Below are 45,380 nucleotides of genomic sequence, written 5' to 3'. Positions count from 1 at the left end.
GGTCGGGCTGGATATCCAGCCCGACCGGCGTTTGAGGACAAGGCCCTCGCGCCGAGCGAGTTTGTGGGAAGGGGCGGGGTTGGGGAAATTTCACCCCTTCCAGACGCCCGCCTCCGCCTGCTCCCGAGCAAAATCGGCGAAGTCACGCGGCGCCCGCCCCAGCACCTCCCGCACCCCCTCGGAGAGATACGCGTTGCGGCCGTCCAACTGCGTCTCGAAGAGCTCGACCAGGAACTCCGTCTCCTCCGCCGGCACCCCGAACTCCGCAAGCGCACCCCCGTACTCCCGCGCCGAGACCGCGACATACCGGATCTCCCGCCCCGCAGCCGCCGACACCTCGGCCACGGCGTCGCGGAACGACAGAAGCCGCGGACCTGATATCTCCACCACCCGTCCCGCGTAGCCCGAGTCGGGGCGCAGCACCGCCACCACCACATCGGCGATGTCCCGCGCGTCGATGAACGGTTCGAGCACCTCGTCGGCGGGGAACACCAGCTCTCCGGCGCGCATCCCGTCGAGCAGCGGTCCCTCGCTGAGGTTCTGGGCGAACCAACTCGCCCGTACGACCGTCCACTCGGCCCCGGACTCCCGGACCGCCCGCTCGGCAGGCTCCGCCTGGTCCTCGCCCCGCGCGGAGAGGAGCACGAGCCGCCGCACACCGAGCCCCACCGCCCGCCGTGCCAGCGCACCCACCGTCTCGCCCGCGCCGGGCGCGCCGACGTCCGGCATGTAGGCGAGGTAGGCGGCGTCCGCGCCCCGCAGTGCGTCGTCCCACGTCGAGGGGTCGTACCAGTCGAAGCGCACGGCACCCGACCGCGACGCGGCCCGCACCGTGTGACCCGCGGCCCGCGCGGCCTCGGCGACCCGGCGGCCTGTCCGGCCGGTGGCGCCCGTGACCAGCACCGTCATCTTCTGCGTGGGCCGGATGTTCTGCGTGTTCTCTGCGGTCTCTGTCATGACTTCAGTGAACTGGTCTGCGCCACAAGGAACCATCCGTCAGGAACTCGCCCCCATACGCGTACGTCTACGCTTCCCGCATGGACGTACTCGCAGGCTTGCTGGAAGGCCCCCGCGCGCGAGGAGCCTTCATGATCCGCGCGTGCTTCGACCCGCCCTGGTCCGTCCGTATCGCGGACGAGGCACCCCTGTCGGTCATGATCATGGTGCGGGGCACCGCCTGGATCGTGCCCGACGACGGCGAACCCCAGCTGATCCGGCCCGGTGACGTCGCCGTGGCCCGGGGCCCCGACCACTACACCGTCGCGGAAGAGCAGGCGGCCGCGCCCCAGGTCGAGATCCGGCCGGGCGAACACTGCGTGCCCCTCGGTGACACTCCGGCCGACAAATACCGCGACCTCGGTCCGCGCACCTGGGGCCAATCGCCCGACGGCGCCGCCGAGATGCTGATCGGCACCTACCAGGCGCGCGGTGAGATCACCGGGCGGCTCCTCGACGCGCTGCCCCCGCTCCTGGTCCTGCCCACCGAGGTGTGGGACTGCCCGCTCACCCCGCTGCTCGCCGACGAGATCACCAAGGACGAGCCCGGCCAGGACGTCGTGCTCGACCGGCTGCTCGACCTGCTGATGATCGCGACGCTGCGGGCCTGGTTCTCCAGGCCGGAGGCGGAGGCCCCCGCCTGGTACCGGGCGATGGGGGACCCGGTGGTCGGGCAGGCGATCCGGCTGCTCCAGGACGACCCCGCCCACCCGTGGACGATCGCCGGACTCGCCGCGAAGGCGGGTGTCTCACGGGCCGCGCTCGCCCGGCGGTTCACCGAACTCGTGGGCGAGCCGCCGATGGCCTATCTGACGGGCTGGCGGCTCGCGCTCGCCGCCGACCTGCTGCGGGACGGCGAGCAGACGATCGCCGCGATCGCCCGCCGCGTCGGGTACGGCAGCGCGTTCGCGCTGTCCAGCGCCTTCAAGCGGGTGTACGGGGTCAGCCCGCAGGAGCACCGCTCACGGGCCGCGTGACCCCGGACGGCGTAGCCTTGAGGCGTGTCGTTCGCGCCTGTGCAGTACGCGGAGCGGCCGTCCCGGGTCACCGGCGCGGTCCTGTGGACCCGTGCCGGGGGTGCCAGGACCGGCCCCGTGTACCCCGTCCTGCCCGACGGCTGCATGGACCTGCTGTGGACCGGCGGCAGGCTCCTGGTCGCGGGCCCCGACACCCGCGCGTACCGCCCGGAGTCGCACGGCGCCGCACGGTATGTGGGCATCCGCTTCTACCCCGGCACCGCCCCCGCCTTCCTCGGCGTACCCGCGCACGAACTGCGTGACCGGCGCGTCGACCTCGCCGACCTGTGGCCCTCCGCCGAGGCGCGCCGGCTGACCGAGCGCATGGACGCGGCCCGCGATCCGGCCGCCGTCCTGGAGTCCGCCGCCCTGGCGCGGGCGGACGTGACGGGGCCGCCCGACCCGCTGCTCACGCACGTAGTCACGTCCCTGGACTCGGGGCGGTCCATCGCGTCCACCGCCGAGGAGGCGGGCATCAACGCCCGGCTCCTGCACCGGCGTTCACTCGCCGCGTTCGGCTACGGCCCCAAGACGCTGGCCCGCGTCCTGCGCCTGCAGCGCGCGCTCGCCCTGGCCAGGAGGGGTGTGGCGTATGCGGAGACGGCGGCCGTGGCCGGCTTCGCCGACCAGGCCCATCTGGCGCGTGACGTCAAGGAGTTGACGGGCATGCCGCTGGGCGAGCTGCTCAGCCCGCGGCCGGACCCGGCGGTGTAGGCAGCGGCGCGAACAGGTCGACGCCGTTCCCGTCCGGGTCCAGGACAGAGGCGTACCGCTGGCCCCAGAAGGCGTCCCACGGCTTGAGCTCGCCGTGGTACCCGGCGTTCATCAGCTCCGCGTACACCGCGTCGACGCCCTCGGGGGTCTCGCAGTGGAACGCGAGCCCGATACGGCCCGAGCTCTGCGGCGGCTCCCAGTTCTCGGTGAAGGAACGGATGGTCTCCTCGGTGTCGAACGCGAGGCGCAGACCGCCGGGGAGCGCCGCCTCGACGTGCGGCTGCTCCTCGGAACCGGCGGGAAACTCCAGGCCGAGGCGACGGTAGAAGGCGAGTGTGGCGGCCATGTCGGCGACGACGACGCCGATCAGGTCGAAGCGGGGTGTGATGTTCGTGTTCATGCCTCGCAGCGTAGGCAGCCGCCCTCCGCCCGTCTTGAAGAAAACGGACGACGCGCCACTCCTTGCCGCCGCCCGCGCCCGGTCGTACATGTGGGCAGGAGCGCAATCAGGGCGACAAGGGGAGTTGACCGCCATGTCCGCCACGCCCGCCACGTCCGCAACGCCCACGGTGCCCGCGCCGGGCAAGCACCGGGCCGGACCGGTCCGCCTGGAGGCGCGGTACGACCCGGCGCTGTCACGCTGGCTCTGGCTGGTGAAGTGGCTGCTCGGCGTCCCGCACTACATCGTCCTCGCCTTCCTGTGGCTCGGCCTCGTCCTCGTCACGTTCGTCGCGTTCTTCGCCGTCCTGATCACCGGCCGCTATCCACGGCCGCTGTTCGACTACACGGTCGGTGTGCTGCGCTGGACCTGGCGCGTCGAGTACTACGCGTACGGATCACTCGCCACCGACCGCTACCCGCCCTTCTCGCTGCGCGAGGCCGCCGACTACCCGGCCCACCTGGACATCGCCTACCCCGAGCACCTCTCCAGGGGACTCGTCCTGGTCAAGAGCTGGCTCCTGATCCTGCCGCAGCTCCTGGTGGTCGGGCTGTTCACGGGCGGCCTGCGACTCAACGTCGGCCTCACCGGTCTCATCGCCTTCTACGCGGGCGTGACCCTGCTCTTCACGGGCCACTACCCCCGCGGCATGCACGACCTGAACATCGGCCTGCACCGCTGGGCGGCGCGCGTCCTCGTCTACGGCCTCCTGCTCACGGACGTCTACCCGCCCTACCGGCTCGACCAGGGAGACCGGGAACCCCTCGACTGACTGTCCTGCGACGTCCTAACGCCGTCCTACGACGTGCCTTCCTGACGCGAGAAGGTGAACGCGAACTCCGCTGGTGCGGCGTGGAGTTCGTATTGCGGCAGGACCCCGGGGCCGCACGACTGCGAGCCGATGCCGTGCTGCCCGTGATCGAGGTGCACCCACACGGTGTCGCCGGCGACGAGATCCGTGCGGTGCGTGGCCGCGTCGAGCTGCTCGGTGGTCCAGCGGCGCGCCGTGAACCAGAAGGCGGGTTCACCGACCACCCGCAGCCCATCGTCCGCGAATCCCGTCCGCAGCTCGGCCCAACGGACGTCCGCGCGGGCGCCGTTCTCCTGCGGGCGCACATACGGGGTCTGCATGCGGTCGACCGGCTCGAAGTGGCGACCGATGACGGACGCCGCCGCCGTGTCCGGATACGCCTCGCCGGTGCCGCCGAACCAGTGCGCGTGCCCGTACGCGGCGGGCAGGCCGAGCCGGATGCCGAGCCGGGGCAGCGGCACCGTCCACTCGCCCTCGGGCACCACGGACACCGTGAGGCGCAGGTGGGCGCCGTCGGACGTCCAGCGGTAGACGGTGCGCAGGCCGATGTCGCGTGCGGCGGGCGCCACGCGGCTGCGGACGGTGAGGGTGTCTTCCGTCAACTCAACGGCGTCCAGGCGGTGTTGCATCCGGTGCAGCCCGAGTTCGCGCCAGACGATGCCGTTGCGCTGCCCGCCCTGCCAGGACGCCCCGTTGTCGTTGTCGGTGGGGGCCCGCCAGATGTCCAGGCGCGGGGCGCTGCTCAGCGGGACGTCGGTCAGAGTGAGCAGCTCGCCGGTACGGGCGTCGAAGGTGCCGGGACCGAGCGTGATGATGTCGCCGTCACGCACCGGGCGCTCTCCGGTGGCGGGGTGGACTTCGGGCCGTGGAGCGACCGCGAACTCGGCCCGTGCGACGCCGTGGTCCAGCTTCGTCCAGTTCGTCTCGACGCCCACCATGGCCGAAAGATGCAGGAAGGTCTCGGCGTCACGGCTCGCGGGCGGCGCGCCGGGCACTTTCAGCTCGACGGACTCGCCGGGCCCGAGCTCCGGCGGCACCGCCAGCTCCCCCGCTGCGAAGGGGGCATCCTCGTCGTCGCTGATGTACTGCCACCCGAACGACAGATGGGACAAGTCCGCGAAGTCGTGCAGATTGGTGACCGTGACCGTCCCCGCGTCGCCGTCGTACGCGAAACGCACGGGCTGGATGACCCGCTTGTACGCGTCGAGTCCGGGCGACGGAAGCCGGTCGGGGAAGACCAGGCCGTCGCAGACGAAGTTCCCGTCGTGCAGTTCCTCGCCGAAGTCGCCGCCGTAGGCGTAGCCGAACTCCGGGTGCGTGAGGCCGTGGTCGATCCACTCCCAGATGAAGCCGCCCTGATTGCGCTCGTGCGCGTCGAACAGCTCCTGGTACTCGCTCAGGCCGCCGGGGCCGTTGCCCATCGCGTGCCCGTACTCGCAGAGGATGAAGGGGAGTTGGCGCCGCGCCTCGGGTCCTCCGGTGTCCGCCCGGTGCCCGATGCGCTCGACCTCGGCGTGCTCGGCGTACATGCGCGAGTACATGTCGGTGTCCGCGCAGGTCGGGTCGCCTTCGTAGTGGATCAGGCGACCCGCGTCCCGCGCGCGGATCCAGCGGGCCATGGCGGTCAGGCCGCGGCCCGTCCCGCACTCGTTGCCGAGGGACCAGATGATCACCGAGGCGTGGTTCTTGTCGCGCTCGACCATGCGGGCCGCGCGGTCCAGGAGGGCGGGCGTCCAGCGGTCGTCGTCGACGGGGTTGCCGCGCCATCCCTGCTCGGTGAAGCCGTGCGTCTCCAGGTCGCACTCGTCGATGACCCACAGGCCCAGCTCGTCGCAGAGGTCGAGGAAGGCGGGGTGCGGCGGGTAGTGGCTGGTGCGGACCGCGTTGATGTTGTGCTGCTTCATCAGGAGCACGTCGGTGCGCATCGTGTCGAGGTCGAGGGCGCGGCCCGTGTCCGGGTGGAACTCGTGCCGGTTCACGCCCCGGAACAGGATCCGCCGCCCGTTGACCTTGATGACGCCGTCCTCGACGGCGACCGAGCGGAAGCCGATCCGCAGCGGGACGCGTTCGCCCGCCGTGGCCAGGGCGCCGTCGTACAGGCGTGGCGTCTCGGCCGTCCAGGGTTCGACGGCCACCGTCACGGACTCGCCCGTGGCGACGTCGATGCCCAGCTCGGGCACGCTGACCCGCCCCTCAATGTCCGAGTCGACGCGCAGGGTCCCCATGCCCGCGCGATGGTCGTACGAGGCGTGCGTGAAGAAGTCGAGGACGCAGCCCTCGGGGCGGTGCAGCAGGGTCACGTCCCGGAAGATGCCCGGCAGCCACCACTGGTCCTGGTCCTCCAGGTAGGAACCGGACGACCACTGGTGGACGCGGACCGCGAGGACGTTGCCCGACGGCTTCAGGAGGTGGCCGACCGCGAACTCGTGCGGGAGCCGGGAGCCCTTGAACTCGCCGAGCTCCGTGCCGTTCAGCCAGACGCGGGCGCAGGACTCGACGCCGTCGAAGCGGAGTGTGCCGTCGCCGGTCTCCGGCCAGCCGTCCGGCAGGTCGAAGGTGCGCAGGTGGTCGCCGGTCGGGTTCTCGGTGGGCACGCGGGGCGGATCGACCGGGAAGGGATAGACCATGTTCGTGTAGAGGGGTGCGCCGTGGCCCTGCAGCACCCAGTGGCCGGGCACGGTCACGGTGTCCCAGTCCCGTGCGTCGTGGCCCTCCGAGGCGAAGGAGTCGTCGGCGGTGTCGGCGGCCGGGGAGAGCCGGAAGTTCCAACTGCCGTTCAGCGAGAGGGAGATGGCGTCCGACGTCGCATACCACGCGCGGGGCGGGAGGCTGCCGGTGCCGGGGGATACGTCCTCAAGGTAGGGGAGCTCCATGACCTCCATCAGACAGCGGGGAGGCGAGGCGTCACAACCGTCACGCGGCGGGGGTTGTTGGATTCTCGGAGACCGAGTTGGACAAAAGGCGCGTGGATTGCGGATTTAGTCGTGTGCTCCTGCCTCTACAGCCGTAATAAATCGAAGCCTGGCGTTTCCGCCACGATATCGGTAGCTTGCCGAAGTGTGACCACCAGCACCAGCACCAGCTCCAGCCAGCAGCCCAGCGAGCCGCACATGCCGTCGCCCCCGCGCCTGTCCGCCACGCTCCCGCAGACCGACCGCACCCGCCACCGCCGTCTGCGCGATCAGGGGAGCCTGGACCGCGCCGACCTGGAGGCGATACTCGACGCCGGGTTCGTCTGTCACCTGGGCGTCGTGGTCGACGGCCATCCGATGGTGGTCCCCACCGTCTACGGACGCGACGCCACCCAGCTGTATCTGCACGGCTCGGTCGCGAGCCGCAGCCTGGCCGCCGACCCGGCCGCCGAGATCTGCGTGACCGTGACCCACGTGGACGGCCTGATCCTGGCCCGCTCGGTCTTCGAGCACGGCGTCAACTACCGCAGCGCGATGATCTACGGCGTCCCGCGCGAGGTCACCGACCCGGAGGAGAAGCTGACCGGCCTGCGCCTGCTCACCGAGCACGCGGCCCCGGGCCAGTGGGATTACGCCCGACGCCCCAGCCGCAAGGAACTCGCCGCCACGAAGCTGCTCGCCCTCTCCCTGGAGGAGGCGTCGGTCAAGACGAGCGAGGGCCCACCGGACGACGGCGAAGGCCCCGACGCCGATCTCGGCATCTGGGCCGGAAACCTCCCCCTGACGACCAGTTGGGGCACCCCGACCGCCGACCCGCTGCTCCCGCCGGGCATCGCGGCCCCACCGCACATCGCCGCGCGGGGCGGGACGCGGCAGGGCTGAGACGGGTCAGGGGTTCGCGACGGGAGGGCCCCCCGCAGCCGTGCGCCTTCGCCGGGCGCGGCGCGCTGGTAGGGGCGAGCGGCAGAGGTACGCTCGCCCCTCTCGCCCTGCTCTTACGACGCGTCGCTGGACCCAAGTCGGGGCTGAGGCGGGTCAGGGCTTTGTGGTGGAGGGTGTCCCGCAGGCATGCGCCTTCGCGAAACCCTGCGCGAACGCCTTGAGCGCGGCGCGCTGGTAGGCGGGATCGGCAGACGTGCGCTCGCCCTTCTCGCCTCGCCCGTCCTGTTCGTACGTCGCGTCGCCGGGCCCGGGGCGGGGGTGAGGCGGGTCAGGATTTCGCGGTGGAGGGTGTCCCGCAGGCATGCGCCTTCGCGGAACCCTGCGCGAACGCTAGGCGTGGGCTCGTCCCGCTCGTACGTCGCGTTGCCGGATCCAGGTCGGGGTTGAGGCGGGTCAGTGCTTCGGCGTGGACGGTGTGCCGCAGGCGTGTGCCTTCGCCGAGCCTTGTGCGAACGCTTTGAGTGCGGCGTGTTGGTAGGTGCGATCGGCAGACGTGCGCTCGCCCGCCCTGTTCGCGCGTCGCCGGGCCCAGGGCGGGTTTAGGCGCGGGTCAGGGTTTCGCGGTGGAGGGTGTGTCGCAGGCGTGTGCCTTCGCCGAGCCTTGTGCGAACGCCTTGAGTGCGGCGTGTTGGTAGGTGCGATCGGCGGGCGTGGGCTTGTCCTGGTCGTATGACGCTTCGTCGGACCCCGGTGGTTCGACGGTGAACAGGGCGTGCTCGCCGTCCTTCTCGCATGCCGCGCTCACCCAGTAGCCGCCGGCCGGGAGTCGGCCCGAAGGGGTCACGCCGGGGACGCGGTCGCGGTCCAGGTAGTCGAAGTGGTCCTGGTAGCGGTGGCGCTCGTCCTGCGCGTACGGGCCGTAGTACGCGGTCAGCCGATAGCGACCGCCCACGTCCTCGGGTGACTCGGCCACCGGCAGCCCGTCCCGCGTCACGGTGGCGGGACCCAGTACGCACACCTCGACCGGCGTCCCGCGCCGCCCGCCTTCCCACGCGCGGGCGACCTCGGAGCCACGTCCGGGTACGCCCCGGCAGGACGCGGCGGCGTCGGCGAGCGGCACGGCCTCGTCCGTGTCCACCGGCAGCGGCACGGTGCGCGGGGGTTGGCCCAGCGCTGCGTCACAGTTCCAGTGGGCGGAGGCGTTCGCCGCCGTGGCGGTGGCGACCCGCGCGAACGCGGTGCGCTGCCCGGGGTCGTCCACGGTCGCGCCCTCGCTCTCGGCGTCCACCGTGACCAGGAGCCCGCCACGGCCGCGCGCACAGTCGAGGAGGACCGCGGTGGTGGCCGACACGTCCCCACCGCTCGAACCGCTCGAACCGCTCGCCGTGAAGACACCGTTCCAGCCGGACCCGACCGCCACCGGCGGCAGCGCCGAGCGCACGTCCGGATACGCCCCGTCGTACTCGCCGCTGAAGGCGTCCCGCCGCCACCCCCGGGCCTCCGGGCCTGGCACCGCCCGCACGTTCACCGTCACCGAGCCGTCGCGTGCCGACCTGCCCCCGGCGTCACGGGTGATCGTGCAGTCCACGCGCAAGGACGCGTCGCCCAGCTCGCCGTCCACCCGGTCGCGCGTCTCGTCCTCGAAGGGACCGTCGCCCAGTACGTCACGCACCTCGTCGGCCGGCAGGACCCCGCCACAGGCCCCGCCCACCAGGCGCTGCGCCACCCACCGGTCGTAACCTCCGCCGAACCAGAAGTACCCGCCCGCCACCAGCGCGAGGGCGAGCACCGCCCCGGCAGCCGTGGCGAGCCCGCGGCCGACACCGGAACGCCAGGTCAGCCCTGCCACTCCTCCACCTCTCCCATGATCTCGGTGTCCCGGCAGTGCGCGCGTCGCGGCCAGCCGTCGTCCGCCGTCAGATACCGGTCGAGCACGGCGCGCCCGTCCGCCGAGACCCGCCGCCACTCCTTCTTGTCCAGGACGACCTCGTCCTGGTGCCGGAAGTCGAGTGCGGGTGTCACCGTGACGCGGTGGAACGTCGGCCCGCCGTCGCACACCGACCGCGCCCAGAGCGCGAGCAGCGGATCGTCGCCCGACCTCTTGAAGGTCAACTGCCCGTCGGGACCCCGCTTGTGGCGGCTCCGACCGGTCCCGGGGACGTCACCGCTGCCGCCGAAACTCTCGTACGCGCCGGGCGCGAGAACGCCGGACCAGCTCTCCGCGCTCGCGGCCTTGGTCATCCCCTCGGCCGCCTGCCCGGCGGTGTCGTCCCACCGCCCGCCGCAGGCCCCGGCGCGCTTGCTGTAGGTGGTGTCGTTCGCGTCGAACTTCCAGCGTCCGGCGGAGAACTTCAGCGCCTTGGGGGAGAGCCAGTCGCAGAGCGAGTCGGCCCTCTTCGGCGACTTCGCGTCGGCCAACGGCCGCCCGCCACAGCCCTGTTCCCGGCTCACCCAGTCCGCGACCCGGACCGCCGTGCGGGATGCCAGGAGCCGGTCGGCCTTCGGGACGTCGTACTCGCTGTCGGCGCGCGAGGGCAGATCCACGGAGACGAGCAGATCCTTCGACGGCCTGACCCGGCCGCTCAGCCCCTTCCGGCACTCCGTGAGCAGCGTGGCCGACACCTGACTGCCGTGCAGCCGGTCATCGGTGGACACCCCGCCCAACGCACTGTCCGGCAGCGGGAGTTCGAAACCGCCGCCCGGTGTGTCGGCCCGGCCAAGCACGGCCTGGGCCCGCACCCTCACCTGCGCGTCAGGCTCCCAGCGCTCGTCGCCACCGCCCCAGGTGAGCGTGCAGTCGAGCAGTGCCCTGCTCTGCTGCCTCGGCGCGAGGAGCGTGCCGTACTCGTCCAGTACGCCCGCCGAGTCGTCCGGCACGAAGGAACGCAGCTCCCCGGGGAGCAGGCCCGCGCAGGCGTGGGTCAACTGATCCTGGTTGGCCGCCAGACGGTCGTCGCGGTCCTGGGAGCGCGACACGGCGATCCCGGTGCCCGACGCCACCAGAGCCAGGACGGCCACCCCGATGGCCACGAGCCACGTACGCCTGCGGACGTCACGCATCCCCGGCATGGCCCCCCTTCCAAGATCGAAGGGGAGACGCTATCAACCGGACCGCGGACCCCGGGCGCCGGGCCAAGGGTGGTGGCCGTGCGCCGCTAGAGCTCCATCGTCCCGGACAGAAAGCGCCGCGCGATCACTTCGGGGGACTCGCCGTACGCGAACGCGCGGGCCTTGATGAGGGCGAGGGAATCGCCGAGTGATCTGCCCGCCTGCGCGGACAGCGCGCCCGCAGCCTGATGGACCACCGCCCGGATGTCCGCACCGCCGTACAGATCCAGGTCTCCGTCGGGACCGAGCAGTACTCCGTTCAGGAGGGCGCGGGCGACCGTGTGGAACGTGTCCGGCCGGACCGGCGAGGCGGGGTCGAAGAGGATGAGCGCCCCGACGCAGTTGTCGGACGCCTTCAGCGGCAGTGCGGCGACCGTGCTGAGGCCGAGGGCGGCGAGCCCCGCCCCGTATCCCGGCCAGCGCCGCTCGAGGACGGCGCCCGACGCGAACACCGTGCGGCGGCTCCCGGCGGCGTCGAGCCCGGGCCCCGAGTTCAGGACGAACTCCAGGTCCTGGGCGCTGCGTGCGCGTCCGTCGGACGCGGCGACGGCGAGCTGACCCAGGTCCTCCCCGACGAGGGTGAGCGCCGCGCTGCGCGTCCCGCACGCCTCGGCCACCCCCGCCATGAACAAGGGGCGGTGCTCGTCCGGAGGTGGGGGTCTGGGCGACGGGCGCTTCGCCGCCCAGGCCCACATCTTGCGTGCGTAACTCTCCTGGAGCCGGGCGGTGGTGAGGTGCCTCTCGACCGCGGAGTGGTGCCGCTCCGCCACCTCCGCGTTGAACGGGCGGCCGTTCTCCGCGTACAAACGGTCGTATCGCTTGGCTGTCGCCAATTCCCGGGCCGCGCGTTCCCTCGCCCGGACGGCACGCCCCCAGGCGATGTCGCCCTGGTCGCCCGCTTCTCGCGAACTGCCTTCCATGGCGCTCATGTCCAACAGAATACGACTCGCGGGGTCAGTTGCCCCGTACTGCCTTGAGGTCTTCCATCAGAAGGACGACACCTCCGCTGTGCGCGTCAAACGGTGAACAGATGACGGAACAGTCGATGTGCCGGCCGATGCGGTTCACGGCGGGAATCACCACGGGACCCGACCGCTTGCCCGACGCGACGCACTCCGGGATGAGTTCACGCAGCTTGTCGGTGGGCAGCCCGAAGTCGAGGGAGAAGAAGTTCTTGCCGAGCACCTCGTCCGCGCGCAGCCCCCACAGCTCGATCGCGCCGCGGTTCCAGCTGCGGGTGCGCATGTCCGCGGAGAGGACCACCACACCCGCCGCGATGCTGCTCACCACGCCTTCCAGGAAGGCCCGGGCCTCGTCCAGATCCGTGGAGCGCAGCCGCAGTTCGTCGTTCATCGTCTCGAGCTCTTCGTTGCCCGACTGGAGTTCCTCGTTGGTGGTCTCCAGTTCCTCGTTGGTGGACTGGAGCTCTTCGTTGGTGGTCTCCAGTTCCTCGATACTCGACTGGAGTTCCTCGTTGGTGGTCTCCAGCTCCTCGTTCGTCGACTGGAGTTCCTCGTAGGCCGTCTCCAAGTCCTCGCGCACACGCTTGACTTCGGCCTTCAGCTGCGTGGCCACCGTGACGTCGGTGAACATGACGTTGGTGGCGACCGGCACGCCGTGGCTGCTGGAGATCGGCTGGACGACGATGTCGAAGTACTGCACTTCGTTGCCCACGCGCCGCTCGGCGGCGTTCACCCGCAGCGGCCTGCGCTCATAGTTGGACTGGTCGATCAGCGAGCGCAGTTCGGTGGGCCGGTAGGAGAGCTCCAGGTCCTGGAAGGGGCGGCCCACGTCGTGGACGGAGAGCCCGAACTGGGCGCGCGCCTCGTTGTTGATCATCACCACGAGGCCGTCCTGGTCGAGCGCGACGGAAGCGCCCTGCGAGGCGTCGAGGATGAGGTCCCGCAGATGACGTGTCCGGGTGAGCGCCTGCGCCTCGGCACCGACACTCTGCCGCATCTTGAGGGGGACGGCGGGATAGGGCGGAAGGGTGTTGCCGGGCTGGCGACGGAACACCCGCTGACGGATGTTGATCGCCTCGAAGCGGTCGCTGTCGCTCAGGAGCATCTCGGCCTTGCCGAGGAAGAGATAGCCGCCCTCACGCAGCGCGAAGTGGAAGCGGTCGACGATCTGGGTCTGCGCCTCGACGTTGAAGTACATCAGCGTGTTGCGGCAGACGAGCAGGTCGAGACGGGAGATCGGCGCGTCTCGCGTGATGTCGTGCCGGCCGAAGATCACCCGGCGGCGCAGGTCGGGGCGGAAGACGTAGTGGGTGTCGTGCCGCTCGAAGTACTTGTCGCGCAGCTCGGTGGCGAGCATTTCGAGGTTCTTCGCGGGGTAGCGGCCGGCGCGGGCGTCGCGCAGTGCCTCCTCGTCCACGTCCGTCGCGTAGATCTTCACGCGGTTGAGGCTCTCCTCGACACCGAGGGCCTCCGCGAACATGATCGCCAGCGAGTAGGCCTCCTCGCCGCTGGAGCAGCCGGCGCTCCACACCCGGATCTCGCTCTCGGGGTCCGCGTTCGTGAGGAGTTGGGGCAGCACCTCGCGCTGGATGAGGTCCCAGGCGTCGGGGTCGCGGAACACCGAGGTGACGTTGATCAGGATCGTGTTGAACAGGGCGCGGAACTCGACGGTGTCGGTTTCCAGGAGATCGCGGTAGTCCGCGTAGCCCTGCGCGCCGACGTCGCTCATGCGCTTGCGGATGCGGCGGCCGAGGGTGGACCGTTTGTAGCCCGTGAAGTCGAAGCCGCGGGCGTCGCGGATGAATTCGAGCAGGTCCTCGAGCCCTTGGTCGACGGCGTCGCCCGCGCGTCCGGACCTCTTCGCGGGTGACTGCTCGGATGCGTGCTCCGGAGCGGACTGTGGCGTCTGCTCGGCCGTGGGCTCGGCATCATTCTCCGCCGTCGGCTCCGCGGCCTTTTCCGTCGTGGGCTCCGGCGCCTGCTCTTTCCCGGTGCTGTTCTCGGGCCCGTCTACGGGACCGGACGGCTCGTTCATCACTGCCTCTTGCTCTCGACGAGTCCGCGGAGGACCGCGGCGATTTCTTCCAGGCGGAGTACCTGGTCGGCGACCCCCGACTTCACCGCTGCCGTGGGCATGCCCGTGAACTGGGCCGTCTTCGGGTCCTCGACCAGCACGTGGCCGCCGTGAGCCTTGATCGCGGTTACCCCTCTCGCGCCGTCCACGCCGGTGCCGGTGAGGACGCACGCGATCGCCCGCGGGCCGTAGGTCTCGGCCACCGACTCGAAGAGGAGGTCAGCGGAGGGGCGGACGAAGTGCACGACCTCGCTGTCCGACAGGGTGATCGTGCCGCTCTGCTTCACCACGAGGTGCCGGTTGGGCGGCGCCAGATACACGGTTCCGGGCTCGATGCGGTCCTGGTCCTCCGCGAGCCTGATCGCCAGCTCCGTACGCCGTGCGAGCACTTCCGGCAGGACCGTCCGATGCCGGGGATCGAGGTGCTGGACCACGAGCAGCGGCACCGGCAGCCCGGCGTCGAACTCCGCGAGAAGGCTGATCAGAGCCTGGACGCCACCGGCCGACGACGCGATGGCGACGACGGCGTAATCCTCTGGGGCGCGCTGCTCGGACGGCATGTACTGAGCCTATCCGGTGAGCGGTCACCCGGCGTAGCGGCGCACAACGGCAACACCCTTGTCGCCGGTCGGGTCATCTGCTTGACTCCGCCCGCCAGCACGCCAGATCCCCCCATAACGCCAACGTACCGGCGGAGGACGCCATGGAGATCACCCGCAGACGCCTGCTGTCCGCCCTCTCGGCCGCCGGTCTCCTGGCGGTGATCCCCATGCTTCCGGCGAGCGCCGCCGAGGCAGCGGCGGACAGCGCCCGACTGCTGGCCAACACCGTGGACGTGTTCGCGGGGACCGCCACATCCAACGCGCGCCCCGAGACCGCCGCCAAGCTCACCGCGATCGACCGGACCGCGCGGACGAACCTGAAGACGATGGACGACGCGGGCGAGGGCGAGCTCTTCGCCGGTCTGGCGCTCGGCACCGATGACGCCAACCTCAACACGGCCTACCGGCGCCTGTACGAGATCGCCCTCGCCACCCGCGCGCCGAACCCCACCGCCCCCTCGGACCTCTACGGCAACACCGCCGTGCAGCGCCGCGTCATCGACGGCCTCGTGTGGCTGCACGAGCGGCACTACGGGGACCAGACCAACGGCTACTACGGCAACTGGTTCAACTGGGAGATCGGCATCTCCCAGCACGTCAGCAAGACCCTCGTACTCCTCGTCGAGGAGGTGCGGACCTACCGGCCCGAGCTCATCGGCACCTACGTCGCCTCGATGGACGCCTACCTGCGCAACGGCACCGACGGCGACGTGAACCTCGACTCGCGCTTCCACACCGGAGCCAATCTCGCCGACATCACCACCAACCGGATCCTGCAGGGCGCGCTCCTGGGCGCGAGCGGTGAGGCCCGCATCCGCAAGGCCCTCGTCGACCAGCTGACGGTCTTCGTCACCGTCGACCCCTACCACCTCGTCCACGGGGTGACGGACGGCCACTACGCCGACGGTTCGTTCATCCAGCACGCCTCCGTCGCTTACACGGGCTCGTACGGGAAAGCCCTGCTCACCCGGGTCGTGCAGACCCTCAAGATCCTCGACGGCACGGGCTTCGCGCACGGCGAGGAGCTGGTGCCGACCGTGCGGAGATGGGTGCGCGACGGCTTCGCGCCGCTCATCTTCGAGGGCTGGATGATGGAGATCGTGAAGGGGCGCGCGGTGTCGCGGCCGGACGGCGGCTACGTCGACGTCGCCGTAGTCGTGGAGGCCGTCGTCGACCTCTCCTCCCTCTCCACCGACACCGACGCCACCGCCCTGAAGAGCTATGTGAAGCACATCCGGGCCACCTCGCGCGCCGCGCTCAACCCGACGGGGTTCGTCTCGCCCGTCAGCATCGTGCGCTACAGCGACATCATCGGCGACACCTCGCTGCCCGCCGCGGACCTCAACCCCGCCTCGCGCAGCGTCGCCTTCAACGCCATGGACAAGAACGTCCACCGCAGACCGGGTTACGCGTTCGCCCTCGCCCGCAGCTCGGACCGGATCAGCAAGTACGAGTACATGAGCGGCGAGAACCTCATGCCGTGGTTCCAGGGCGACGGCGCGTACTACCTCTACCTCTCCGGGCAGGACCAGACGCAGGCCTACGGCGTCGACTACTTCACCACGGTCTCCCCGTACGGCCTCGCGGGGGTGACCGCGCCCGTCGAGCAGCGTCGCACCGTCCCCGACCTCTACGGGAAGCCGTACTACGACAACCCGGGCCACCCCCTGAACTTCACCTCATCCTCCGAGTCGCAGAACAAGTACGTCTACTTCCCGCGCGGCACCAACCAGCATTCCGGGGGCGCCGTCCTCGGGGCCTACGGCGTGGCGGGGGCAGTGCAGTCGAGTGATGTCGCCTTCCAGGACCGGGAGTTGCTGCCGGCCGACTTCGTCGAGTACCGCAACGCCACCGCGACGAAGTCGTGGTTCCTGCTCGACGAGGAGATCGTGGTGCTGGCGGCCGGGGTGGGCGATCGCGCGGGGCGGGCCGTGACGACCACGGTCGACGCCAGGACCGCGGCGCCGGACGACGAGGTCTCCGTGACGGGGCAGTTGCGTGACGGCCGCGCGTGGAGCGGGGCGGGCACGGGGGACCTGCGGTGGCTGCGGTACGCCAACGCCACGCGCCGCACCTCCGTCGGCTACGTCTTCCTGGACACCCCGAAGGTGCGCGTCACCCTGGACGAGGTCACCCGGAGCCGCCGGGTCGTTCGCACCGCCAACCCGGACACCGCCGTGACGCGCCAGGTCCTCGGCGTGACGGTGGACGGAGCGGCCGGCGCCAGGCCCGCCTCGCTGGCGTACGCGCTGGTGCCGAACGCGGCGGAGGCCGGGCTGAGGTCGTACCGGACGGGGCATCCGCTGAGGGTCCTGGCGAACACGGTGCGGCTGCAGGCCGTCAGCCACGCGGGCCTCGGTCTGACCGCCGCGAACAGCTTCACCGCGGGGCGCCACGAGGCCGCCGGGCTGCGGATCGACGGCCCCGCCTCGGTGCTGGTGAAGCGCGAGCGGCGCGGCACGACCACCGTGGCGGTGTCCGATCCGACGATGGACCGCGACAGGATCAGCGTGCTGGTCCGGGGAAAAACGTTGCGGCAGGTGGCGGCCGACGATGGGGTGCGCGTGAGCCGGGCCCATGGCGGCACCCGGATCGACGTGAACACCCACCACGCGTACGGCCGCAGCTTCACGGTGACGCTGCGCGGCTGACGGCCGCCTGCCCGCCCCCTCTGGTCCGGGCCGTCACTCCTCACCGGGCCGTCACTCCTCTCCAGGCCGTCACTCCTCGACGCTGACGGCCCGGACCGGACAGGCCCGCACGGCTTCACGCACGAGGGGATCGCCGCCGCCGTCCTCGCGGCCGGGGAGCACCTCGCTGAAGCCGTCGTCGTCCTGGGTGAAGACGCTCGGAGCGGTGAGCGCGCACATCCCCGCGCCCACGCACCGCTCCATGTCCACGGTCACACGCAAGCTCATCTCAACTCCTACGAAGGGCCCTGCTATGGGGGCCTACCAAGTGACGGGGAGTTCGAGCATCCCCTGAATGGTGTCGCCGGGCTTGAACGGGATCTCCCGCGCGGGCACCGCGAGGCGAAGCCCCGGCATCCGCGCGAAGAGCGTCCGCAGGGCGATGTCGATCTCGGCTCGGGCGAGGTTCTGGCCGAGGCACTGGTGGATGCCGAAGCCGAAGGCGAGGTGGTGGCCGTCGGCGCGGTGGAAGTCCAGTTCCTCCGGGGCCGCGTGGGCCGCGTCGTCGCGGTTGATGAGGGAGGTGGAGAAGATGACGCCGTCGCCCGCGCGGATGCTGCTGCCGGCGACGTCGATGTCCTCCTTGGCCACCCGCAGCAGCCCGTCCGCGATGGACAGAAAACGCAGCAACTCCTCGACGGCAGCAGGCATCAGCGCCTCGTCGGACCGCAGTTCATCGAGTCGCTCGGGATGCTGGAGGAGGGTGAAGGTCCCCAGGGAGATCATGTTCGCCGTGGTCTCGTGCCCCGCGACCAGCAGGATCGTCGCCAGGCTGACGAGCTCCTCGGGATCGAGGGCACCCTCGGCGAGCTGCCGGTGGATGAGTTCGTCGAGCAGCCCCTCGCCCGGCTCGCGCCGCTTGCGCTCGATCAACGCGTGGAAGTAGGCGTCGAGTTCGTCCCGGGCCCGCTCGGTGTCCGCGGCGAGAGGGCCACGCAGCAGGCGCCGCGACTGCTCCTCGAAGAACTCGTGGTCGGCGTAGGGCACGCCGAGCAGCGCGCAGATCACCATGGAAGGAACCGGCAACGCGAACGCGCCGACCAGCTCGGCGGGCGGTCCCTGCGCCTCCATGGCGTCGAGGAGCCGGTCGACGGTCTCCTGGATGCGGGGCCGCAGCGCGGCGATCCGCTTGACCGAGAAGCTGGGGATGAGCATGCGGCGCTGCGTGTTGTGCACGGGGTCGTCGACGCCGAGCAGGGCGACACGGCGGTTGCGTACGGTCGCGAAGCGCTCGGTGGGGGCGGGGAACGCCTCGTTCTCACGATCGGTGGACAGCCGCGGGTCGACGAGCAGATCACGCGCGACCCCCTGCCCGGTGACCACCCAGACGGAACGCCCGTCGAAGAGACGGACACGGGAGAGCGGCCGGGCGTCGCGGAGGGGGGCGTACGACTCCGGGGGGTGGTAGGGGCAGGTGCGGTTCTGGGGGAAGGGGATGGGGTCGGGGGTGGTGGGTGCGGGTGTATGTGTGTAGGGGGTGGGTGCGGAGGTGATCGGTTCGGACGCGACTGATTCCGTCATGGACAGACCTCACAAGCGGAGGGGCTCCTCTTACCTCTCCCATTGGATGCCTGGGGCATCTATTTGGTCCACGACAAGACAAGCCAGATAGCTGCCTCTTCGGCACCTGAATCTGGCCGGAACGGACCCTTCCGCCCTGACGTGCGTTTGCCCTACGCGACCCGATAAAAGTTCGATGCGCGATGGCCCTTGAAACGTCGAAATCAGGCCTCAGTTGTCGCTAGGGTCCCCCCATGCTCATCCCCGCCTTCGTCGACATGCGGCCGATCGGGAGGTGCAATCTCAGCTGCCCTTTCTGCTTCGGGCCGAGGCACGAGGTTCCCTCCATGCCCCGGGGCGTCGCGCTCAAGGTCGCGGCAGCGCTGAGGGACGGGGGCGTGCGCGGCGTCGTCATCTCCGGAGGTGAGCCGACCCTGCTCCCCTACCTCCCCGAGCTCGCGGCCGCACTGCGGGAGCCCGGCGAGGACGGCAGCGCACCGCGAGTCGTGCTGAGCACCAACGGGCTGGCCCCGATGCGCACGATGGAACGCATCCTCCCCAGCCTCTCCTGGATCGCGCTGCCCCTGGAGTCCGCCGACGCGGACGAGCACCGGGCACTGCGTACCGGCGTCGCGCCACACCGCGACAAGATGCTTGCGCTGCTCGAAGCGGTGCGCACGAACCACCAACACGTCAAGGTGAAGCTCGGCACGGTCGTCACACGGTTGAACGTCGGGGGTGCGCCCGACGTGCTGAACCTCATCGAGGACGACGCCTTCCTGCCCGACGTGTGGAAGGTCTACCAGATGTCGGAGACCAACTACGGTGCGGACAACAGGGATTGGCTCGCCATCGGGGACGATGAGTTCGAGGACATCGTGGACCGGTGCGAGATGGCGGCCGAGAAGCGCGGCGTCACGCTGCGCGTCTACCGGAACAGGACCCGCACGGGAAGTTACTTCTTCATCGACCCGGACTGCGAGGTCGTAGTAGTCGACGAGGGTGGGGAGCGCAGGATCGGGAACTTCTTCGAGAGGCTCGCGGAGAGCTTCGGCGAGCTGCCCCCGCCGGTCGAGGGAACGCGGAACGTCGAGAACTTCACCGGCACTTACCCGGACGCGTGAGGAGCCCGCGATGACGGCACAGGTACGTGTAGGGGTCCAGGCGATCGTCCGCTCGGGCGGCCGCGTGCTGCTCGGACTGCGGGCCAACACCTTCGGCGACGGCACCTGGGGACTGCCCGGCGGGCATCTCGAAGTCGGCGAGTCCCTGACCGGCGCCGCCTGCCGGGAGCTCGCGGAGGAGACGGGCCTGCGCGCGATCGGCACCCGCGTCGCCTGCGTCACCGATCCCGACCCGGCGGCCAATCACCACATGCAGGTCGGCGTGGAGATCCTCGACTTCACCGGAGAACCGCAGGTCCTGGAGCCCGAGCGGTGCCTGCGCTGGGAGTTCTGGCGCCTGGACGAGCTGCCCGACGCGCTGTTCGTGGGATCGGCGGGGGTGCTGCGCAGCGTCAGGGGCGGGGCTCTCCATCTCCCTTGAGACGGTCGTCCGACTGGGCACGCACCGCGTCCCGTAGCGCTGTCTTGTGCTGTTCCTCGCTCGCCTCGAACTGGTCGAGCGTGCTCGCGAGTTCCCACTGGATGTCGAACTCCGCCCGGCTGTCGGAGTAGTACCTGCTGTCTTTGTGGAACTCGACCTCAAGAACGTTGAGTTTGCGGCGAGTCCTGCGTTCCGGGTTGGAGGTGATGTAGGGCTCGAAGAAACCACGGTCCGTCGTCAGCAGGGTCGAGCCGGGGATGTCGATATGGGTGAGCCGTAACTCGATGCGGTCGTGATACGTCTCGCGAAGCGTGCGGTAGGCCTCGATGACGTGCAGGAAAGTCTTGGAGTAATAGTCACTCGCGGCGATGATGTCCACGATGTTGTGGGAGTTGGGGCGCTCCGCCGTCGCGTCGTGCTTGGTGAAGATGGCGAGGTTGTTCCAAGGGCTGCTGATGATGGCGTAGAAGTAACTGCCCTGGTTCAGGGCGTGGATCACCTGCGGATGAAAGAGCTTCAGGTCCTTCAGGAAGAACGACGCACCCGCGTGCGCGACCAGCCTGATCACATTGCGCTCGTGGCGCAGGGAGTCGCCCTTCGCCTTGTTGCGCGCACTGTTCTCCTGGGGTGTGTACACGTGCTCGATGAGATAAGGGAGTTCGTCCGACGGCGCCGTGGCATCCCGCATGTCCGCGAGCGCCGCGCGCAGGGCGAGCGTCTGGGAGTGGTCGCGGCCCAGGGTCCGTGCGGCCCGGGTGGTGGCCGAGTCGAGCAGGGACACGGCCTGCTGCCTGCGTGACGCGCAGAACGCGGTGCCGTCGGCCGCGTCGAACTCCGCGGTGGCCAGCGCCGCCTGAGCGACCAGCGTCTCCTGGTGATCCGCTCCGAGGAGGGCGGACGCACGGAGGTGCGCGATCTCCAGCTCACCCAGCTCCGCCTCGATCCGCGCCTCGTCCTGGACCGCCTTGGCGGCTTGAAACCTCGCCTGGGCCAGCGCCGAACAGGCCGCGACGGCCTTCGGGTCGTCGTCATCCTTGAAACTCGTGAACCAGTCGACCGATGCGGTGAAGTCATCAAGTGTGCGCGTGAGTTCGGCGGTGTCCCGCCGGATCGACGCCACCTCGACCCGCACCCAGTCGGCGGTCAGCCGTGCCTCCGGGTCGCCGCCGTAGTACCTGCCGAGCACGGTGACGGCCTTCTGCGCCCAGACCTTGGCGTCCTCCAGATACCCGGCGCGTAAGCTCACGGCACTCAAGTTGGCAAGGATACGGGCCAGTTCGGGGGCGGCGGCGCGCTGCGCGCGGTTGAGGGCGTAGTTCAGGACCATGCGGGCCCGGTCGAGATCGTCGTGCTCCGCGAGCAGCGCGCCCAGTTCGTTCCAGGTGTCCGCCACGAACAGCTCCTGGTCCGCTTCGGCCAGCTCCATGTGGCGCAGGGTCACCGCGGCGAGAGCGTGCGAGCGTTCCCTCATGTCGAGTTCGAGGAGCAGTTGCGCGAGGTTGATGTGCTGGCGGGCGTGGGGGCGGAGGCGGGCGTAGGGCGCTTCCGGGTTGGTGAGGCGATCCACGTAACCCGCCAGCGCCTCCCTCAGGTCGGACCGGGCCGTTCCGTGCGCCTCGAGGGCGTCCTCCGCAGTCGCCAGCGCCTCGCTGACGTTCGCGATCGTCGTCATGTCCCCTCCAGGAGACGGGCCGCCATGGGTGTGCGGCATGCTCGTCACGGCCGGGGCCGGTGCCAGCGCAGGTTCACATAGCTGGTCACGGCGGCCAGTCCGGCCGGCACCGTGCGGTCCTTGCGGGCCAGTGCTTCCGCCTCGTGGTCCTGACGCACCTCGTAGACGCGCTCGGAGTCGGACAGCGGCTGTCGTGGTTCGGGGCGGAACTTGAAGGTGTCGAACCGGCGCACCGCCTCGTCGATCGTGCCGGCGAACAGCGTGTCCTCCTCGGCTTCCGTGGTGGAAGGACGTGCCACGATCAGCCCGAGGACGACCGTGGGACGGTCGGGATCGGGTGTGCCGCGGTCGACGGGGCTGCCGGCGAACTTCCGTACGTCGTCACAGGAACCGTCATGCCGCAGCCGGTGGCAGCTGACGGCCTGCTCGCCCGTGCTCTGATAGATGACCGATACGTGGCTCACGGTTCCCCGCAGCCTGCCGTTGCTCGACGGCCTGCGGCCCGCGGTCCACGCTTCTCCTTCGCGCGCGACATCGAAGTGGATTCCGGGGAGCGGTACCTTTTCGCCTTTCTGGAAAAGGATCTTCACCAGAGCCATGTCGGAAAGGAGATCGAATTGCTGGACCTCGCCCTCCAGGCGCCTGCCGTCCGGAAGCCGGAGGAGGACCGGGCGCATGCGTTTCTCTTTGTCATCTCCCAGGCAGTGCGCCGCAGTCAGAGCGAAGTGCCTGGTGAGGCGTACACCGGAACCGATGCGATCGTTGTTCCGGAATATCTGGATCAAGTGTTTATGGCGCGGCTCTTGATGCGTCATGGGTTCGTCCCCCCGTCCGATCCCAGGAGTGAGCAACTGCCGTGTGCGGCGGCGCGCTGCTCGTGCGCTGTGAATATGCAATGGTAGCCACGATCGGTTCCGGTCCGGGAGCTACCGCACAAGAAACGTTCTCAGGCTCTTCGTTTCCTCGTTCCGTGCACCTCTTCGCGCAGGATGCCCAGGAGCAGATGGTCGGAATCCTCTGATTCCTTTACACGTGCGGTGAATTCGCGCCACAGCGGGTCCGTCTGACTCACCCGGGGATTCGTCCCCTCCTGGTTGTCCCACTCGTGCCACGCGCCGATCCACGCGCGCATCGCCTGGAAGGCGGCCCAGTGCGCGTCGAGGACCGGGTTGGTCGCGTAGATCTCCAGCCGGGCAGCGAGGACATGGACGTCGCTCACCGCCGCACCGGTGCCGTCCGGCCAGTCGCCCGTGTCCGACAACTGCGCGCGCAGGGCGCCGACCCGGTGCACGGCGATCATGGCCTCTTCGTAGACGTCCATGCACCGCGACCACACGCGGTTCTCGCGCTCACGCCTGTCCGTCGCGTGCTGGGTGAGCCAGGCGCCGGAGAAGGAGGCCACGGCGCCAAGCGTCATGCCGATGATCGCCGCTTCGGCCGGATTGAGTCCCACCCCGCCAGCATGAGGGGTCGGCAACGGCCGCGCCTATGAGCCTGCTTCACAAGAGGTGCTCCGAACATCCCGCGGAGTCACCCCCCACCACCGCCTGCAGCAGCGGTTCAGGGCCGACTGTTCGGAGAGGCCCAGGAGTAACGCCACCTGGCCCAGCGGGAGTTCCGTGGTGGTGAGGTAGCGGTGGGCGGCTCCGCGGCGTTCCTCGTCGACGAGCCGGGCGAACGTCGTGTCCTCGTCCCGCAGTCTTCGCTGGAGCGTCCGGGGGTGGACGTTGAGCAGGCGGGCCACCGTGCCGATCTCGGGTGGCGTGGTGCCGAGCGACCTGGCCACGACCGCGCGGACACTGCCGACGATGTCCGCCCCCTCCTTCAGGAGTTGCTCGTCCAGGTACGCGAGTGCCAGGCGGCGCAAGTGCGCGTTGCCGCCGCCGAGCGGCCGGTCCGCCAGGCTCAGGGGAACCCGCAGCAGCGCCGCCGGGCGGTCCGCCTTCACCGGTACGCCGAAGAAGTCCTCGTACACCGGCAAAGGAGCGAGCAGGGGGTGGGGGAGTTCGACCGAGCCGAGGCCGTACGGGCCGACCAGGTAGACGATCGCCCGGTGCATGAAGCCCAGGGAGAGGTCGATGCCCTGGGGTGGCGCCTCGAACCCCTCGCGCATCCCGTACCGCAGGGCGGCCACCCCTGGAGTGCCGTAGGGATCGGGCTCCAGGCTCAGGCTCAGCGAGCGCGCGTGGACGAACAGATAGCGCGTGGTGCACTCCAGGGCGTCCCCGAGTGTCTCGGAGTTCTGGATGGCCAGAGCGAGGGCGCCGAGCATGCCCAGGTCCTGCCGGGCCGCGATCCGCAGGCCGAGATCGGGGCAGTCGAGGTCCGCGGCGGCCAGCTCCAGTACGGTGGCCATCGCCTCGTCGGGCACCAGGACGTCGTCCGCGTCCAGCGCGGCCGTGGGACAGCCCGCCTGCCGGGCGTACGCCTCGGCGTCGCCCCCGAGCTCCGCCACCGTGGCGCGGAAACCCCGGAGCCCCGCTGATCTGATCACGGACATGTCGTCCAGGGTCAAAGATCTGTCGCGCCGGGTCAATTCCTGCCGGGTGTGCTTCCGGACACTGAAGGAATGACGCACTCCGCACACGAAGCAAGGACCGCCGCCGACGACGGCGCCGCCCCGGTCGAGCACATCGACGTCGTGATCGTGGGCGCCGGTCTGTCCGGTGTCGGCGCCGCCTACCGGCTGCAGACCGAATGCCCGGAGCGTTCGTACGCGATCATCGAGGCGCGGCAGTCCATGGGCGGGACGTGGGACCTGTTCCGGTACCCGGGGGTGCGCTCGGACTCCGACATGTTCACCCTCGGCTACGCCTTCAAGCCCTGGCGCGACTCGAAGGTCCTCGCCGACGGCCGCTCCATCCTCAGTTACATCAAGGAGACGGCCGCGGAGTTCGGCATCGACCGCAAGATCCGCTACGGGACCAAGGTCGTCGGCGCCGACTGGTCCACCGCGACGGCACGCTGGACGGTGACCCTGGAGCGCACCGACGAGGACGGCAGCCGCACCCTGACCACCGTCACCTGCGACTTCCTCTACTCCTGCGCGGGCTACTACAACTACGACCAGGGCCACACCCCCGAGTTCGAGGGCGCCGACTCCTTCACCGGCACGGTCGTGCACCCGCAGTTCTGGCCCGAGGACCTGGACCACGCGGGCAAGCGCGTGGTCGTCATCGGCAGCGGCGCCACCGCCGTCACCCTCGTCCCCGCGATGGCGCGGACCGCGGCTCACGTCACCATGCTGCAGCGCAGCCCCACCTGGATCGGCTCGCTCCCCTCGCGGGACAGGCTGGCCGACGGCGTCCGCGCCGTACTGCCCGCGGGCCTGGCGCACCGGGTCGTGCGGACGAAGAACATCCTCTTCACCATCGGCTTCTACCAGTTCTGCCGCCGCAGCCCGAAGGCCGCGCGACGCCTGCTCACCGGCCTCAACAAGCGCATCGTCAAGAACGACCGGCTGATCGCCGACCACCTCACGCCGTCGTACGACCCGTGGGACCAGCGGCTGTGCGCGGTGCCGGACGCCGATCTCTTCGAGGTCCTGAAGACGGGCGACGCGGAGATCGTCACCGACCACATCGACCGCTTCGTCCCCGAGGGCATCCGGCTCAAGTCCGGCCGCGTCCTTGAGGCCGACGTCGTCGTGACCGCCACCGGGCTCCAACTGCTCGCCTTCGGCGGCATCGCCCCGCGCGTCGACGGCCGGCCGGTCGAGCTGAACAAGCAGTTCGTGTGGCGCGGCGCGATGATGACGGGCGTCCCGAACTTCGCCGTGTGCATCGGCTACACCAACGCCTCCTGGACGCTGCGCGCCGACCTCACGTCCCGCCTCGTCTGCAAGGTGCTCAACCACATGCGCGACAACGCCTACGCGGCGGTGGAACCGACACCGACGAGCACCCTCGGCGAACGCCCGCTGCTCGACCTCGCGTCGGGCTACGTCCAGCGCTCCATCGACGCCTTCCCCCGCCAGGGCGACCGCAGCCCCTGGAAGGTCCGGCAGAACTACGTGCTCGATGCCGCGTCGACGATGCGCACCAACCTGCGCAAGACGCTCGCCCCCACACCCCTGTCCGCCGTGCGCCGGGCCCGTACGGCGGCCAGCGGTGCGGGGGCGGCTGCGCAGCCCGTCGCCGCCGGGAGCGAAAAAGGTTGGCGCTCCGCCTGAGGGCGGGGCTAGGGTTGGTCCCGTTCGTCCGGCGGTCCGTTGACCGCCGGTGCCGGTTGAGTGTGATCCAGGAGGTGTGACCGATGGCTGTCGTTGAGATGGGCGCTGCCCGCATCGAGAAGTCCGTCCATTCCACCTCCGTGGCCACCGGCTGACCTACCTTTCTTCCACGCGCCAGTGCGCGTGTGCGCCGGGGCCACCCTGTGAAGGGTCACCCCTTGTCTTCCTCGCTTTCCGCTTCATCCGCTTCATCCTCTTCACCTCAGGCTTCTCTCTCGTCCTCGGACCCGCTCGCGCCCTACGGCTGGGACGAGAACTGGGAGGCCGAGTTCGCCCCGTACGCGGCGCAGGGTCTGCTGCCCGGCCGTGTCCTGCGTGTCGACCGCGGCCAGTGCGACGTCGTCACGCCGGACGGCACGGTGCGTGCGGACACCGAGTTCGTCGTGCCCCGCGACCCGATGAAGGTCGTGTGCACGGGGGACTGGGTCGCGCTCGACCCCGACGGCGGCGATCCGCGGTACGTACGGACGCTGCTGCCGCGCCGTACCGCCTTCGTCCGCTCCACCTCGTCCAAGCGGTCCGAGGGGCAGATCCTGGCGGCCAACGTCGACCACGCGATCATCGCGGTGTCGCTCGCCGTCGAGCTCGACCTCGGCCGGATCGAACGGTTCCTGGCGCTGGCCTGGGAGTCCGGGGCCCAGCCCCTGGTCGTCCTCACCAAGGCCGACCTCGTGCCGGACGCCACGGGCCTGTCCTACCTCGTCGAGGACGTCGAGACATCGGCGCCCGGCGTCCAGGTGCTCCCGGTCAGCGCCACCACCGGGGAAGGCGTCGACATCCTGTGCGCCGTCGTCGCCGGCGGTACGTCGGTCCTGCTCGGCCAGTCCGGAGCGGGCAAGTCGACACTGGCCAACGCACTGATCGGCGAGGACGTCATGCTCGTCAACGCCGCCCGTGACGTGGACGGCAAGGGCCGCCACACCACGACGACCCGCAATCTGCTCGTGCTCCCGGCGGGCGGTGTCCTCATCGATACGCCGGGCCTGCGAGGTGTCGGCCTCTTCGACGCCGGGTCGGGCGTCGGCCAGGTCTTCTCCGAGATCGAGGAGCTCGCGGCCGACTGCCGCTTCCACGACTGCGCCCACACCGCCGAGCCCGGCTGTGCGGTGCTCGCGGCCGTGGAGGACGGCACGCTCCCCGATCGCCGCCTCGACAGCTACCGCAAGCTGATCCGCGAGAACCAGCGCATCGTCGCCAAGACGGACGCGAAGCTCCGCGCGGACATGCGGCGCATGTGGAAGCTGCGGGGCGCGGAGGGCAAGGCGGCCATGGAAGCCAAGCGGGGCCGTATCCGCTAGGAGCATCCGTGTTGCGGGGGCGTGTGTCCGCGCCCCCGCAGCACGGTGTCCGAATTCCGCCAGCCGAAGCGCCGCCCACCCCGCACACTGGATTACGTGATCGATGAAGAGACCAGGTACGAGGCGGTTCGCAGCCGCGACGCGCGCTTCGACGGAGAGTTCTTCTTCGCCGTCGAGACCACCGGCATCTACTGCCGCCCCAGCTGCCCCGCCGTCACCCCGAAGCGCAAGAACGTGCGCTACTACACCACTGCGGCCGCCGCCCAGGGCTCCGGATTCCGGGCCTGCCGACGCTGCCGCCCGGACGCCGTGCCGGGGTCCGCGGAGTGGAACGTACGCGCGGACGTCGTAGGGCGCGCCATGCGCATGATCGGTGACGGTGTCGTCGACCGCGAGGGCGTCTCCGGTCTCGCCGTGCGGCTCGGCTACAGCCCCCGGCAGGTGCAGCGGCAGCTCACCGCCGAGCTCGGGGCCGGGCCCGTCGCCCTCGCGCGGGCCCAACGGGCGCACACCGCACGGGTGTTGCTCCAGACCACGGGTCTGCCGATCACGGAGATCGCGTTCGCCGCGGGGTTCGCGAGCGTCCGGCAGTTCAACGACACGATCCGCGCGGTGTACGCCCTGACGCCCACCGCGCTGCGGGCCGCCGCGCCGCGCGGCGGGGGCGCCGGGCAGGCGACCCCGGCGGCCGGGGTGCCGCTGCGGCTTGCCTACCGGGGGGCTTATCAGGCGGGCGCCGTCTTCGACCTGCTCGCCGAGGAGGCCGTCGCCGGAATCGAGCAGGTCAGCGGGGCACGGGGTGGGAAGCCAGGTGGGAAGCCGGGCGGGCGGACGTACCGGCGCACGTTGCGGCTGCCGTACGGCACGGGGATCGTGGCCGTCGAGGAGAGCGACCACGGGGTCGGCGGGTGGCTGGACGCGCGGCTCCACCTGACCGACCTGCGGGACCTCACGACCGCCGTGCAGCGGTTGCGCCGGCTCTTCGACCTCGACGCCGATCCCTACGCCGTCGACGAGCGGCTCGGCGCCGACCCCCGCCTCGCCCCGCTGGTCGCGGCGCGGCCGGGCCTCCGGTCGCCGGGTGCCGCCGATCCCGACGAGTTCGCGGTGCGGGCGCTTGTGGGGCGCGATGTTGCCTCGCTCCTGGTGGAGCGGTACGGGAAGGCGCTGGACGCGCCGTGCGGGACGCTGACCCATGTCTTCCCGGAGCCCGGCGCGCTTGCCGGGGAGCCGGGGCCTTTGGGCGAGCTGGCGACTGCCCTCGCCGACGGGCGGGTGCGGCTGGACGCGGGGGCGGACCGGGAGGATGCGGAGGCTGGTCTTGTGGCCTTGGAGGGTGGGGTGGATGCGGGGGTGGTTGCCTTGATTCGGATGCGGGCGTTGGGGGATCCGGACGTGGGGTGGCCGGGGGGGGGGGCGGCTGAGGGGTGGCGGCCTTGGCGGTCGTATGGGGTGCGGCATGTGTTGGCGGCGGGTTAGGGATTGGTCCCCAACCCCGCCCCCGGCTGTGACATTTGCGGCTCCGCCGCGGGTCGCTCGGCGCGAGGGCCCTCCTCAAACGCCGGAGGGGCTGAAAGATTCAGCCCCTCCGGCGTTTGAGGAGCGGGGTCTGGGGCGGAGCCCCAGGTAGGTCCGGGGCGCAGGCACGGTTTTTGGGAAGGGGCGGGGTTGGGGAGAATTACTGCTCAAGCCCCCAGCTATGGATCCGCCGAGGATGAATCCGGATCAGCTCCTCGCTGAAGTGAGGGCCCAACTCATGCGGCCCCGTGAGGAGTTCCGCCTCCCCCCGGATATCAACCCCCCGCACCTTCCACGGCCGCTCACTCACGACATCGTCCACGACCAGCGACACCTTCGGATTCTTCTGGAGGTTGCGCCACTTCTTGGTCGTGCCCAGCGCGTACCCGCCGATCAGGATCGTCCCGTCGTCCTGCGGGAAGAACCCGACAGGATTGGCCTGCGGCTGCCCCGTCGCGTCCACGCTGGCCATCCGGCCCAGACGCTGGGACTTGAGGTACGCCCGCTCGGCCTCGCTGAATTCGGTCATGGCGCGAGCCTAAGCCGCGGGCAGGCCCCAGCGCGGAGCAGCCTCGTTCGGTTCGACCGGAGCGATCCGCAGATCCGGCCGGTCTCCCTCGGCGGTGATCAGCGCCGACTCGCCCCGCCGCAGGGTGATCCTGACGGCGCCGTCGCCCGCATCCTCGTACCGCAGCGGACGCCCTCGCCCGTCCCGCACCTCGATCGCCCCCGCGATCCCATGCCGTACGACGCACGGCGCCCCCGCCTCGCTCACGAGTCGCACCCACCGGGTCGCCCCGCCCTCGCGGACAGCGCTGAGCAGGAACGCCCCCTGCGTACGGAAGTCGTGCACCGTCAGGTCCGCCCACGCCGACGGCAGCGCGGGGAAGACGCGGATGGTGTCGCCCCAGGACTGGCAGACCATGTCGTGCAGGGACTGCGCGGCGGAGAGCGGGGTCTCGATGACCGGGCCCGACTCCTTGTACATGGTGTTGGGCTGGATGAAGCGCGTCATCAGCTGCCCAAGGTACTTCAGCGCGTCCTCGCCCTTGCCGAGCAGCGCGGACATCGACGCGGCCCCCGTGAACGTGTAGCCCTGCAGCGCTCCCTCGAAGCCGACCCAGTGCGTCAACGACCGCTCGATCAGGGCGCGTTCCTCCGCCGTGCGGCCCGTCACCTCGTACAGCGGGTACACCGCGAGCATGTGGGAGTAGTGGCGGTGCGACTTCGCGAAGGGGATGTCCGCGCCGATCATGTAGCCGTTCGCGTCGGTCGGGTACGCGGTCAGCCTGCCCGTCACTGCCCTCCAGCGCGGCGCCAACTTGTCGTCCAAGCCCAGGAGTTCCGCCGCTTCGAGGAGCGTGCGGCAGCCCCACTTCAGCAGCATCAAGTCGTAGTTGCAGTCGCGTGAGTTGCCGCCGTACTCGGGGGAGTAGGTCGCCGGGAGGTGCAGCTTGCCGTCCGCGCCCGGCTCCAGGAAGTGCAAGTAGTAGTTGATCGCCTTGCGGAGCAAGGGGAACAGGACGTCGCGCAGGATCGACTCGTCCATGGTGTGGCGGTAGCTCAGCCAGACGTTGTGCAGCGCCCAAGTGAGGTTGCCGACCTCGGGGGTCGGTGGGTCCTGGCCCGGGATGCCGACTCCGTAGCCGCCGTCCGTCACCGACGCTCCGTTCACCAGGGACGGGTCCGTGGTGCGGGGGATGCCGAGGGAGTCGGCGCGATAGGGGGCCGCCATCTCCTGGGTGAGGTTGGCCCGGAATTCACTCAACGCGCGTGTGACGGCGTCGAGTTCGAGGTGGTTGGAGCCGTGGATCAGCCAGTACTCCAGCTGCACGTTCAGGTTCCACCAGGTGTTGGGCCACGGCGTGGGCTCCAGCCAAGGGCCGCAGGTGGCCATCACCGGGGCGTCGCGGCGGGCGGCGGCCGCCGTCTTGTAGAGCTGGATCCAGTAGAAGCGCTGCATCCTGGCGTCGGGCAGCGACAGGAAGCTCTTGCGGTAGTACGCGTGCCACCAGGCCCGGTGCGATGCCGCGAGACCGCCGTATGGGAGGACCGCCGCACTCCGCACCGCGTGGACCGCCCGGTCGCGTGCCGTCGTCCCCGGGTGTGAGTGCGCCACGTTTACGTACAGCGTCCGGGCGCCGCCCCGCGTCCGCTCCCGCCACGCCGTGACGTGCTGCCCGCCGGCGAGCAGCGGTTGTACGGCGGCCGTGACGCCGTCGTGCTCCTTGACCTCGGCAGGAGGGTTGCCCGCGTAACCCTCCGGCAGCGGCTTGAACGCGGCACGCGGGCTGATCGCCTCCGCGGGGTGGAACACCCAGCGGAAGCCGCGCTCGCCCGAACTCGGGGTGACCTCGACGGCGAGGACGGAGCGCGTGGTGTGCACCTGCGCGCGCAGCTTCAGGGTGCCCTTGTTCGTGGTGAGAGTGCCGGTCAGCTCGGCGTCGCGCAGCCGCAGGCGCCAGTCGATGCCGGTGATCCTGCCGACGGGTTCCAGGGTGAAGTGGCCGATGGGCAGGCGGGCGAGGCCGAAGAGGGAGCCGAACTCGGGGCGGTGGTCCTGCACCTCGGAATGCTGGATGTTGAAGCGCAGGGCCGTGGTCGCGCCGCCTGGCTGCGGGCTCGGTTCCGCGTAGATGCCCGAGCCCAGGAAGCCGTTGCCGAGGTAGGGGCCCTCGTACCAGGTCTTCGGCAGCTTCTGCCAGACCAGGTCGGCGTCGTCGAGGACGGTGCGCCAGGGGTCGCCTGGAACGCGCACGTCCGCCGCCTCCCGGGGGGCGGTCGGTGCGGCGGGTACGGCCGGTGCGGCGGTGGCCTGGGCGGGCAGGCCGCCGGCCATCAGCGCGCCGCCGACCGCCGATCCGGTGGCGAGCACGGTTCTTCTGGACGGTCCGGCCATCGCGTCTCCCGAGTCAGTGCCGCATATCGCAATCATGGAGTCATCGGAGCTTTGCCTCGCTGAAAGCTAGAGAAGGTGAGGCACCGCGTCAATGAGTCGGGATAGATCCGATGGGCGTACATGTACGTGAACGAGAACAGCGACGTGAGCTGGTATCGCGTACGAACGTGAACCGGAGGCTCAGCCCCAGATCACGGCCCCCAGCCACGCCCCCGCGATGAGCAGGCATGCGAACAGCTCGGTCAGCACGCTCCAGCCGCCCGCCCGCATGGCCGTCCGCGTAGCCGTCACCGCCTGCCCATGCCCGCCGAGCCGCTGCCGCTCACTCACGTAGATCCCTCCGATGAACCCCGGCAGCGACCCGATCACCGGCACCACGCAGAACCCGACGAGGGCCCCGGCACCCGCGTACACGGCGGTCCGGCGCGTGGCGCCGCTCTGCCGGAAGCGTCGCGGCGGCAGCAGCCATCGGATGCCTTGCGCGACGAGGAGCACGACGGACGCGCCGACCAGGACCCACCAGGTGACCGGCTCAGGGTCCTTCAGCGCCCACCACAACACTGCGGCCCACACCAGCCACGGCCCCGGCACGCCAGGTACGAGCACTCCGCCGATCCCGAGCAGCAGCACGACTCCGACCAGCAGGAGTTCCCAGGCTCCCATCTGTCAAGCGTGCCGGAAGCGGGAGAAAACCGCAGGTCGCGCAAGCCGCCACAGCCCGCGCAAGCCCCAAAGCCCCCACAGCCCCCTTAGCCCGGCCCTAGCGCGCCACCCAGCCCCGCTCATACGCGTGCCAGCCCAACTGCAGCCGCGTCGTCACGCCCGTCAGCTCCATGAGCCGCTTGACCCGGCGCTGCACGGTCCGAAGGCCCAGGTCGAGCTGCTTGGCGACGCTCGCGTCCGTCAGGCCCGCGAGCAGCAGCGAAAGGATCTCCAGATCCGCGCCGTCGGGGCCCTCGGGAGCGTCCTCGGTGACCGAGTGGCCTGCCTCGCCGAGCCGTAGCGGCAGCGCGTCACGCCACACCGCCTCGAAGAGGCCCGTCAGGGATTCGAGCAGGCCGCTGGCGTGCACCACGAGCGCGGCGGGCTCCGCCCTGCGCGAGGTCAGCGGCACCATCGCGAGAGAGCCGTCGGCGATCACCAGCTTCGTCGGGACGCGGTCCACGACGCGCACCTGTTCGTTGCGGCCGATCGCCGTCGACAGTTCGATCAGGCCGGTGGGCAGGGCGAGGACGGAGCGCTCGACCACCACGCGGTAGGTCACGCCACGGCCCGCGGCCTGCTCCTCCGCGTCGTTCTCCATGCCGGTGATCGCCACGGGGTTGCCGGTCACCAGGGCGCACACCTCGTGGCTCGCGCCCAGCTGGAGCTGGAGGAAGCGCTGCGAGACCGCGCCCGCGCCGGTGACCACCTCGACCAGGTCGTGCACGGTGGGCTCGGCGGCCTGCGCGCGGTACTCCTCGGCGAGCAGCTTCGCCGCGAGCTCCGCCTTCTCCAGCTCGTGCCGCTGCTGGGTCAGCAGCGCGCCGAGCGCGACGCCGGGCGGGGCCGCCACCCACCGGCCCGCCTTGCCGGACGCCTGGGCCGCGAGGCCGTGCAGTTCGAGGCGGCGCAGCGCGCGGACCGTCTCCGGCTCGCCGAGCGAGAGCCGCCGCGCGAGATCGGGCACGTCGGCGGCGCCCACCGCGACCAGCGCGCGGTACGCCGATTCGTGCAGCTCGTCCAGACCTATCGCAGCCAGCATGCGGCGACGTCCCTCCCCAGAGATCCGTTCCGACGGCGCCCTGGCGGGAAACAGCCACGGCGTAAACCCGCCCCAGGACATCATCCCCGCACCCCCCGCCTCTCTGCCAAGGTGACGCCACCGCAGCACCAACGGCAGCCGTGATTAGGGCCTTTGGTCCCTTTTCGGCTGTGGTTCCGCATGCCCATCAACCCTGGGGAGAGCGATGCGCCCGATATCGCGTACGGCCTTGGGGGCGGCGTCCGCCGTCGTCCTCGCCGTCACCGCGGCCGTCCCGTCCGCGGCCGAGCCACGTACGGCCACGGCGGACACGAGTCCGCTGGTGGGCAGTGCCCCACGCGGCGAGGGAAGCTCCGTCGTCACCCTCGTCACCGGCGACCGCGTCCTCGTGACGTCCGGCACGACGTCCGACGGCAAGGACCGTGCGGGTGCGAGCGCCCTGCCCGGCGCCGACGGCACGGTGCCGGTCGTCCAGACCAGGCAGTCCGGCAAGGACCTGTACGTCTACCCGGAGGGCGCCGTCCACGCGATCGCCGACGGCAGGGTCGACGAGGAGCTCTTCAACGTCACCGGCCTCGTCCGCCAGGGTTATGACGACGCGCACGCCGAGCAGCTCCCGCTGATCGCCGTGTACGACAAGACCGTCGACGTCACGCGCGCCGTGCCCGCCACTCCGCGCGGCGCCGAACGCGGGCCCGTCCTCGAACCCGTCGACGGGGTCGCGATGAAGGCCGACAAGAAGAAGGCCGCGGACTTCTGGGCGGACATCACCTCACCCAAGTCCCGTGCCGCGTCCGACCTGAAGAAGCTCTGGCTCGACGCCAAGGTCAAGGCCACTCTCGACCGGTCGACGAAGCAGGTGCACGCCCCCGAGGCCTGGGCCGCGGGGTACGACGGCAAGGGCACCAAGGTCGCCGTCCTCGACACCGGCGCCGACGCGGAGCACCCCGACCTGAAGGGCCGGATCGGCGCGGTCAAGAACTTCACCGAGTCGCCGGACAACGAGGACCGCCAGGGCCACGGCACCCACACCACCTCCACCGTCGGCGGCAGCGGCGCGGCCAGCGGCGGCAAGAAGAAGGGCGTCGCGCCCGGCACCGAGCTGCTGCACGGCAAGGTGCTCGACGACAGCGGCTCCGGCGCCACTTCGTGGATCATCGCGGGCATGCAGTGGGCCGTCGACGAGAAGGCCGACGTCGTCTCCATGAGCCTCGGCAACCCGGCGCGTACCGACTGCACCGATCCGATGAGCACGGCCACGGAGGAGCTCGCGCAGTCGAGCAAGGACACCCTCTTCGTGCTCGCGGCGGGCAACACGGGCCCGAGCCTCAACTCCGTTTCCTCGCCCGGCTGCGCGCCGAGCGTCCTGACCGTCGGCGCCGTCGACCGCGACGACTCGACGGCCCCCTTCTCCAGCCGCGGGCCCGCCTACGGCTCGCACACCCTCAAGCCGGAGATCGCCGCGCCGGGCGTCGACATCTCCGCGGCCGCCGCGGGCGGCAGGGGTGTCTACGCCTACCGGTCCATGAGCGGTACGTCGATGGCGACCCCGCACGTCGCGGGCGCCGCCGCCCTGGTCAAGCAGCGCCACCCGGACTGGACGGCGCAGCAGATCAAGTCGGCCCTCGTGTCGTCCGCGGACAGCCGCATCCCCGGCGACGTGACCGAGACCGGCGGCGGACGGCTCGACGTGAAGGCCGCCGTCGACCAGAAGGTGCTCGGCTCGCCCGCGGTGCAGGGCGGCACCTTCGGCTGGCCCCAGGACCACTCGGACCGTACGACGGTCGACGTCCCGTACACCAACACCACCGGCAAGGCAGTGGAGTTGAAGCTGTCCGTGCAGGGCGTCACCGGCAACGACGGATCGGCCGTGCAGTCCGGTGTCGCAAAGCTCGGCGCGCGCTCCGTGAAGGTCGCCGCCGGGGCCACGGTCAAGGTCCCGCTGAAGCTCGCCCCCGACGCGCACCTCAAGCGCTCCCAGTACGGCGACGTGACCGGCCGTGTCCTGGCGAAGTCCGGCGGTGTCGCGGTCTCCACGCCCTTCTCCCTCTACGTGCAGCCGGAGACGGTCAGCCTCCGCGTGAAGCTCGTCGACCGCGACGGGAAGCCCGCCGCGGGACCCTCGTCCGTCGACCTCATCGGCACCGACGACGCCACCGGCGAGCGGCGCTTCAACGAGGGCGCGAACGACCAGACATACCAAGTACGCCCCGGCGCCTACTTCTTGACGGGCTTCATCGCCACCCCGGACGCGGACGGCGGCACCCTGACCGACTCGCTCACGCACATCGCCCGGCCCCAGGTCGAGGTGAAGAAGGACATGACCGTCACGCTCGACGCCCGCGAGGCACACCGCCTCACCGTCAGGACGGACAAGAAGTCCGAGGTGCGCGGGGCCACCCTCGGGTTCGCCCGCACCTGGGGCACCGACAATTGGGTGCACGCGGGCACCGCCGCCGGGCCGCGCTCCATCCGCGGCTTCTACCAGTCCGTGGAGGGCAAGGCCACCGACGGCACCTTCGAGTCCGGCAGCTACTGGCGCGCCGCAGCGCCCCTGCTCTCCGAACTCGCAGTAGTGGGCGGCAAGCCGCTGCACCCCGTGACCGCGTCGACCGGCTCGGCCAACCTCGACGGCACGGGCAAGGCAGCGCTCGTGGACGCCGGCTCCGGTACGCCGGAGGAGCTGGAGGCAGCCGGGGTCAAGGGGAAGATCGCCCTGGTCAAGGTCCCGGACAGCGGCAGCGCGAACGCCGTCGCCACGAACGCGAAGGCGGCGGGCGCACTCGCCGTCATCGCCCACCGCACGGCACCGGGCCGCTGGTACCCCTCGGCCGGCCTCAGCGGTTCCCCGCTGCCGGTCCTCGGCATCCAGACAGGTGAGGCGACCGCCCTGCTCGCCCAACTGGGCGACGGCGACGTCGAATTGAAGTGGAAGGGCACGGCCAAGAGCCCCTACGTCTACAACCTCGCCTTCCCCGAGACCGGCCAGATCCGCGACGACCGCACCTACCGCGTACGCGACAAGGACCTCGCCGCGAACGAGGCCACCTACCGTGCGATGGGCACGGCGACGGACTACGTGGACCTGCCGTCCGCCGTCCGCCCCTCGGGCCTTGAGGTGTACTTCGCCGACATCGAGTCGGTCCCGGCCCCCGGCAAGCGCACCGAGTACTACTCGGCGGGCACGACCGGCTGGGGCCACCAGGTCTCCAGCAGCTTCCCGTTCGGCGAATTCATGATCGACCCGGTGCGGACCTACGAGAAGGGGGAGCGGCGCAGCGAGAGCTGGTACGAGGGAGTGCTCACCCCCGCCGCGCCACGCGACGCCGACGGCGGTCCCGGCCTCGCGGGGGAGCGGCAGGGCAACCTGATCGGTGTCGCGCCCGGATTCTGGGCCGACAGTGAACACGCGGGCATCCAGGGCGGGTTCGGCGACATCGGCAGCGTCCAGCTGAAGCGGAACGGCGAGGTCGTGGGCGAGTCCGGCTGGCCGTCCGGCGTGTTCTCCGTCCCGGCGGAGGACTCCGCGTACGAACTCACCCTGAACACGCGGAAGATCGGCTCGAAGGTCTGGCACCGGTCCTCGGAGACGCAGACCACGTGGGCGTTCCGCTCGCACCTCGACGAAAAGGTCCACTCGCAGGGCATCCCGATGCTGTTCCCGCGCTATCGGCTGCCGGAGGACGGCATGAAGACCCTCGCGGCCAAGGACGGCCAGAAGATTGGGCTGACGGCGACAGGGCACTCGGGTTACGAGCCGGGCGCGCTCAAGGCGGCGGCCCTGTCCTACTCGTACGACGAGGGCAAGACCTGGACCGAGGCCAAGACGTCCGCATCCGGCGGCAGGTGGACCGCCACCGTCGACCACGCGGGCGCCTCGGGGAAGCAGGTCTGGCTCAGGACCGAACTGACGGATACGAACGGAAGTTCCGTCACTCAGACAGTGGCCCGCGCCTACGACGTGCGATAAACACACAGACACCGCCGGGCGGTCCTCCCGTGGGGGGTGGGCCCGCCCGGCGGCCCTCATCACTCTTCCGGTGGCCGGATTTTCCGGATGCACCGTTTTCGTACGGCCTTTGCGGTGGACAATAGGGGCATGAGCCAGCAGGGGGAGAGGCACGACGGAGCCTCCGGCCAGGAGGACGACTGGTGGGGTCAGCTCTACGACGACTCCGCTCATGACACGGGTCCGGCGGAGGCGGCCGACACCCTCGACGACAGGTTCGCCTCGGCTTCCGCGGCGGCGGGCGAGGGTGCGGTCGATTCCTCCCCGGGGGGCGATGGCACGGAAGGGACACTTCCGCGCGCCGGCCGCTTCCCCGACCCGGAGCCGCCGCCCCCGGATTTCCGGGACCGGCGGAACGCGGCCCCGGAATCCACCCCGGAACCAACCCCGCCGCCGGGGGAGCCCCCCGCCCGCGTCCGCCCCGACGTCGCCCCCTGGGAGCCGTCCGCCGGGTCCGCGGGGCCGGTCACCTTCCTGACGGGGCCGCCGAGGCCGCCCGAAGACCCGAGCCGCACCACCGCCGTCCCCGCACCCCGCGCGCCCGAAGAGTCCGCGGCCCCCACACCGCAGCCGCCCGCGCCGCCTCCGCCGCCCACACGGCCCGCACCGAACCCCTCCGTGGCCGCCGTCCCGTACGTCGGCGACGGGCCGCCCACCTACGACGCCGAGCCCACCGTCCTGCCCGTCGCCGACCCCGACGACCTGGGCGATCTGGTCGCCGACACCGTGCTCGACGGCGCGCGGTACGGCACCTCCACCCTGCGGGCCGTCTCCGTGCGCGGGGACTCCGCGCGCTACCGGGGCGAGCCGCGCCGCGACTCGCTGCTCACCGCGCGCTTCGGGACCGGGGAGAGCGCACTCGTCCTGGTCGCCATGGCCACCGGAGCGCGGGCCACACCCGGCGCCCACCGCGCCGCCGCCGAGGCGTGCGCCTGGATCGGGCGTGCCGTGGGCCGCAGCCATCAGCGGCTGTCCGAGGACATCAGGGCCGCCCGGCGCGGGGACCTCAAGAGCGGTCTGCACCGGCTCACGGACCGCAGCCTCGGCAAGCTCCGCGCGCACGCGGCCGACCTCGGCATCGAGCCCGAGGAGTACGCGGCGTCCCTGCGCTGCCTCCTTCTGACGGCCGACCCCGAGTGCCGCACCCGCGTCTTCTTCGGCGTCGGCGGCGGCGGACTCTTCCGGCTCAGGGACGGCGCATGGCAGGACATCGAGCCGCAGGTCAGCGACGCCGCCGTGGACCCGGGGCCGCCCGTGGTCGGCTTCGGGTCGGTGCCGCCGGAAACCCCCGACGGCGACCGGCTCACCATGGACATGGGGATCGTCACGCCCCCGAGTCCGTACGAGCCCGCGCCCGAGCCGCCACCCCGCGAACCCTTCCGCTTCCGGGCCTCCGTAGCCCGCCCGGGTGACGCCCTGATGCTCTGCAGCGGCGGCCTCGCCGAGCCCCTGCGCGGCGAACCCGAACTGGCCGCTCACCTCACCCAGCGGTGGGCGAAGGGCGGCCCCCCGGGCCTGGCGACCTTCCTCACGGACATCCAGGTCAGGGTCAAGGGGTACGCGGACGACAGGACCGCGGCCGCCGTTTGGGAGGCGTGAGCGCCCGCCCTGTGAATTCATGGACCCAAGAGAGTCAAGGGGACTGAAGGGTTCGTGAAGCCATGGCCAAGCAGAACGTCGCCGAACAGTTCGTCGACATCCTCCACCGCGCCGGTGTGCGCCGGATGTACGGAGTCGTGGGCGACAGCCTCAACCCGGTCGTGGACGCGATCAGACGCACCAAGGGCATTGAGTGGGTGCAGGTCAGGCACGAGGAGACCGCTGCCTTCGCGGCCGGTGCCGAGGCCCAGATCACCGGCAGCCTCGCCGTCTGCGCCGGCTCCTGCGGCCCCGGCAACCTCCACCTGATCAACGGCCTCTACGACGCCCACCGCTCCATGGCGCCCGTCCTGGCCCTCGCGTCGCACATCCCCTCCAGCGAGATCGGTCTCTCCTTCTTCCAGGAGACCCACCCCGACCGGCTCTTCCAGGACTGCAGTCACTACAGCGAGATGATCTCCAGCCCGAAGCAGATGCCGCGGCTCCTGCACACCGCCATCCAGCACGCGATCGGGCAGTCCGGCGTCAGTGTCGTCACCCTGCCCGGCGACATCGCCGACGAGCCCGCCCCCGACAAGTCCGCCGAGAGCGCCCTCGTCACCTCGCGCCCCACCGTGCGCCCCGGCGACACGGAGATCGACAAGCTCGCCGCGATGATCGACAAGGCGGACAAGGTCACCCTCTTCTGCGGCAGCGGCACGGCCGGCGCGCACGCCGAGGTCATGGCGTTCGCCGAGAAGATCAAGTCCCCGGTGGGCCATGCCCTGCGCGGCAAGGAGTGGATCCAGTACGACAACCCGTACGACGTCGGCATGAGCGGGCTGCTCGGCTACGGCGCCGCGTACGAGGCCACCCACGAGTGCGACCTGCTCATCCTGCTTGGCACCGACTTCCCGTACAACGCCTTCCTGCCCGACGACGTGAAGATCGCCCAGGTCGACGTGCGCCCCGAGAGGCTCGGCCGCCGCTCCAAGCTGGACCTCGCCGTCTGGGGCGACGTACGCGAGACCCTGCGCTGTCTGACCCCGCGCGTTGCGCCCAAGAGCAACCGCAAGTTCCTCGACAAGATGCTGAAGAAGCACGCGGACGCCCTGGAAGGCGTCATCAAGGCCTACACGCGCAAGGTCGACAAGCACGTCCCGATCCATCCCGAGTACGTCGCGTCCGTCGTCGACGAACTCGCCGCAGACGACGCGGTGTTCACCGTCGACACGGGCATGTGCAACGTCTGGGCGGCCCGCTATCTCTCGCCGAACGGCAGACGCCGCATCATCGGTTCCTTCAGCCACGGCTCGATGGCCAACGCCCTGCCGCAGGCGATCGGCGCCCAGTTCACCGACCGCGGGCGGCAGGTCATCTCCATGTCCGGCGACGGCGGATTCTCCATGCTGATGGGCGACTTCCTCACCCTCGTCCAGTACGACCTGCCGGTGAAGATCGTCCTCTTCAACAACTCGTCCCTCGGCATGGTCGAGCTGGAGATGCTGGTGGCCGGGCTCCCTTCGTTCGGCACCGACAACCACAACCCCGACTTCGCCGCCGTCGCCCGGGCGGCCGGTGCCTATGGAGTACGGGTCGAGAAGCCCAAGCAGCTCGCGGGCGCCCTGAAGGACGCCTTCGCGCACAAGGGCCCCGCCCTCGTAGACATCGTCACGGACCCGAACGCCCTCTCCATCCCGCCCAAGATCAGCTCCGAGATGGTGACCGGCTTCGCGCTCTCCGCCAGCAAGATAGTCCTGGACGGCGGCGTCGGCCGCATGGTCCAGATGGCACGCTCCAACCTGCGGAACGTGCCACGCCCCTGACGTACGGTCAGCGAACTGGACGCAGCCGCAGCGTCACGATCTGGAATGGACGCAGCGCGAGCACGAGCCCCGCCTCATCGGTGTGGGCGGGTTCGAGCGGACGCTCCAGGAGGTCGGTCACCTCGGCCGCGCCCACCGCGAACGACGTGGTGAGCGTGGCCGCCGCGCGCCCGCCCCGCGACTCGTAGAGCCGCACCACGACATCCCCGCTCCCGTCGTCCGCGAGCTTCACCGACTCCACGGTCACCGCCGGATTGTCCACGCCGACCAGGGAGGGCAGGACGGGCGCGTCGGCCACCCGCAGCGGCAGGTTCAGGGCGAGCCCCTCCGCGACCGCGTCACCCGTCGTCGCGCCAGGAAGCAGGGCGTACGTGAACCGGTGCACGCCCAGGTCCGTCTCCGGGTCCGGACTGTGCGGCGCGCGAAGGAGGGTGAGCCGCACGGTGGTGCCGAGCCCCTCGCCGTGCGGGGTGCGCGTCACGTCATGGCCGTACGTCGAGTCGTTGAGCACCGCCACGCCGTACGCGTCCTCGGCGACCCGCAGCCAGCGGTGCGCGCAGATCTCGAAACGGGCCGCGTCCCAGCCGGTGTTGGCGTGCGTGGAGCGGTGCACGTGCCCGAACTGGATCTCGGCGGCGGACCGTTCGGCGTGCACGTCAAGGGGGAAGGCTGCCTTGAGCACCTTCTCCGACTCCTGCCAGTCGACCTCCGTGACGACGTCGACGCGTCGGCTGCCCGCGGCGAGACGGATCTCCTGGGTGATCCGCGACTTCCCGAAGGCGCGCACCACGCGGACGGCGACCCGCAGCGGTCCGTCCTCGACCAGCTCCACGGACTCGGCCTCGGTGAGGTCGGTGTGTGTGTTGCGGTAGTGCTTGTCCAGGTCCCAGGCGTCGTAGTGCGTGGGATGGTCGGGGTGCAGCTGGAGGAGGTTGCCGCGCGAGCCGGGGGACAGGACCTCGCGGTGCGCGTCGATGTCGTGCACGGAGGTCAGCAGGCCGTCCGCGTCGACGGCGACGCGCAGGTGCTCGTTCAGGAGCTGGATCTCGCCGTCGGCCAGCAGGGCGGTCGCCCCGGTCTCCCGCGTGTAGGAGGCGGCCTCGTCGAGGCTCTTGCTCCCAAGGGCCGGGACGTTCACGTGCACGAGGGAGCCGTCGTCGGCCGTGACGACCTCGCTGCGGGCGTAGGGCGACGAGTTGAGCGCGACGGGCCCGCCCGCGCCGAGGGACCGGACCGCCGCCGCGGTGATCTCGTCCAGCTCGGCGAGCACGCGCTCGTAGGTGTCACGCGCCTCCCGGTGCACCCAGGCGATCGACGAACCCGGCAGGATGTCGTGGAACTGGTGCAGGAGCACCGTCTTCCACAGCCGGTCGAGGGTGCTGTAGGGGTAGACGTACGCGGGGTCGCGGACCGCGGCGGCCGTGCACCACAACTCGGCCTCGCGCAAGGCGTGTTCGGTGCGCCGGTTGCCGCGCTTGGTGGCCGCCTGCGTGGTGTACGTGGCGCGGTGCAGCTCCAGATAGAGCTCGCCGGACCAGACCGGCGCCCCCGCCCCGTACTCCTCCTCGGCGGCGGCGAAGAACTTCGACGGCTTCTCGATCTCGACGCGCGGGGACCCCTCCAGGGACCGCAGCCGCCGCGCCTTCTCCAGCATCTCGCGGGTCGGACCACCCCCGCCGTCACCCCAGCCGAACGGCACCAGGGAACGCGACGCGCGGCCCTTCTCGGTGAAGTTCCGCTCCGCGTGCGCGAGTTCGGCACCATGGATCTGCGAGTTGTAGGTGTCGACCGGCGGGAAGTGCGTGAAGACGCGGGTGCCGTCGATGCCCTCCCACCAGAAGGTGTGGTGCGGCATCTTGTTGGACTGGTTCCAGCTCAGCTTCTGGGTGAGGAACCAGCGGACGCCCGCGAGCTTCGCCAGCTGCGGGAACGCCGCCGTGTAGCCGAAGGAGTCCGGCAGCCAGATCTCCTCCGTCTCCACGCCCAGTTCCTCGCGGAAGAAGCGCATGCCGTGCGTGATCTGCCGGGCCAGCGCCTCGCCGCCCGGCATGTTGGCGTCCGACTCGACCCACATGGAGCCCACCGGGGACCAGTTGCCGTCCGCGACGGCCTTCTTGATGCGCTCCCAGATGTGCGGCTGGTGCTCCTTGACCCAGGCGTACTGCTGGGCCTGTGAACAGGCGAAGACCAGCTCGGGGTAGTCCTTCGCGAGCGCCGTCACATTGGCAAAGGTGCGGGACGCCTTGCGCACCGTCTCGCGCAGCGGCCACAGCCAGGCCGAGTCGATGTGGGCGTGCCCGGTGGCCGAGACCCGGTGCGCACTGGCATGGGCGGGGCTGGCGAGGACCTCCGTCAGCTCGGCCCGCGCCGCCGCGGCCGTGCCCGACACGTCGTGCAGATCGAGTGCGTCGAGCGCCCGCTCCAGCGCGCGCAGGATCTCGTGACGGCGCGGACGGGCCGCGTCCAGTTCGTACATCAGCTCGGAAAGGACCTCGATGTCCAGCGTCAACCGCCAGACGTCCTCGTCCAGTACGGCGAGGTCGGCAGACGCGAATCGGTAGATGGGACCATCGCCCGCGGTCAGTACGTCGCCCAGGGGTGTCGGTTCGAAGTCGTGCAGGATCGCGGGGTTGGCCGCCGCCTCCAGGAGGAGGTGCACCGGCTCGCCGCCCCGTGCGGAGGCTGCCACGGGAATGTGCCGGTTGCGCGGGTGAATGCCCTTGAGGGGGACGCCCGATGCGTCGTACACCAGACCCTCCGCCTGGAAGCCGGGGCCCTCACCGGTGAAGCCGGGATCGACGACCACCTCGACGTGGCGCCCGCGCCAGTCGTCGGGCACCTGACCGCGCAGCCGGAACCAACTGGTTGACCAGGGTTTTCCCCAGGCGGTGCCCGTCTCGAACGGCTCGTACGTCGCGTCGAGGGCCTCGGCGACGGGCACGGGTTCGCCCGGAGCGTGCCAGACGGAGAGGCTCAGCGGCACACGGTCCGCGTACTGGGCGGGGCGGATGAACTGCCGCAGGGCGCGCTCCAGGCGTCCCTCCACCAGCAGTCGGTCGTCGTGCACGGCGGCTCCTCAAAGCACTCGGGCGGGGCCGATGTGACGCGATCGGGCCCGGTCGGGATCAAGCAGAAACGGTTCACGGCTTCACTTCCCCGCCGGGCTCGGGCGCACCCACTCCAATGGTTGACGAATGGACATGAGTGCCGCCAACCGAGGCGGGCATGAATTCCGTGAGCGTGTTCGAGCAGGGAGGAATTGACTCGTTTGTGGGCGGGGGTCATGACAAGGCAAGCAAGAGGGGGCAGTCCCATCCAGTTCGGGACGTCTTCGCCGATAGCAAGGGACGGGCCGATCGACGACAAGCCGGTGGAGCTCCATAGGGCTCAACTCCGGCGCAGATTGGGGAGATCCGACCTGCGGGCGGTCCCTGAGGTCAGGGGCGCACTGCGCGAACTGCTCCGGACCTGGGGGAGGCCCGGAAAATCCGAGGTGGCCGAGCTGCTTACCAGCGAGCTCGTGACGAACGCACTGGTGCACACCGATCGCGACGCCATCCTGACGGCGACCGTGCGGCCCGGCAGGCTGCGCGTCGAGGTCAGGGACTTCGTGGGACGCCGCCCGAAGCTCTGCGTGCCGAATGCCGACGACAGCACGCATGGCCGGGGCCTGATGCTCGTGCAGTCCCTCGCCGACGCGTGGGGCGTGCGTGCCCACGGGGTCGGGAAGGTGGTGTGGTTCGAGCTGGACGGCGGCCCGGCATGAGCCGGACCGCCGGTCAACTCCCTTTCTGCGCCGCTGACATCAGCCGAACTGCTGCTCCAGATCCTTGAGCTTGCGCTCAAGGGAGTCGAGCCGCGGCAGCGCCTGGGTGTCGTCCTCGGCCGTGAGGTCGACGGTGACGGGTTCAGCGCCGTTCTTCACGGCCTGCAGAGCGGGACGGGAGCGCAGGGGCAACTGCTCCTGTTCCTGGTCCTGCGGCGCTATGGCAGGGTCCGCGCCGACCTGCGCGGACCCGGTCGCCGGCGCGACCGCCGGCAGATCGACCTGACGCCCGCCGCCACGGCTCGGCAGGCTGCGATGGCCCCTGCTGATCGCCTTGAGCTGCGCACGTTCCAGCTTCTCCCGGTCCCGCCTGCGGGTCCGGGTGCGCTCCTTCTCGCGCCGGTCCTCGCGGACCTCCTCGACCGCCTCGTCCAGACTGCGAACGCCTTCGAGGAGCATCAGCGACCAGGCACCGAAGGTCTCCCGTGGTGCGCGCAGCCACCGTACGATCCGGATCTGCGGCAACGGCCGCGGCACCAGGCCCTGTTCGCGCAGAGCCGCGCGGCGGGTCTGCTTCAGCGCACGGTC

Annotated in this window: 34 protein-coding genes (1 of these 34 cut by a window edge); 14 read left to right on the top strand and 20 right to left on the bottom strand. The window is 70.7% G+C overall.

Features of this window, described 5'->3' with window-relative positions; translation table 11 throughout:
* Window positions 1-90 precede the first annotated feature (90 nt).
* Window positions 91-957 (bottom strand): NAD(P)H-binding protein, encoded by an 867-nt coding sequence (locus AB0I66_RS22830; protein WP_363209754.1) that lies wholly within the window; start codon window positions 955-957, stop codon window positions 91-93.
* An 80-nt stretch (window positions 958-1,037) separates the two neighbouring features.
* Between AB0I66_RS22830 and AB0I66_RS22825 the strand changes: the two genes are divergently transcribed.
* Complete coding sequence (locus AB0I66_RS22825; protein ID WP_363209753.1) at window positions 1,038-1,973, top strand: AraC family transcriptional regulator; 936 nt, start codon at window positions 1,038-1,040, stop codon at window positions 1,971-1,973.
* 24 nt (window positions 1,974-1,997) lie between these two features.
* Window positions 1,998-2,726 (top strand): DUF6597 domain-containing transcriptional factor, encoded by a 729-nt coding sequence (locus AB0I66_RS22820; protein WP_363209752.1) that lies wholly within the window; start codon window positions 1,998-2,000, stop codon window positions 2,724-2,726.
* On the opposite strand, the gene AB0I66_RS22815 is transcribed toward AB0I66_RS22820, so the two are convergent.
* The gene (locus AB0I66_RS22815) at window positions 2,698-3,126 is read right to left on the bottom strand and encodes a VOC family protein (protein ID WP_363209751.1); all 429 of its coding nucleotides are present in this window, start codon (window positions 3,124-3,126) and stop codon (window positions 2,698-2,700) included. The genes AB0I66_RS22820 and AB0I66_RS22815 overlap by 29 nt on opposite strands.
* A 133-nt stretch (window positions 3,127-3,259) precedes the next feature.
* Here AB0I66_RS22815 and AB0I66_RS22810 point away from each other — a divergent pair, with 133 nt between their 5' ends.
* Window positions 3,260-3,937, top strand: coding sequence for a DUF4389 domain-containing protein (locus AB0I66_RS22810; protein WP_363209750.1), 678 nt, complete (start codon window positions 3,260-3,262; stop codon window positions 3,935-3,937).
* A 26-nt stretch (window positions 3,938-3,963) separates the two neighbouring features.
* Here AB0I66_RS22810 and AB0I66_RS22805 read toward each other — a convergent pair whose 3' ends face one another.
* Window positions 3,964-6,849, bottom strand: a complete 2,886-nt coding sequence (locus AB0I66_RS22805) for a glycoside hydrolase family 2 TIM barrel-domain containing protein (protein WP_363209749.1) — start codon at window positions 6,847-6,849, stop codon at window positions 3,964-3,966.
* Between the two features lie 237 nt (window positions 6,850-7,086).
* Between AB0I66_RS22805 and AB0I66_RS22800 the strand changes: the two genes are divergently transcribed.
* The gene (locus AB0I66_RS22800) at window positions 7,087-7,770 is read left to right on the top strand and encodes a pyridoxamine 5'-phosphate oxidase family protein (RefSeq protein ID WP_363210053.1); all 684 of its coding nucleotides are present in this window, start codon (window positions 7,087-7,089) and stop codon (window positions 7,768-7,770) included.
* A gap of 610 nt (window positions 7,771-8,380) precedes the next feature.
* On the opposite strand, the gene AB0I66_RS22795 is transcribed toward AB0I66_RS22800, so the two are convergent.
* The 5 genes from AB0I66_RS22795 to AB0I66_RS22775 form a co-directional block, all read right to left on the bottom strand.
* Window positions 8,381-9,619 carry a hypothetical protein gene (locus AB0I66_RS22795; RefSeq protein ID WP_363209748.1) on the bottom strand — a complete coding sequence of 413 codons (1,239 nt, stop codon included), beginning with the start codon at window positions 9,617-9,619 and terminating at the stop codon, window positions 8,381-8,383.
* Complete coding sequence (locus AB0I66_RS22790; RefSeq protein WP_363209747.1) at window positions 9,607-10,839, bottom strand: hypothetical protein; 1,233 nt, start codon at window positions 10,837-10,839, stop codon at window positions 9,607-9,609. The genes AB0I66_RS22795 and AB0I66_RS22790 overlap by 13 nt, the downstream gene beginning before the upstream one ends.
* 86 nt (window positions 10,840-10,925) lie before the next feature.
* Window positions 10,926-11,807: a GAF domain-containing protein gene (locus AB0I66_RS22785; protein WP_363209746.1), complete on the bottom strand. Its 882-nt coding sequence runs from the start codon at window positions 11,805-11,807 to the stop codon at window positions 10,926-10,928.
* A gap of 25 nt (window positions 11,808-11,832) precedes the next feature.
* Window positions 11,833-13,875, bottom strand: coding sequence for a CheR family methyltransferase (locus AB0I66_RS22780; protein ID WP_363209745.1), 2,043 nt, complete (start codon window positions 13,873-13,875; stop codon window positions 11,833-11,835).
* Complete coding sequence (locus tag AB0I66_RS22775) at window positions 13,875-14,474, bottom strand: chemotaxis protein CheB (RefSeq protein WP_363209744.1); 600 nt, start codon at window positions 14,472-14,474, stop codon at window positions 13,875-13,877. The genes AB0I66_RS22780 and AB0I66_RS22775 overlap by 1 nt, the downstream gene beginning before the upstream one ends.
* A gap of 143 nt (window positions 14,475-14,617) precedes the next feature.
* On the opposite strand from AB0I66_RS22775, the gene AB0I66_RS22770 reads away from it, so the two are divergent.
* On the top strand, window positions 14,618-17,167 hold the full coding sequence (locus AB0I66_RS22770; RefSeq protein WP_363209743.1) for a polysaccharide lyase family 8 super-sandwich domain-containing protein: 2,550 nt from the start codon (window positions 14,618-14,620) through the stop codon (window positions 17,165-17,167).
* Window positions 17,168-17,236: 69 nt separating this feature from the next.
* Here AB0I66_RS22770 and AB0I66_RS22765 read toward each other — a convergent pair whose 3' ends face one another.
* Together AB0I66_RS22765 and AB0I66_RS22760 are read right to left on the bottom strand one after the other, a co-directional pair.
* Window positions 17,237-17,428 (bottom strand): ferredoxin, encoded by a 192-nt coding sequence (locus AB0I66_RS22765; RefSeq protein WP_363210052.1) that lies wholly within the window; start codon window positions 17,426-17,428, stop codon window positions 17,237-17,239.
* A 39-nt stretch (window positions 17,429-17,467) separates the two neighbouring features.
* Window positions 17,468-18,727 (bottom strand): cytochrome P450, encoded by a 1,260-nt coding sequence (locus AB0I66_RS22760; RefSeq protein ID WP_363209742.1) that lies wholly within the window; start codon window positions 18,725-18,727, stop codon window positions 17,468-17,470.
* Between the two features lie 233 nt (window positions 18,728-18,960).
* On the opposite strand from AB0I66_RS22760, the gene AB0I66_RS22755 reads away from it, so the two are divergent.
* Both AB0I66_RS22755 and AB0I66_RS22750 read left to right on the top strand, forming a co-directional pair.
* On the top strand, window positions 18,961-19,830 hold the full coding sequence (locus tag AB0I66_RS22755) for a radical SAM protein (RefSeq protein ID WP_363209741.1): 870 nt from the start codon (window positions 18,961-18,963) through the stop codon (window positions 19,828-19,830).
* 10 nt (window positions 19,831-19,840) lie between these two features.
* Window positions 19,841-20,251: an NUDIX domain-containing protein gene (locus AB0I66_RS22750; protein ID WP_363209740.1), complete on the top strand. Its 411-nt coding sequence runs from the start codon at window positions 19,841-19,843 to the stop codon at window positions 20,249-20,251.
* Here AB0I66_RS22750 and AB0I66_RS22745 read toward each other — a convergent pair.
* The 4 genes from AB0I66_RS22745 to AB0I66_RS22730 form a co-directional block, all read right to left on the bottom strand.
* Window positions 20,223-21,923, bottom strand: coding sequence for a hypothetical protein (locus AB0I66_RS22745; RefSeq protein ID WP_363209739.1), 1,701 nt, complete (start codon window positions 21,921-21,923; stop codon window positions 20,223-20,225). The genes AB0I66_RS22750 and AB0I66_RS22745 overlap by 29 nt on opposite strands.
* A 44-nt stretch (window positions 21,924-21,967) precedes the next feature.
* The gene (locus AB0I66_RS22740; RefSeq protein WP_363209738.1) at window positions 21,968-22,738 is read right to left on the bottom strand and encodes a serine protease; all 771 of its coding nucleotides are present in this window, start codon (window positions 22,736-22,738) and stop codon (window positions 21,968-21,970) included.
* Between the two features lie 131 nt (window positions 22,739-22,869).
* On the bottom strand, window positions 22,870-23,376 hold the full coding sequence (locus AB0I66_RS22735; protein WP_363209737.1) for a hypothetical protein: 507 nt from the start codon (window positions 23,374-23,376) through the stop codon (window positions 22,870-22,872).
* 33 nt (window positions 23,377-23,409) lie between these two features.
* Entirely contained in the window at window positions 23,410-24,423 is a 1,014-nt protein-coding gene (locus tag AB0I66_RS22730; protein WP_363209736.1) for an AraC family transcriptional regulator, read from the bottom strand.
* Between the two features lie 69 nt (window positions 24,424-24,492).
* Here AB0I66_RS22730 and AB0I66_RS22725 point away from each other — a divergent pair, with 69 nt between their 5' ends.
* The 3 genes from AB0I66_RS22725 to AB0I66_RS22715 all read left to right on the top strand — a co-directional run bounded on the left by AB0I66_RS22725 (window position 24,493) and on the right by AB0I66_RS22715 (window position 28,931).
* Complete coding sequence (locus AB0I66_RS22725; protein WP_363209735.1) at window positions 24,493-26,094, top strand: NAD(P)/FAD-dependent oxidoreductase; 1,602 nt, start codon at window positions 24,493-24,495, stop codon at window positions 26,092-26,094.
* A gap of 218 nt (window positions 26,095-26,312) precedes the next feature.
* Entirely contained in the window at window positions 26,313-27,452 is a 1,140-nt protein-coding gene (gene rsgA, locus AB0I66_RS22720) for a ribosome small subunit-dependent GTPase A (RefSeq protein ID WP_363209734.1), read from the top strand.
* Between the two features lie 99 nt (window positions 27,453-27,551).
* Complete coding sequence (locus tag AB0I66_RS22715; RefSeq protein ID WP_363210051.1) at window positions 27,552-28,931, top strand: AlkA N-terminal domain-containing protein; 1,380 nt, start codon at window positions 27,552-27,554, stop codon at window positions 28,929-28,931.
* 199 nt (window positions 28,932-29,130) lie between these two features.
* Here AB0I66_RS22715 and AB0I66_RS22710 read toward each other — a convergent pair whose 3' ends face one another.
* From AB0I66_RS22710 to AB0I66_RS22695, 4 genes are all read right to left on the bottom strand, one after another.
* Window positions 29,131-29,499, bottom strand: coding sequence for a PPOX class F420-dependent oxidoreductase (locus AB0I66_RS22710; RefSeq protein WP_363209733.1), 369 nt, complete (start codon window positions 29,497-29,499; stop codon window positions 29,131-29,133).
* 9 nt (window positions 29,500-29,508) lie between these two features.
* Window positions 29,509-31,869 carry a Tat pathway signal sequence domain protein gene (locus tag AB0I66_RS22705; RefSeq protein ID WP_363209732.1) on the bottom strand — a complete coding sequence of 787 codons (2,361 nt, stop codon included), beginning with the start codon at window positions 31,867-31,869 and terminating at the stop codon, window positions 29,509-29,511.
* Between the two features lie 180 nt (window positions 31,870-32,049).
* Window positions 32,050-32,532 carry a DUF456 domain-containing protein gene (locus AB0I66_RS22700; protein ID WP_363209731.1) on the bottom strand — a complete coding sequence of 161 codons (483 nt, stop codon included), beginning with the start codon at window positions 32,530-32,532 and terminating at the stop codon, window positions 32,050-32,052.
* 97 nt (window positions 32,533-32,629) lie between these two features.
* Window positions 32,630-33,613 (bottom strand): helix-turn-helix transcriptional regulator, encoded by a 984-nt coding sequence (locus AB0I66_RS22695; protein ID WP_363209730.1) that lies wholly within the window; start codon window positions 33,611-33,613, stop codon window positions 32,630-32,632.
* A gap of 205 nt (window positions 33,614-33,818) precedes the next feature.
* Here AB0I66_RS22695 and AB0I66_RS22690 point away from each other — a divergent pair, with 205 nt between their 5' ends.
* The 3 genes from AB0I66_RS22690 to AB0I66_RS22680 all read left to right on the top strand — a co-directional run bounded on the left by AB0I66_RS22690 (window position 33,819) and on the right by AB0I66_RS22680 (window position 41,026).
* Window positions 33,819-37,583: a S8 family serine peptidase gene (locus AB0I66_RS22690; RefSeq protein ID WP_363209729.1), complete on the top strand. Its 3,765-nt coding sequence runs from the start codon at window positions 33,819-33,821 to the stop codon at window positions 37,581-37,583.
* A gap of 129 nt (window positions 37,584-37,712) precedes the next feature.
* Complete coding sequence (locus tag AB0I66_RS22685) at window positions 37,713-39,221, top strand: protein phosphatase 2C domain-containing protein (RefSeq protein WP_363209728.1); 1,509 nt, start codon at window positions 37,713-37,715, stop codon at window positions 39,219-39,221.
* A gap of 62 nt (window positions 39,222-39,283) precedes the next feature.
* Entirely contained in the window at window positions 39,284-41,026 is a 1,743-nt protein-coding gene (locus AB0I66_RS22680) for a pyruvate dehydrogenase (protein WP_363209727.1), read from the top strand.
* Window positions 41,027-41,033: 7 nt separating this feature from the next.
* On the opposite strand, the gene AB0I66_RS22675 is transcribed toward AB0I66_RS22680, so the two are convergent.
* Window positions 41,034-44,093: a glycoside hydrolase family 38 C-terminal domain-containing protein gene (locus AB0I66_RS22675; protein ID WP_363209726.1), complete on the bottom strand. Its 3,060-nt coding sequence runs from the start codon at window positions 44,091-44,093 to the stop codon at window positions 41,034-41,036.
* 216 nt (window positions 44,094-44,309) lie between these two features.
* On the opposite strand from AB0I66_RS22675, the gene AB0I66_RS22670 reads away from it, so the two are divergent.
* On the top strand, window positions 44,310-44,792 hold the full coding sequence (locus tag AB0I66_RS22670; protein WP_363209725.1) for an ATP-binding protein: 483 nt from the start codon (window positions 44,310-44,312) through the stop codon (window positions 44,790-44,792).
* A 39-nt stretch (window positions 44,793-44,831) separates the two neighbouring features.
* Here AB0I66_RS22670 and AB0I66_RS22665 read toward each other — a convergent pair whose 3' ends face one another.
* Window positions 44,832-45,380: the 3' portion of a DUF2637 domain-containing protein gene (locus AB0I66_RS22665; RefSeq protein WP_363209724.1), read on the bottom strand. 522 nt of this gene lie beyond the right edge of the window; 549 of the gene's 1,071 nt are visible here — the last part of the coding sequence; the start codon falls outside the window, past its right edge — the gene reads right to left on this strand; its stop codon occupies window positions 44,832-44,834.

Origin of the sequence: Streptomyces sp. NPDC050439 (genome assembly GCF_040655335.1) — a bacterium.
Taxonomy (GTDB): Bacteria; Actinomycetota; Actinomycetes; order Streptomycetales; family Streptomycetaceae; genus Streptomyces.
Note: the sequence above shows the minus strand (reverse complement) of the source record. Positions and strands in the feature narration are given on the sequence as shown.

Bases quoted from the DNA above. Each gene is read 5' to 3' on its own strand.
- AB0I66_RS22805 (WP_363209749.1), bottom strand. From the start codon at position 6,849: ATGGAGCTCCCCTACCTTGAGGACGTATCCCCCGGCACCGGCAGCCTC.
- AB0I66_RS22700 (WP_363209731.1), bottom strand. From the start codon at position 32,532: ATGGGAGCCTGGGAACTCCTGCTGGTCGGAGTCGTGCTGCTGCTCGGG.
- AB0I66_RS22740 (WP_363209738.1), bottom strand. From the start codon at position 22,738: ATGACGCATCAAGAGCCGCGCCATAAACACTTGATCCAGATATTCCGG.
- AB0I66_RS22770 (WP_363209743.1), top strand. From the start codon at position 14,618: ATGGAGATCACCCGCAGACGCCTGCTGTCCGCCCTCTCGGCCGCCGGT.
- AB0I66_RS22710 (WP_363209733.1), bottom strand. From the start codon at position 29,499: ATGACCGAATTCAGCGAGGCCGAGCGGGCGTACCTCAAGTCCCAGCGT.
- AB0I66_RS22810 (WP_363209750.1), top strand. From the start codon at position 3,260: ATGTCCGCCACGCCCGCCACGTCCGCAACGCCCACGGTGCCCGCGCCG.
- AB0I66_RS22725 (WP_363209735.1), top strand. From the start codon at position 24,493: ATGACGCACTCCGCACACGAAGCAAGGACCGCCGCCGACGACGGCGCC.
- AB0I66_RS22775 (WP_363209744.1), bottom strand. From the start codon at position 14,474: ATGCCGTCCGAGCAGCGCGCCCCAGAGGATTACGCCGTCGTCGCCATC.
- AB0I66_RS22705 (WP_363209732.1), bottom strand. From the start codon at position 31,869: ATGGCCGGACCGTCCAGAAGAACCGTGCTCGCCACCGGATCGGCGGTC.
- AB0I66_RS22800 (WP_363210053.1), top strand. From the start codon at position 7,087: ATGCCGTCGCCCCCGCGCCTGTCCGCCACGCTCCCGCAGACCGACCGC.
- AB0I66_RS22815 (WP_363209751.1), bottom strand. From the start codon at position 3,126: ATGAACACGAACATCACACCCCGCTTCGACCTGATCGGCGTCGTCGTC.
- AB0I66_RS22680 (WP_363209727.1), top strand. From the start codon at position 39,284: ATGGCCAAGCAGAACGTCGCCGAACAGTTCGTCGACATCCTCCACCGC.
- AB0I66_RS22825 (WP_363209753.1), top strand. From the start codon at position 1,038: ATGGACGTACTCGCAGGCTTGCTGGAAGGCCCCCGCGCGCGAGGAGCC.
- AB0I66_RS22760 (WP_363209742.1), bottom strand. From the start codon at position 18,727: ATGACGGAATCAGTCGCGTCCGAACCGATCACCTCCGCACCCACCCCC.
- AB0I66_RS22690 (WP_363209729.1), top strand. From the start codon at position 33,819: ATGCGCCCGATATCGCGTACGGCCTTGGGGGCGGCGTCCGCCGTCGTC.
- AB0I66_RS22780 (WP_363209745.1), bottom strand. From the start codon at position 13,875: ATGAACGAGCCGTCCGGTCCCGTAGACGGGCCCGAGAACAGCACCGGG.
- AB0I66_RS22755 (WP_363209741.1), top strand. From the start codon at position 18,961: ATGCTCATCCCCGCCTTCGTCGACATGCGGCCGATCGGGAGGTGCAAT.
- AB0I66_RS22670 (WP_363209725.1), top strand. From the start codon at position 44,310: ATGACAAGGCAAGCAAGAGGGGGCAGTCCCATCCAGTTCGGGACGTCT.
- AB0I66_RS22785 (WP_363209746.1), bottom strand. From the start codon at position 11,807: ATGAGCGCCATGGAAGGCAGTTCGCGAGAAGCGGGCGACCAGGGCGAC.
- AB0I66_RS22695 (WP_363209730.1), bottom strand. From the start codon at position 33,613: ATGCTGGCTGCGATAGGTCTGGACGAGCTGCACGAATCGGCGTACCGC.
- AB0I66_RS22685 (WP_363209728.1), top strand. From the start codon at position 37,713: ATGAGCCAGCAGGGGGAGAGGCACGACGGAGCCTCCGGCCAGGAGGAC.
- AB0I66_RS22730 (WP_363209736.1), bottom strand. From the start codon at position 24,423: ATGTCCGTGATCAGATCAGCGGGGCTCCGGGGTTTCCGCGCCACGGTG.
- AB0I66_RS22830 (WP_363209754.1), bottom strand. From the start codon at position 957: ATGACAGAGACCGCAGAGAACACGCAGAACATCCGGCCCACGCAGAAG.
- AB0I66_RS22750 (WP_363209740.1), top strand. From the start codon at position 19,841: ATGACGGCACAGGTACGTGTAGGGGTCCAGGCGATCGTCCGCTCGGGC.
- AB0I66_RS22745 (WP_363209739.1), bottom strand. From the start codon at position 21,923: ATGACGACGATCGCGAACGTCAGCGAGGCGCTGGCGACTGCGGAGGAC.
- AB0I66_RS22790 (WP_363209747.1), bottom strand. From the start codon at position 10,839: ATGCCGGGGATGCGTGACGTCCGCAGGCGTACGTGGCTCGTGGCCATC.